A 55672-nucleotide genomic window follows, 5' to 3' on the forward strand; every position below is an offset into this window, starting at 1 on the left:
TCCTGATGATGCGTATGCCACCATTGTGGTCTGTTCCGCGGGCGCTGTGAATCTATGCGAAACCCGCGCAAAGTGGTATTGACCCCCTCGACGCCGGTATGCGCCCGCTGTACGCCGCCTTGGGCTAGAATGCCGGGCTTTTGCCCGTTGCGAGGACCTTGCGCCGTGACCGAATCCCGTTTGCTGACCCTTCGAGACCATATCCGCTGGGCGGTCAGCCGCTTCCATGCCGAGGGGCTGTTCTTCGGGCATGGTACCGACAACGCCTGGGACGATGCGCGTCAACTGCTGCTCGGTGCGCTGCACCTGCCGTGGGAAATGGCCGATGCCTACCTGGACTGCCGCCTCGAGGACGACGAGCGCGACTACCTGCGCGAGCTGCTGCGCAAGCGCATCGAGGAGCGCGTGCCCACCGCCTACCTGCTGGGCGAGGCCTGGTTCTGCGACCTGCCCTTCGTGGTCGACGAGCGCGTGCTGGTCCCGCGTTCGCCCATCGCCGAGCTGATCCGCCAGCGCTTCGCGCCCTGGCTGGCGGCGGAGCCGGCGCGCATCCTCGACCTGTGCACCGGCTCGGGCTGCATCGGCATCGCCTGCGCCCACGAATTCCCCCGGGCGGAAGTGGTGCTGGCCGACCTGTCCTTCGACGCCCTGGAAGTGGCCAACGTCAACATCGAGCGCCACGAACTGGGCGAGCGCGTCTACACCGTGCAGGGCGACGGCTTCGCCGGCCTGCCGGGGCAGCGCTTCGACCTGATCGTGTCCAACCCGCCCTACGTCGACGCCGAGGACTTCGCCGACATGCCGGCCGAGTACCAGCACGAACCGGAACTGGGCCTGGCCTGTGGCGACGACGGCCTGGACCTGGTGCGGCGCATGCTCGCCGAGGCCGCCGACCACCTGACCGGGCAGGGCACCCTGATAGTCGAAGTAGGCAACAGCCAGGTGCACGTCGAGGCGCTGTACCCGGAGGTGGACTTCACCTGGCTGGAGTTCCGCCACGGCGGACACGGGGTGTTCCTGCTCTCGGCGAAGCAGTGCCGGGAGCACCAGGCGCTGTTCCGCTCGCGGGTGAACTGAGGCGCCGCGGGCCCTGCCCGCGATTTCGCGCGCAGGGGAATGGCGTGGGTGGGGCAGGCAGCGTAGGAGCGGATCTCATCCGCGAAACGCGCCGGAACGCCCGGCCATCGCGGACAAGGTCCGCTCCTACGGTTCCAGGAAGCACGGTCGTAGGCGCGGACTCCGTCCGCGATGGACCTCCGCGCAAAACCGAATCCCAGGCCTCAGTGCGTCGCCATCCAGATCAGCAGCCCCGCCTGGAACACCGCGAACACCGTCAGGCAGGCGATGATGAAGCGCAGGCTGGTGTCGTCGCGGCGGAAGGTCTCGATGCGCTGCTGCAGCTTGCGGATCTCGTTGTCCTGGCTGGCCAGGTTCTGGTCGGCCTGCTCCAGCATGGCCGCGGCGTCCAGCAGCGGCACCAGTTGCACCTTGTCCTTGTTCCAGTCGTCGTACAGCTCGCTCACCCGGCCGGCGCCGTAGCGGGCCTTGAGCAGGCGCGAGTCCTCGTAGTCCACGTCGAAGCCCTGGGCGCGCAGGAAATGGTCGCGGCGCAGGCGGATGTCCTCGTTGGGCGCGTCCTTCACCCCCAGGGTGCCGCCCTCGACCTTGTAGTGCGCCCACTTCTGCTTGGCCCAGGCGATGCCCTGGGCCAGCAGGAAGCGGCCCAGGCCGCGGTTGATCGGCTCCAGGGCGAAGCCGCTGTCGGCGCCGAAGCGCACTTCCTTGTTGCGGTGGTCGGCCCAGACTTCGAACAGGTTCTGCTCCTTGCGCAGGGCCTGGCCGGGCAGCTGGACGCTCAGGCGCAGCAGGCTCTGCTCCGGGGCGTGGCGTTCCACCCGGCCGAGCTGGACGAAGCGCAGAGCGCGGGTGCCGGTGTTGCGGTCGGTGGGCTGGGGCGCCAGGCGCAGCAGGCGGAAATGCTCCGGCGCCAGCTCCGCCCAGGGGTGGGGCGGGGCCGGTGCTTCGGCGGGGGCGGCGTCGTGGCTGCGCGGGTCGGCGTCGGTCATCGGAATCCTCGGGCCTGGCCGGCGGCCAGGGCTGGCTCAACTTCTGCAGGAGGCATGTGTAACGCCTTTCATACAGGGGTTAAGCGATTATCGACGCCGGGGCGGATTTCTTGAGACGTTCGTTTCAGCCCATGCCCTGGGCTGGCGGGTCCTGCGGGCGGACCCTGCGGATGAAATCGACCAGCCGCTGGACCAGGTCGCGGGCCAGCGGCAGGTTGGCGTCGTTGTAGGACGCCAGTTGCTTCTTCACGTCGGCCGGGACGATGCGCAGGATGTGGTTCATGCCGGACACCAGCTGCAGCTCGGCGTCTGGCCTTGCGCGGTGCAGGGCCTGGGCGTCGGCCACGTCGACCTGGATGTCGCTGGTGCCCTGCAGGATCAGCGTCGGCTGGCGCACCCGGGCCAGCGCCCGGGCCGGGTCGTGGCGGAACAGCGAGATCAGGTAGGGCTGCACGCTGGGGCGCAACAGCGCGTTCAGCTGCGCCGGCACCTCGGGCACCTGCCGGCCGGCGCGCAACTGGTCGAGGATGGCGTCGGCCCTGGCCAGCAGGGGTGGCGGCAGGCGCACCGAGAGCTGCTCGCGCAGGACCTTGTCGATCGGCCGGCCGCTGCCGGCGATCAGCACCAGGGCCGCGGCCCGGCTGCGCGGTGCGGCGAGGCTTGCGATCAGCGCGCCCTCGCTGTGGCCGACCAGCACCTGCGGGCCGAAGCGCGGGTCGGCGGCCAGCCGGTCGCTCCAGGCCACCAGGTCGTCGACGTAGCCGTCCACGCTCAGCTGCCGCTCGTCGGGGGCGGCGTCGCGGCTGCGGGCGACGCCGCGCTTGTCGTAGCGCAGGCTGGCGATGCCGTTGGCCGCCAGGGCCTCGGCCAGGCGCCGCAGGTAGGCGTTGTTGCCGCCCCCGGGGTTGTTGCCGTCGCGGTCGGTGGGCCCGGAGCCGGCCACCAGCACGGCCAGCGGCGGCGGGGTGGTGGCCTGGGGCAGCAGCAGGGTGCCGCGCAGCACGCCGTGGCCGGTGTCCAGGTCGTAGGGGCGTTGCAGGATGGTGGGGGAGGCGGCGTAGGTCATTGCGGCGAACAGCCAGCAGGAAAGAAGGGCGATGAGGCGCGGCATGGAAGGCTTCATGGAGTGCATGATAGCGGTTTGACGGCGCGCGCCGCTGAAGGTTCGCAGGGCCGAGTGTCGCAGGTATACTGCTGGGCCTTTTCGTTCATCCAAGTCTTCCGCGGAGCCTCGCATGTCCGGCAACACCTACGGCAAGCTGTTCACCGTCACCACCGCTGGCGAGAGCCACGGCCCGGCGCTGGTCGCCATCGTCGACGGCTGCCCGCCCGGCCTTGAACTGTCCCTGGAAGACCTGCAGCGCGACCTCGACCGGCGCAAGCCCGGCACCAGCCGGCACACCACCCAGCGCCAGGAGGCCGACGAGGTGGAAATCCTCTCCGGCGTGTTCGAGGGCAAGACCACCGGCACCCCGATCGGCCTGCTGATCCGCAACACCGACCAGAAGTCCAAGGACTACTCGGCGATCAAGGACCTGTTCCGCCCGGCCCACGCCGACTACAGCTACCACCACAAGTACGGCATCCGCGACTACCGCGGCGGCGGCCGTTCCTCGGCCCGCGAGACCGCCATGCGCGTGGCCGCCGGCGCCATCGCCAAGAAGGCCCTGGCGGCCCTGGGCATCAGCGTGCGCGGCTACATGAGCCAGCTGGGCCCGATCGAGATTCCCTTCAGGACCTGGGACAGCGTCGAGCAGAACGCCTTCTTCAGCCCCGACCCGGACAAGGTGCCGGAGCTGGAGGCCTACATGGACCAGCTGCGCCGCGACCAGGACTCGGTGGGCGCGAAGATCACCGTGGTCGCCGAAGGCGTGCCGCCGGGCCTGGGCGAGCCGATCTTCGACCGCCTGGACGCCGAGCTGGCCCATGCGCTGATGAGCATCAACGCGGTCAAGGGCGTGGAGATCGGCGCCGGTTTCGCCAGCGTCGCCCAGCGCGGCACCGAGCACCGCGACGAGCTGACCCCCGAAGGCTTCTTGTCGAACAACGCCGGCGGCATCCTCGGCGGCATCTCCAGCGGCCAGCCGATAGTCGCGCACCTGGCGCTCAAGCCCACCTCCAGCATCACCACCCCGGGCCGCTCCATCGACGTCAACGGCAACCCGGTGGAAGTGGTCACCAAGGGCCGCCACGACCCCTGCGTGGGCATCCGCGCCACCCCCATCGCCGAGGCGATGATGGCCATCGTGCTGCTCGACCACCTGCTGCGCAACCGCGCGCAGAATGCCGGGGTGAGCGTGGCAACCCCGGTGCTGGGCCAACTATGAGCTGCAGGCTACAGGCGGCAGGCTTCAGGAAACAGCGGCTTCTGCCTGCAGCCTGCCGCCTGTAGCCTGTGGCCGCTCCCCTGCCTTATTGGCGCCTGTCCAGCTTTTACTTCTTCTATTTCTGCCTGCTGGGCGGGACCGCGCCTTTCCTCGCCCTGTACTTCCACCACCTGGGCTTTTCCGCCGCGCGCATCGGCGAGCTGGTGGCCATCCCCATGCTGATGCGCTGCGTGGCGCCGAACCTGTGGGGCTGGCTGGGCGACCGCTCCGGCCAGCGCCTGCGCATCGTGCGTTTCGGCACGCTGTGCACCGCGGCATGCTTCGCCCTCATCTTCCTCGACCACAGCTACGCCTGGCTGGCGCTGGTGATGGCCGGGCACGCGTTCTTCTGGCACGCGGTGCTGCCGCAGTTCGAGGTCATCACCCTGGCCCACCTGGGCGAGCGCACCGCCAGCTACAGCCGCATCCGCCTGTGGGGCTCGATCGGCTTCATCTGCACCGTGGTCGGCCTCGGCCGGCTGTTCGAGGCCACCAGCCTGGACTACTACCCCTTGGCGCTGCTGGCGATCATGCTGGGCATCGTCGGCGCCAGCTGGTGGGTGCCCAACGCCCAGCCGGCCTGGCGCCACGGCGATGCGCCAGCCAGCGGCTTCCTGGCCCAGCTGCGCCAGCCGGGGGTGATAGCCTTCTACCTGTGCGTATGCCTGATGCAGCTGTCCCACGGCCCGTACTACACCTTCCTCACCCTGCACCTGGAGGCCCTCGGCTACAGCCGTGGGCTGATCGGCTGGCTGTGGGCCCTGGGGGTGGTGGCCGAGGTCCTGCTGTTCCTGGTGATGCCGCGCCTGCTCGGGCGTTTCAGCCTGCGCCAGGTGATGGCGGCGAGCTTCCTGCTGGCGGCGCTGCGCTGGCTGCTGCTGGGCAGCTTGGCCGACCACCTGGGCCTGCTGCTGTTCGCCCAGCTGCTGCACGCGGCCACCTTCGGCGCCTTCCACGCCGCGGCCATCCATTTCGTCCAGCGCAGCTTCCAGGCGCGCCAGCAGGGCCAGGGCCAGGCGCTCTACGCCGCCCTGGCCGGCACCGGCGGCGCCCTGGGCGCGCTTTACTCCGGCTACAGCTGGGCTAGCCTGGGTCCGGCCTGGACCTTCGCCATCGCCAGCCTCGCGGCCCTGGCCGCAGCCGTTATCATCGGTACCCGTCTGAAAGAGGAGCGGGCATGAGCGTCAACCGTGAACACCTGACCCGGCAGATCATCGAGGCCGGGCGCTTCCTGTACGGCCGCGGCTGGTCGCCGGCCACCAGCAGCAACTATTCCGCGCGCCTGGCCGCCGACCGCGCGCTGCTCACCGTCTCGGGCAAGCACAAGGGCCAACTAGGCGTCGACGACGTGCTGGAGACGGACCTGGCCGGCAACAGCCTGGAGCCGGGCAAGAAACCCTCGGCCGAGACCCTGCTGCACACCCAGCTCTACGCCTGGCGCCCGGAGATAGGCGCGGTGCTGCACACCCACTCGGTGAACGCCACCGTGCTCTCGCGCCTGACCCAGGGCGAGCGCCTGGAGCTGGAGGACTACGAGCTGCAGAAGGCCTTCGCCGGCGTCACCACCCACGAGGGCCGGGTGACGGTGCCGATCTTCGACAACGACCAGGACATCGCCCGCCTGGCGGCCAGGGTGCAGCCCTGGCTGGACGCCCACCCGGAGTGCCCCGGCTACCTGATCCGCGGCCACGGCCTGTACACTTGGGGGCCGCGCATGGAAGACGCCCTGCGCCAGGTGGAAGCCTTCGAATTCCTCTTCGAATGCGAACTGAAAGTCATGAGCCTTCGCGGCGGCACGCGCTGAGCGAATCCGGCAGCACCCCGAGGAAAAGACCATGAGCAGCCTGACCGTCTACCACGAATCCGCCCCCGAGCAGCCGCTGAAGCTGCTGACCCATGCCGAGGACATCGCCTCCACCCTGGCCGAGCTCGGCGTGCGCTTCGAGCGCTGGCAGGCCAGCGCGCCCATCGCCCCCGGCGCCAGCCCCGACGAGGTGCTGGCCGCCTATGCGGCGGAGATCCAGCGCCTGAAGGACGAGCAGGGCTACGTCACCGTCGACGTGGTCAGCCTGAACGCCGACCACCCGCAGAAGGACGAGCTGCGCGCCAAGTTCCTCGACGAGCACCGCCACGGCGAGGACGAGGTGCGCTTCTTCGTCGCCGGCCGCGGGCTGTTCAGCTTGCACGTCGAGGACCACGTCTACGCCGTGCTCTGCGAGAAGAACGACCTGATCTCGGTGCCGGCCGGTACCCGCCACTGGTTCGACATGGGCGAGCGCCCGCACTTCGTGGCCATCCGCTTGTTCAACAACCCCGAGGGCTGGGTGGCGAAGTTCACCGGCGACGGGATCGCCGGGCGCTTCCCGCTGCTGGAAGACTGACACACCACAGCTCTTCGTAGGAGCGAGCTTGCTCGCGAACGAACCCCGCTGCGGAATCCGTTCGCGAGCAAGCTCGCTCCTACACGGCTACACCTTCCCGCCCGGGATATGAGGCGGGCTTCTGGAGTCCCCATGCCGATCAAAGCCATCCTCACCGACATCGAAGGCACCACCAGCGCCGTCAGCTTCGTTTTCGACGTGCTCTTCCCCTACGCCGCCGCGCACCTGCCGGACTTCGTTCGCGAGCACGCCGACAAGCCCGACGTGGCCGCGCAGCTGGACGCTGTGCGCGCCGAGAGCGGCGAGGCCGGGGCCGACGTCGAGCGCTGCATCGCCATCCTCCTGCAATGGATAGCCGAGGACCGCAAGGCCACGCCGCTGAAGGCGCTGCAGGGCATGGTCTGGGAACAGGGCTACCGCGCCGGCCAGCTCAAGGGCCACGTCTACCCGGACGCGGTGGAGGCGCTGCGCCGCTGGAAGGCCGAGGGCTACGACCTGTATGTCTACTCCTCCGGCTCGATCCAGGCGCAGAAGCTGATCTTCGGCTGCTCCGAGGCCGGCGACCTGACGCCGCTGTTCTCCGGCTACTTCGACACCACCAGCGGGCCCAAGCGCGAGGCCGCCTCCTACGCGCGCATCGTCCAGGCCATCGGCCTGCCGGCGGAGCAGGTGCTGTTCCTCTCCGACGTGGTGCAGGAACTGGACGCGGCCCGCGAAGCCGGCCTGGCGACCACCGGCCTGGCCCGCGAGGGCGGCGCCCTGGAAGGCCACGAGACCCTGGCCAGCTTCGCCCTGATCGACCCGGCCCGCTGCTGAGGCCGCCGCCGTCTATGCTGGAGGGCGTACCTCCAGCAGCGGGAGCGGCGCCATGGGTTCGACCTTCAACGGGCTGATCGGCCTGATCATCTTCGCCCTCGACGTCTGGGCGATCATCAGCGTGCTCAAGAGCAGTGCGGAGGTGCCGATCAAGATCATCTGGGTGCTGGTGATCCTCATCCTGCCGCTGCTCGGCCTGGTGATCTGGGCGATCGCCGGGCCGAAGGGCAACGTCCGCGTGTAGTAGAGCTTTTCGTAGGAGCGAGCTTGCTCGCGAATGGAGTTTCCCGGTGGCGTTGGCGTATTCGGTTGACTCCGTTCCCTCTCCCCAACCCTCTCCCTGAAGGGAGAGGGGGCTGTCCTGAGCGGCCTGGAGGTCAGGCGCAGTCCTTACACCTCGTCATTCCCGCGAACGCGGGAACCCAGCGACTGATGGTCAGATTCCCGCACCAGAGCTTGTCATTCTGGGTCTCGTCAGCCACTGCAATTACAGGATCACTCCGAACCCACGGCATGCAGAGGACAGCTCCCTCTCCCTTCAGGGAGAGGGCTGGGGAGAGGGGCGGAGTTTCTCCAGAACACGAAACCTCCCGGGAAACCCCATCAAACCAGCTCCAACTCCCGCGAGGCCCCCACCATCACCCCCTCCAGCCGCAGCAGCGCCTCCTTGCGCGGCAGGCCGCCGCCGTAGCCGGTCAGGCTGCCGTCGCGGCCGATCACCCGGTGACAGGGGATGATGATGCTGATCGGGTTGGCGCCGTTGGCCGCGCCCACCGCGCGCACCGCCTTCGGCCGGCCGATGCGTTCGGCCAGGTCGGCGTACCAGGTGGTGTGGCCGTAGGGGATCTGCGTGAGCGCGTGCCAGACCTGGCGCTGGAACTCGGTGCCGCGGGGCGCCAGGGGCACGTCGAAGACCTTGCGCTTGCCGGCGAAGTATTCGTCCAGCTGGCGCATCACCTCATCTAACTGGTGGCTGGCCTCGCGCCAGTCCGGGCCCGGCTCGTGGCCTTCGAAGGGCGTCATGTAGAGCATCCGCAGGCCCTGCTCGTCGCCGGCCAGCAGCAGGCGGCAGAGGGGGCTGTCGTAGTAGCGGTAGTGCATGGCTTCATCCTCCGATGCGGCTGCCTTGCGAGTAGGCTTGCCAGAGATAGACGGCGGCGTAGGCGCGCCAGGGGCGCCAGGCCTCGGCGCGGCGTTGCAGGTCGCGGGCGGCGATGCCGGCCTCGCCCCAGACCGGCGACTTGAGCAGGCCCAGGTCGGCGGCGGGGAAGGCGTCGGCCTCGCCGAAGGCGCGCAGGGCCACGTATTCGGCGGTCCAGGGGCCGATGCCGGGCAGCTCGCAGAGGCGCTTCACCAGCGCTTCGGCGCCATCGTCCACGTGCAGTTCCAGGGCGCCCTCGGCCACCGCGGCGGCGAAGCGCTGCAGGCTGGCCACGCGCTTGCCGGGCATGCCGATGCCGGCCAGGTCCGCCTCGGCCAGGGCCCGCGGGGTAGGGAAGAGGTGCTGCGGGCCGTCGGCCACGGCGTTGCGCAGGGGCTGGCCGAGGCGCTGCACCAGGCGGCCGGTGATGGTCACCGCGGCCTTCACCGTGACCTGCTGGCCGACGATGGCGCGCACCGCCTGCTCGAAGGGGTCGAAGGCGCAGGGCAGGCGCAGCCCCGGCCAGGCCTCGACGAGCGGGCGCAGCAGCGGGTCGGCGCCCAGGTGCGCGGCCACCGCCCGCGGGTCGCTGTCCAGGTCGAACATCTTGCGCACCCTGGCGGCCAGCGGGGCGCTGTCGGCGGCGCCGTCCAGGTGCAGTTCCAGGCGCAGGGCCGGCTCGCCGGCCAGCGGGCGGATGTCCATCCAGCCGGGCACGCCGTCCAGGCGCAGGCTGCGCCGGTAGTGGGCCTCGCCCAGGGTTTCCACCCCGGCCAGGCGGCGCAGGGCGAAATGCTCGTGAAACTGCCGCCAGTCCCAGGGCGGCTGGTAGGGCAGGTGCAGGACGAGGGGGGCGATGGCTGTGTTCATGGCGCTGACCATAACCCGCCGCCGCCGCGCTGTCGTCCCGCAGCTGACTTTCAAACTGTATGGGCACAGCGAGTGGGTTCGACCTGTCATGCCTCGCACAGTAGAATGCGCGCCTTTCACGGCCGGCCCTCGGCCCGCTTCATTCACCGTCGAACCGGGAGACCGCCCATGCGCGACTACCAGGAAACCCTCTACGAAGGCTACGGCCAGCGTTTCAGCGTCGACCAGCTGCTGCACGAGGTGCGCACCGAGCACCAGCACCTGGTGATCTTCGAGAACGCCCGCATGGGCCGGGTGATGGCCCTGGACGGGGTGATCCAGACCACCGAGGCCGACGAGTTCATCTACCACGAGATGCTCACCCACGTGCCCATCCTCGCCCACGGCGCGGCCAGGCGCGTGCTGATCATCGGCGGCGGCGACGGCGGCATGCTGCGCGAGGTGTGCAAGCACGCCGGCGTCGAGCACATCACCATGGTCGAGATCGACGGCACCGTGGTCGACATGTGCAGGCAGTTCCTGCCGCGCCACTCCAACGGCGCCTTCGACGACCCGCGCCTGGACCTGGTGATCGACGACGGCATGCGCTTCGTCGCCACCACCGAGCGCAAGTTCGACGTGATCATCTCCGACTCCACCGACCCCATCGGCCCGGGCGAGGTGCTGTTCTCCGAGAACTTCTACCAGGCCTGCCACCGCTGCCTGAACCCGGGCGGCGTGCTGGTCACCCAGAACGGCACGCCCTTCATGCAGCTGGACACCGTGCGCAACACCGCCGGGCGGATGAACGGCCTGTTCGCCGACTGGCACTTCTACCAGGCGGCGGTGCCCACTTACATCGGCGGCGCCATGACCTTCGCCTGGGGCGCTACCGATCCGGCGCTGCGCCAGGTGCCGCTGGAAACCCTGCGCCAGCGCTTCGCCGCCAGCGGCATCGCCACCGGCTACTACAACCCGGAAATCCACCAGGGCGCCTTCGCCCTGCCGCAGTACGTGCTGCAGGCCATCGGCAAGCCGCACAACGACTGACCGGCGCGCGCCGCCGGGACCGCCCGGCGGCGACGACTCTTTTTTCACCCGCATTGGGCATAATCCCCCGCCTCGGCGGCGATTCTTAAGGTCCGGCTAATCTTGCCCGACTAGAATGCGCCGCCGGCTTCCACGCCCCCGCCCCGCGGCGGCGTGGCGGCCATGCGTCCCTCGCCCGTGCCGGGGAGGGCGCCCGAAACCGAAAGTCGCAGAATACGGAACCTGACCATGGGCCAATCGGAAGTCCTGAATACCCGCCAGCGCGCGGCCAACCTCGCGCGCGCGACGGTGTCCAGCCACCTGGGGTTCATCCTGCTCAGCAGCCTGGCGCTGATGCTGATGTTCTCGCTGCTGCGCCTGGCGCTGCTGATCTACAACCGCGAGCTGATCGGCGACACCCCGGCCAGCACCTTCGTCGAGGCCTTCCTCACCGGGGTGCGCTTCGACATCCGCGCGGTGGTGCTGATAGTCGCGCCGATGATCTTCGCCCTGGTCAGCGTCACCGCCATGCGCTGGCGCATGCTCTGGCGCGTCTGGCTGACCGCCCTGGCCAGCCTGACGCTGTTCCTCGGCGTGCTCGAGCTGGACTTCTACCGCGAGTTCCACCAGCGCCTGAACAGCCTGGTGTTCCAGTACATGTCTGAAGACCCGAAGACGGTCATGAGCATGATCTGGTACGGCTACCCGGTGGTCCGCTACCTGCTGGCCTGGGCCGTGGCCACCTGGCTGCTGTTCATGCTGTTCCGCGGCGTCGACCGCGCCACCCGGCCCAGCACCGTGGGCGCCTCGGCCGCCGCCTGGTACCTGCGCGTCGCCGCCCTGCTGGTGGTGGTGCTGGTGGCGGGTGTCGCCTACCGCGGCACCCTGCGCCAGGGCCCGCCGCTGCGCTGGGGCGATGCCTTCACCACCGACTCCATGTTCGCCAACCACCTGGGCCTGAACGGCTCCATGACCCTGCTCAAGGCCGCCGAGGACCGCTTCGGCGAGGACCGCGCGAACATCTGGAAGGCCACCCTGCCCGACGACCAGGCCCGCGACACCGTGCGGCAGATGCTGCTGACGCCCAACGACAAGCTGGTCGACGCCGACGACGCGGCCATCCGCCGCGACTTCACCCCGCCGGCCGAAGGCACGCTGCCGGGCGTGAAGAACGTGGTGGTGATCCTCATGGAAAGCTTCGCCGGCCACTTCGTCGGCGCCCTGGGCGCGCCGGGCAACATCACCCCGTACTTCGACAAGTTGTCGAAGGAGGGCCTGCTGTTCACCCAGTTCTTCTCCAACGGCACCCATACCCACCAGGGCATGTTCGCCACCATGGCCTGCTTCCCCAACCTGCCGGGCTTCGAGTACCTGATGCAGACGCCGGAGGGCGGCCACAAGTTCTCCGGCCTGCCGCAGCTGCTCAGTGCGCGCCAGTTCGACGACGTCTACGTCTACAACGGCGACTTCGCCTGGGACAACCAGTCCGGCTTCTTCGCCAACCAGGGCATGACCACCTTCGTCGGCCGCAACGACTTCGTGAACCCGGTGTTCTCCGACCCGACCTGGGGCGTGTCCGACCAGGACATGTTCTCCCGCGGCAACGAGGAACTGGACCGCCTGGCCGCCACCGGCAAGCCGTTCTACGCCCTGCTGCAGTCGCTCTCCAACCACGTGCCCTACGCCCTGCCCAAGGACCTGCCGGTGGAGCGCGTGACCGGCAACGGCAGCCTCGACGAGCACCTGACCGCCATGCGCTATTCCGACTGGGCGCTGGGCCAGTTCTTCGAGAAGGCGAAGAAGTCCCCCTACTACAAGGACACCCTGTTCGTGGTGGTGGGCGACCACGGCTTCGGCGCGCCGGAGCAGCTGACCGAGATGGACCTGTTCCGCTTCAACGTGCCGCTGCTGATCATCGCCCCGGGCATCCAGGAGAAGTACGGCAGCAGCCGCGACACCGTCGGCACCCAGATCGACATAGTGCCGACCATCATGGGCCGCCTGGGCGGCGAGGTGCGCCACCAGTGCTGGGGCCGCGACCTGCTGAACCTGCCGGCCGGCGACAAGGGCTTCGGCGTGATCAAGCCCTCGGGCAGCGAACAGGTGGTGGCCATCCTTTCCGGCAACCGCATCCTGATCAAGCCCAAGGAAGGCGACATCCGCGTGTACGACTACCAGGTCGGCGCCCACCCCAAGGCCGACCGTGTGCAGAACGTGCCGGACGAGGCCGAGCTGAAGAAGCGCCTGGAGTCCTTCATCCAGACCGCCACCCGCAGCCTGCTGAACAACACCACCGGCGTGGTGGACAGCAAGCCGGACAGCGACTGACCGGCGCATGATGGAAAAGGGGCCCGCGGGCCCCTTTTTCGTGGGCGGTGCTTTAAAATTTGGTTATAAATTAAGTCGATATTGATATAAGCGCTTATAAGGAAAGCCGCTATCCTGCCCGCCGGTTTTCGCGGGCCGCTCATGGCTTTCAGGAAGGGTTGATGGAATTCGGCGTCCTTGGTTTCGTTGTCGCAGGCTTGGTGGTCGGGTTCATCGTGGGCATGACCGGTGTCGGCGGCGGTTCGCTGATGACGCCCATCCTGCTCTGGTTCGGCATCAACCCGGCCGCCGCCGTGGGCACCGACCTGCTGTACGCGGCCATCACCAAGTCCGGCGGCGTGCTGGTGCACACCCGGCACAGGAACGTCGACTGGCGCATCACCGGCTGGCTGACCCTCGGCAGCGTGCCGGCGGCGGGCCTGACCCTACTGTTCCTGCACAGCCTGGGCGCCGACACCCAGGCGCTGAACACCGTGATCAAGCACGCCCTGGGCGTGGTCCTGCTGCTCACCGCCCTGGCCATCCTGTTCAAGCAGAAGCTGCTGGCCTTCGCCCACAGGCACGCCGGCGACCACTACCACCTGGGCGGCACCAGCCTGAACAGCCTCACGGTGCTGACCGGCGTGGTGCTCGGCGCCATGGTCGCGCTGACCTCCATCGGCGCCGGCGCCCTGGGCACGGTGGCGCTGTTCGTGCTCTACCCCTTCCTCGCCACCCGCCGCCTGGTGGGCACCGAGATCGCCCACGCGGTGCCCCTGACCCTGGTGGCCGGCCTGGGCCACGCCAGCATGGGCAACATGGACTGGCAACTGCTGGGCTACCTGCTGTGCGGCTCGCTGCCGGGCATCTACCTGGGCAGCCACCTGTCCGGGCGCATTTCCGACAGCGTCCTGCGGCCGTGCCTGGCGGTGATGTTGTTCAGCATTGGCTACAAGCTGGTGTTCTGAGCCGGTTCGGCGGTTCTCTGGGTTCGTAGGAGCGAGCTTGCTCGCGAGCCTTGGACTCGCACTCCGCCCTCAACCTCGTCATTCCCGCGAACGCGGGACGCGGCTCCATCGCGAACAGCGCTTGCGCTGGCCCGAAGGGGAATAACCCAGAGACTTTTGCGTTGGGCTCGGTGTAGCGCGCCGCTCCGAGTGCGTTGATATCTCTCGTTTCGCCCCCTCGGGCGAGTCCCTTTTGTCAAACGCCACAAAAGGAACCAAAAAGGCTTGCCCCGCATACGGGCCCGATAAAGCCGGGCTACCCTCGCGAACTCCCCCGCCACGGAGGCCCGCCCCGACAGCACGTCCCTGTGCTGATCGGGGCTCTAGCGACATCCATGTCGCATGACCTCCTGAGCGCCGGTTTCGCTCGGCCTTCTGAAGGGGCGTTCCGGTGCGCTCGGTTGTTTCTCTGGAAACCCGTAGGGCGCCGGCCACGCCGGACACCTCGGTGGCACGGCCAACGGCGGATAACCGCGAACGGTTATTCGCCCTACGAGTTTGCCGGCTGACGCTGCGTTATCCGCTTGCTCGGGACAGCCCCCTCTCCCTTCAGGGAGAGGGTTGGGGAGAGGGGGCGGACTTCGCCCACGCACCTCTGCCACCCCTGACGCCGCTCCCCCTCCCTAACCCTCCCCCGCAAGCGGGAGAGGGGACCGTTCGGCGTGAGGCGGAATCACGAAGCTCCCGGGTTTCCCGTAGGGCGCATAACGCCTACGGCGTTATCCGCCGAATCGCGGACAAGGTTCGCTCCTACGGTTCCAGGTAGCACGGGCGTAGGAGCGGACTCCGGCCGCGCCAATCGTCAGGCATCGCTGCCCGGGCCAACGGTTTTCCCGACGGGGCACCAGAAACCCCATTCGGCCCGCGCCCGCTAGAACCGCTTCGTCGCCCGCGCCACCACGGTCGCCGTGCAGATGTCCTTGAAGCCCTGCCAGTTGTAGCACTCGCTCTGCGACAGGTCGGTGTCGATGTAGCTCAGCGACCAGTCGATGCCGACGAACTCCCTGTCCAGGCGCGCCTCCCATTCGTGGTAGGTGCTGCGGGTGCCGCCGTCGCCGGCGAGGTAGAGTGGGTCCTTGGCGTCGTTGCGGCCGTAGCGCAGCTTGGCCTGGAACCCGGCCGGCAGCTCGAAGCCGTAGCCGACGTAGCTGTAGAGCTGGCTCTGGTCCTTGCCGAAGTAGGTGGTGATGTCCTTCGAGTAGTAGCTGGCCAGCTCGAAGCCGTAGGCGTTGAGGATGGCGTAGACCTCGCTCTGGTTGAACTGGCCTTCCTTCGGGTAGCGGTACTGGATGTAGCCCAGGTCCAGGCTCACCGCGTCCGTGGCCTGCCAGTACCAGCCGGCGTAGTAGTCCAGTTCCTGGCGGGTCTTGAGGCCGTAGCCGAAGTCGACGTTGGAGCTCCACACGCCGAGGTACAGGCCGCTGCTGTGCTGCAGGGTGGCGCCGGCCTGGATGGCCGGGTCGTTCTGCGTCTGCGAGATGCCGCGGGAGCGGTAGTCGCTGGCCAGGGTGGCCTCCAGCTGGACCGAGAGGTCGTCGGTCAGCTCCAGCGCGTGGCTGCTGGTGAAAGGCGCGCAGGCGAGCGCCGCGCCGAGGACGAGAGCGTTGTACTTCATGGACTTACCCTTTGTTGTGATTGTGTGGGCAGGAAAAAGCCCGCGCAGCCCCCTCCCGCCGGCGAGCCGGGAAGCGCAAAGGGAAGGGGCGGCGGGAAGGGCCGGGCTTCAAGTGGCCCGGCATTGGAGCGAACGGTTTCAGAGGCCCTGCTGGCCGTCGGCGCGGTAGACCTCGCGGCCGCCGAACAGGGTGTGCAGCACCCTGGCCTCGCCCAGTTCGGCGTCGGGGACGTTGAACAGGTCGCGGTCGAGCACCACCAGGTCGGCCTGCTTGCCGGGGGCCAGGCTGCCGATCTTCCCGTCGAGGCCGATGGCCTTGGCGGCGTTGAGGGTGTACGCGTAGAACATCGTCTGGCGGTCGATGCGCTGCTCGGGGTTGAGCACGCCCTTCGGGCCCTGGCGCGTCACCGCCTGGTACATGGCCTTCAGCGGGTCGGGGGTGGACACCGGCCAGTCGCTGGCCCCGGCGATGGTGGCGCCGGCGTCCAGCAGCGATTTCGCCGGGTACATGTAGCGGAAGGCGTCGTCGGCGATGTAGGGCTTGACCAGGTCGAGGGTGTAGTCCTCGGCGGTGGCCCAGTCCAGCTGCATCGAGGCGATCACCCCGAGTTGCCTGAAGCGCGGGAAGTCCGCCGGGTTGACCAGTTGCAGGTGGGTGATGGAGTGGGTCACGCCGCTTTGCCGGTCCTTGCGCGCCTGGGCGATGCCGTTGAGCGACTCGCGCACCGCGCGGTCGCCGATGGCGTGGATGTGCACCAGCCAGCCGCGGGCGTCGGCGGCGCTGACCAGCTCGCCGAAGTGCTGCGGGTCCAGCAGCAGCTCGCCGGGCTTGTGCAGGTTCTTGTAGTCCTCCAGCAGCGAGGCGGACTGCGCCGGGTACTCCAGCACGCCGTCGGCGAACACCTTGATCCCCGGCAGGCTCAGGTTGGGGATGCCCTGGAACTGCTGGCGCACCTTGTCGATCACCGCCAGGTCCGCCGGGCGGCTCTTCGGGTTGACCACCAGCAGCGCGGCGACGTGGGCGCTGAGCTGGCCGTTGCGTGCCAGGTCGCGGTACACCGGCAGCACGCCGAGGGTGTGCTCGGTGGGCTTGATGTCGAACAGCGCCTGGCCCGGGCTGCCGTTGGCCGCCGGGTCCATCCAGGCGGTGATGCCCAGGCTGTTGTTGTACTGCACGGCGGCCAGGCCGGCGCGGTCGAGGGTCTGCTGGTCGGCGGCGGGCATGGCTTCGGCCACGCGGTCGAAGCCGGAGTCGACGACGAAGCCGGTGGGGGTGAAGTCCTTGGCGTGGGCGATGTTCTGCTGCTCGCTGGCCGGCAGCGAGCGCACCCGCCTGGCGTCGAGCCCGGCGCGCTGGAGCATGGCGGCGTTGGCCCAGGCGGTGTGGTGGTCGCTGCCGATGAAGACGATGGGCACCTTCGCCCATTCGCCGGCGTTGAAGATTTTCGCCAGCCCCTCGGACTGGGACCAGTAGCTGGAGTGCATGCCGTTGAGCACCAGGATGTCGCCGACCCTGGCCTTGCCGTTGTCGCGGGCCTCGCGCAGGCGCTGTGCCAGCTCGTCGAGGCCGACCTGTTCGTCCTGCATGCTCGCGGCGATCAGCTCCAGGCCGCCGAAGATGGAATGCGAGTGGCTGTCGATGAAGCCGGGCATCAGCAGCTTGCCGCCGAGGTCGACCTGGCGGCTGTGGGCGTCGCCGAGGGCGCGCACTTCCTGGTCGCTGCCGACCTTCAGCACCTTGTCGCCGGCGATGGCCACCGCCTGCTGCAGCGGCTGCCCGGGCTCGGCGGTGAAGACCTTGGCGTTGTACAGGATCAGGTCCGCGGTTTGTGCGTGGGCTTCCAAAGTACCCAGTGCGATTGCGACAGCGAGTGCGCCCTTGATGAGCCTTCGCATGACTTCCCCTTGCTTGGTGGTTGATTTTTATTGGTCTGCACAAGAGGCTACTGGCCGGGGGCTATTCCCCGAAAGCCAGTCGCTGGCACAAGACTTGTGAAAAATTGGAAAGAATATGGACAGGTTCAGCAGCCTAGCCCTCTTCGTCGCCTGCGCCGAGACCGGCAGTTTCAGCCGCGCCGCCGAGCAGCAGGGCAAGACCCCCTCGGCGGTGACCAAGGCCATCGGCCAGCTGGAGGCCAGCCTCGGCGCACGCCTGTTCGAGCGCACCACGCGCAGCATGGCGCTGACCGAGGCCGGGCAGCTGTACCTGGACAGCGCCCGCGAAGTGCTGGCGCGCATGCACGAGACCGCCGAGGAAATCGGCCAGCTGCAGCACAGCCTGCGCGGCAGCCTGCGGATCACCGCGCCGCTGGCCTTCGGCGCGGCCTTCCTCAACGACGTCTGCGCCGACTTCCTCATCCAGCACCCGGACCTGCGCCTGCAGGTGGACCTCAGCGACAGCTACGTCGACCTGCTCGACGGCCGCTACGACCTGGCCCTGCGCCTGGGCCACAGCAACCTGCCGGGGCTGATCGTGCGGCCGCTGGTGGAGAACCGCGTGGCGCTCTGCGCCAGCCCCGAATACCTGGCGCGCCGCGGCGAGCCCCGGCACCCGCTGGAGCTGGCCGAGCACGACCGCCTGACCTACTGGCACCCGGCGCTGGACACCCGCTGGTGGCTGGAGCGCGATGGCGAGCGCTTCTCCATCCTGCGCGAGGGGCGCCTGAGCAGCGACAACCACGAGCTGCTGCTGGCCGCCTGCCTGAAGGGCAGGGGGCTGATGCCCTGCCCGCTGTGGAGCGCCTTGCCGTACCTGCGCGACGGGCGCCTGTGCAGCGTGCTGGACGACTACTACTTCGACCCCGATGCCTTCGGCCAGCGCATCCTCGCCGTCTACCCCAGCCACAGGCGCGCCACGCGCAAGATCCTCGCCTTCATCGAGCACCTGGAAGGCGCCCTGCGCCAGCTCGGCATCGAGGCCTGACTAGCGGCCGCGGAAACGCCCCGGCGGCACGCCCTTCCAGCGCTTGAAGGCGTGGATGAAGTTGGACACCTCGCCATAGCCCAGGCGCTCGGCGATCTCCTCCAGGCGGATGGCGCCGGTGCCCAGCAGTTCCTCGGCCAGGGCCTGGCGCACCTCGTCGAGCAGGGCGCGGTAGCTGCTGCCCTCGTCCTGCAGGCGGCGGCGCAGGGTGCGCGAGGTCATGTGCAGCTCCTGCGCCACCTGCTCCATGTCCGGCAGGCGCCCCGGGGTGCGCAGCAGGCGGTCGCGGATGCGCCCGGCCAGGCCGCCCAGCTCCTGGCGCCGGGCCAGCAGGGCGCGGCATTGTTCCTCGCAATGCCGGGCCACCTGCGGATTGGCGCCGGGCAACGGCAGGTCGAGGGCGGCGCTGGCGAAGACGACGCGGTTGGCGGCCTGGCCGAACGCCGGCTCCACGCCCAGTTCGGCCAGGTACAGGCGGGTGTCGGCGGGGCGCGGGCGGCGGAATTCGGCGCGCAGGACCGGCAGCGGGCGCCCGGTCAGGTCGCGCTGGATGCGCAGCACGCCGCCCAGGTCGCGTTCGCAGGCGAAGGCGCGGATGTCCTCCGGCACGGCGGCGTCGTCCAGCAGCAGGCAGGCCTCGGCGCCGTCCTCCTGCAAGTCCAGGCGGGTGAACACGTAGGTCAGCCCCAGGTAGCGCAGGCCCAGGTGCGCGGCGCCGCGGAAGTTCGGGCTGCTGAGCAGGGCGAAGCCCCAGATGCCGTAGGCGTTCAGGTGGTAGCGCAGGCCGGCCTGCAGGCCGCTGCCGGCGGGCAGGCGCTGCGCCAGGTTGCGCAGCACCTGCAGCTCGCAGCGGGCGTCGATCTCGCGGGCCGGGTCGGCCAGCACCGCCAGGTCCAGGCCGCTGCCGTGCAGGCAGTCCTCCAGGGCCAGGCCGTGGTCGAGGCCGAACTGGGTGAGCAACTGCACGCTCAGGGCGCTGCGGCGGGTGGGCCAGGGCTGGTCGGGCATCGGCGGCTTTGTCCGGAAATCACAATTTAATGTCCGACTATGCCATAACCCGGCGCGGGAGGTGGCACTAGCCTATGCTCATCCGCCAGCGCGGCGGACGACGGCAGGCCTTGCGGGGCCGCCGTCCAGCCAAAATCGGGAGCACAACAATGCACAATACTTCCCGTGATCCGGCACCCTTGCGCGTGCTGATCATCGGCGCCGGCTTCGGCGGCCTGGGCCTGGCCATCCGCCTGCAGCGGGCCGGCATCCACGACTACCTGATCCTCGAGAAAGCCGCCGACGTCGGCGGGGTATGGCGCGAGAACAGCTACCCCGGCGCCGCCTGCGACGTGCCTTCGCACCTGTATTCCTTCTCCTTCGAACCCAAGGCCGACTGGACGCGCAAGTTCGCGCCCCAGGCGGAGATCCTCGACTACCTGCGCCACTGCGCCGACAAGTACGGCCTGCGCCCGCGCATCCGCTTCGGCTGCGAGGCGGTGGACGCCTGCTTCGACGAGGCCGCCGGGCAGTGGGCGGTGCGCTGCGCCGACGGGCAGACGCTGCGCGCCCGCGCCCTGGTCTGCGCCACCGGCCAGCTGAGCCGGCCGCTGTACCCGCGCATCCCCGGCCTGGAGGGTTTCCGCGGCGCGGCCTTCCACTCGGCGCACTGGGACCACCGCGCCGACCTGCGCGGCAAGCGGGTGGCGGTGATCGGCACCGGCGCCAGCGCCATCCAGTTCGTCCCGCGCATCGCCCCGCAGGTGGCCGAGCTGCTGCTGTTCCAGCGCAGCGCGCCCTACGTGATCGCCAAGCCGGACCGCCCCTACGCCGCCTGGGAACGCCGGCTCAAAGCGCGCCTGCCCTGGCTGCAGCGCCTGGACCGCGGCCTCAAGTACCTGCAGCACGAGTCACGGGTGCTGGCCTTTTCCACCTTCCCGCCGCTGATGAAGTTCATGCAGCTGAGCTTCCGCCTGAACCTGCGCCGCGGCATCGCCGATGCGCAACTGCGCCGGCGGTTGATCCCGGACTACCCGCTGGGCTGCAAGCGCATCCTCATCAGCAACGACTACTACCCGGCGCTGGCGCGGGACAACGTACGGGTGATCGACACCGGCATCGAGCGGGTGACCGAGGACGCCATCGTCACCCGCGACGGCCAGCGCCACCCGGTGGACGCCATCGTCTTCGGCACCGGCTTCGCCGCCACCGAGTTCCTCGCCCCCATGCGCATCCAGGGCCTGGGCGGGCGCTGGCTGGAACAGGCCTGGGCCGAGGGCGCCGAGGCCTACAAGGGCATCAGCGTCAGCGGCTTCCCCAACCTGTTCATCCTCTACGGGCCGAACACCAACCTGGGGCACAACTCCATCGTCTACATGCTGGAGAGCCAGTTCCCCTACGTGCTGGCCTGCCTGCGCCACCTCGACGAGCAGGGCCTGCGCTACCTGGACGTGCGGCCCGCCGTGCAGAGCGCCTACAACCAGGCCCTGCAGCAGGGCCTGCAGCACACCGTGTGGGAGAGCGGCTGCGACAGCTGGTACAAGACCGCCGCCGGCCGCAACACCAACAACTGGCCGGGCTTCACCTTCCGCTACCGCCAGCAGACCCGTCAGCCGGAGTTCGCCGACTATGAATGCGCCCGTTGAGTTCGCCCCGCCGGTCTCCCTCTCGCAGCGCCTGCTCGCCGGCCTGCTGCGCGGCACCCTGCGCCTGCTGTTCCGCGGGCTGATGCGCCCGTCGATCCCGGTGCCGATGCAGCGCCGGGTGCTGAATGCGCTTACCGCCGCCACCCTGACCCCGCGCGGCGTGCAGCGCGGCGCGGAAGTCATCGCCGGGGTGCCCTGCGAATGGCAGCGCGCGGGCCAGGGCGAAGGCCGCACGCTGCTCTACCTGCACGGCGGCGCCTACCTGGTGGGCTCGCCGGCCACGCACCGGGCGATCACCGCCAACCTGGCGCGCCTGGGCCGGCTCGACGTGTGCGCGGCGGACTACCGCCTGGCCCCGGAGCACCGCTTCCCGGCGCCGCTGGAGGATGCCCTGGCGGTGTACCAGGCGCTGCTGGCGCGCGGCCAGGACCCGGCGCGGCTGGCCGTGGCCGGGGATTCGGCCGGCGGCCACCTGACCCTGCAACTGGCCGTGGCGCTGAAGGAGCGCGGCCTGCCGCTGCCCGGCGCGCTGGTGGTGTTCTCGCCGGTCACCGACGTCAGCTGCGCCCAGTGGCACCAGCCAAAGGCCGGCGACCCGCTGATCGGCCGCGCCTGGGTGGAAAGCGCCATCGCGATGTTCTGCCCGCCCGGCGTGGCGCGCGACTCGGCGCAGTTGTCGCCGCTGTTCGCCGACCTTTCCGGGCTGCCGCCGCTGCTGATCCAGGTCGGCGAGGACGAAGTGCTGCGCAACGACAGCCTGCGCCTGGCCGGCGCGGCGCGTAAGCGGGGCGTGGACGTCACCCTGCAGCGCTACCGCGACTGCTGGCACGTGTTCCAGGCCCATGCCGGGGTGCTGCGCATCGCCGACCAGGCCCTGGGCGAGGTGGCGGGCTTCCTCGGCCGGCACCTCGGGGGAGGGCGCTGATGGACAGCATCCTGATCACCGGCGCGGCCTCGGGCATAGGCGCGGCCAGCGCGCGGCTGTTCCATGCCCGCGGCTGGCGCGTCGGCCTGCTGGACCTGAACGCCCAGGCCCTGGCCGGGCTCGCCGCCGAACTGGGCGGCGCCTGGCAGCGGGCGCTGGACGTCACCGACACGGCGGCGGTGCGCGAGGCGCTGGCGGATTTCGTCGGCGCCGGCGACGGCCGCCTGCGCCTGCTGTTCAACTGCGCCGGCATCCTGCGTTTCGGCCGCTTCGAGGAGATCCCGGCGCAGGAGCATGGCCGCCTGCTGGCGATCAACGTCCAGGGCCTGCTCAACTGCTGCCACGCCGCCTTCGCCCACCTCAAGGCCACCCCCGGCGCCCAGGTGCTGAACATGGGCTCGGCCTCCGGCCTGTACGGCGTGCCGGAGATGGCCACCTATTCGGCCTCGAAGTTCGCCGTGCGCGGCTTCACCGAGGCGCTGGAGCTGGAATGGCGGCGCCACGGCATCCGCGTCGCCGACCTGATGCCGCCCTTCGTGCGCACGCCCATGGTCACCAGCCAGGGCTACGAGCCGCCGGTGCTGCGCCGCCTGGGCGTGCGCCTGCGGGCCGAGGACATCGCCGCGGCGGCCTGGCGCCAGGCCCACAGCACCCGGGTGCACCGGCCGATCGGCGCGCTGTTCCGGGCCATGTACTGGTCCGGCCAGCTGTCGCCGCCGGCGCTCAACCGCTGGGTGATGGGCTGGCTCAGCCGCGAGTGAGCGCAGGGGGCTTGCACTGCCGTGGTGCAGCCCGGATGCTGTAGGGCCCGTCCGCAGCCGCAGGAGGTTGGCTGCCGGGCCCTTCCGCCCACCGCAAGGAAGCCGCCATGCCCTTCGCCTATTTCTGCCTGGCCCTGTCGATGCTGCTGGTCGGCGGCAACATCGCCATCGGCAAGCTGGTGCTGGAAGAACTGCCCGTCTACCTGTTCGCCCTGCTGCGCTTCCTCATCGCCAGCCTGGTGCTGCTGCCCGGCCTGGCCCTGTCGCGGGTGCGCGCGGGGCTGGATGGCGGCGCCTGCCGCGGGCTGTTCCTGCAGGCCTTCTTCGGCTGCTTCCTGTTCAGCCTGTGCATGCTGCACGGTGTGCAACTGACCTCGGCGACCAGCGCCGGCATCATCACCAGCGCCACGCCCAGCGTCATCGCCCTGCTGGCCTGGCTGTGGCTGCGCGAGCGCCTGGAGCCGCGCAGCCTGCTGGCCATCGCCCTGGCGGTGCTGGGCATCGCCGCGCTGAACCTGCTGGAGCGCCCGGCGGGCGGCCGCAGCGGCGTGGCGGGCAACGCCCTGGTGCTGGGCGCCGTGCTCGCCGAGGCGCTGTTCGCCATCTATTCGCGGCGCCTGTCGCTGCACCTGCACCCCTGGGCGATGGCCCTGGGCGTCAACCTCGCCGGGCTGCTGCTGTTCCTGCCCCTGGCGCTGCCCGAGGCGCGGGCGCTGGACTGGCGCGCAGTGCCGGCGGCGACCTGGGGCTGGACGCTGTTCTACGCCCTGAGCGCCAGCGTACTGTCGTTCCTGCTGTGGTACCGCGGCATTTCCCGGGTGCAGGCCAACGTCGCCGGGCTGTTCACCGGGCTGATGCCGGTGGGCTCGGCGCTGGTGGGCGTGAGCCTCCTGGGCGAACGCTTCGGCGCTGGCCACGCCCTGGGCATGGCCCTGGTGCTGGCGGCCCTGCTGCTGGCGACGCGCCCCGCGGCGCTGCCGCCCGTCGCCGCCGAACGTACCGACTGACCGGTAGGGCGGCATTCGGCCTGCATAGACGCTACTCTGAAACTGTTGGTCGCCGGCAGACGGACCCTCCTGCCTGCCAGTTCAAGACCTTTGGCGACCAATTGGGGGACGTTGAAGCATTTTTGGCGTTTCCTGTGGCACAGCGAAGTGCCCGCCGCAGGCCCGGCCGCAAGCCGGGCCGGCATTGGCTGGGAAACTAGGTGAAACCCTGAACGTCTCGAAAGGAGGTGCGTACCATGGAAAAGCCCCTCTCGGAGGATATCAGTGTCAATGTGCTGCGCCGGATGAAGGAAGGGGGCTTCGATTTCGCCCGCATTCATCCCATCGACTTCTTCGCCATCTTTCCCGATGAACAGAACGCCCGCCAGGCCGCCCGGCAATTTCGCGGCGAATCCCTGAGGGCCCAGGTCGAAGCCCGTTCCGATGGTGGCTGGAACCTGCAGATCAGCAAGGTGATGTTCGCCACCCACGCGGCGATCGGTGCATTCGAACACGACCTGGAGGAAGTCGTGGCGCCGCTCGGAGGTGTGCTCGACGGCTGGGGCGTGACCCAGGAAGTGAGCAGCCTGCGTCCCTGATCCAACCCGTTCGTCTCGCCGCCAGGCCGCGCCGGCCGGTGGCTTCCCACTCCCATGAACCCGATGCGCCCGCGCCGCCGGAAGGCGGTGCGGGCCTGCCCGCGGGCGCGCTGGGGGTTATGGTCGGGTGCCTTTTGCGGCAGACTGCCGCACGGAGGTAAGCATGACCGATATCCTGATCCTGACCCACGCCGACTTCTGCCCGCCGGGCCACCTGGCCTGCGTGCTCGACCGCGCCGGCCTGGCCTTCGAGGTGCGCCGCGCCGACCACGGCGAGCTGGACGGCTACGACCTGGAGCGCCCCAGGGCGGTGGCCATCATGGGCGGCCCCATGAGCGTGAACGACGAACTGCCCTGGCTGCGCACCGAGGTGGCGGCGCTGCGCCGCTTCATCGAGCGCAAGGTGCCGATGATCGGCCACTGCCTGGGCGGCCAGCTGCTGGCCAAGGCCCTGGGCGCATCCATCCGCCACCAGGGCTACACCGAGATGGGCTGGCAGCCGATGCGCCGCCTGGAGTCCGCGAGCCCGTGGCTTGCGCACCTGCCCGGGGAATTCCCGATCTACCAGTGGCACGGCGATACCTTCGACCTGCCCGAGGGCGCCGAGCACCTGCTGTCCAGCCCCTGGTGCGCCAACCAGGGCTTCTCCTGGGGCGGCTTCGTCCTCGGCCTGCAGGGCCACCCGGAGATGACCGAGGAACTGGTCAGCGGCTGGATCAACGGCTGGCCGCAGTACCTGGACCCCAGCCAGCCCAGCCAGGAAAGCGCCGAGGTGATGCTCGACGACCTGCCGCGCAAGGTGGCTGACCTGAACCGCGTGGCCGAGGGCTTCTACGCCCACTGGCTGAGGCTGGCCGGCCTGGCGTGAGCGGGCGGGGCGGACGGCCGTGCGCCCCGGGGTTTGCTGTAATCCATCGGTTTACAACTGTGTATACTGCGGCTCCAGGCTTCCCCAGGACAGGACCGCGCATGACGGAAAACAGCTTCGCCTTCCGCCTCAAGGAATTGCTCGAACTCAACAAGCTGACCCTGCAGGCGGTGGCCAGCGCGCTGGGCATTTCGCGCACCGCGGTGCACAAGTGGACGCGCGGCGGCGAGATCGACTACGACAACCTGCGCAAGCTGGCCGCCTTCCTCAAGGTCAACTGGATCTGGCTGCGCTACGGCGAGGAGGCCGTGCGCGACCTGCAGGCGCTGGAGCCCATCGAGCTGCCGATGACCGACGTGCGCCGCCGCTACACCGCCGAGATCATGGAGAGCGAGGCGCGGATGAAGCTGGCCCAGGAGAGCGCGCGCATCGTCACCTGGGAATGGAACCTGATCAGCGACGAGGTCACCTACTCGCCCAACGTCGAGGAGGTCTACGGCTGGCCGGTGAGCCACAACCAGGACTTCTGGCCGCACCTGCCGGCCGAGGACGTGGCCGCCATGCGCGCCATGTACGACCAGGCCATCGCCGAGGGCAGCGGCTGCGAGTGCGACTTCCGCATCTACCGCCCGGACGGCGAGCTGCGCTGGATCGCCTCCCGCGCCCGGGTGGTCAAGGACAGCGCCGGGCGCTCGGTGAAGATGGTCGGCATCAGCATGGACAACACCGCGCGCATGGCCGCCGAGGAAAAACTGCGCAACAGCGAGGAGCGCTTCCGCGCCATCTTCGAGCTGACCTGGGGCGCGCTGGCCTACATCGGCCTGGACGGCACCTGGCAGCGCGTCAACGGCAGCCTCTGCGAACTGCTCGGCTACAGCGCCGAGGAACTCTACGGCATGACCTTCCAGCAGCTCACCCACCCCGACGACCTGGAGCGCAACCTGCAACTGCTGCGCAGCATGCTGGCCGGGGAAATCGACCGCTACGTGGTGGAGAAGCGCTGCCGGCGCAAGGACGGCCGCTACGTCTGGGTGCGCGCCCGCACCTCGCTGCAGCGTCGCCGCCAGGACGGCCTGCCGGAGCACCTGATCAGCGTGTTCGAGGACATGGGCCCGGCCCGCGCCGAACGCGAGCGCCTGCAGGCGCGCATCGCCGAGCTGGAGGCGCAGCTGGCGGAGCGTGCCTGAGGCGGGGCGCAGGCGCGGGGCAATGGCGGATAACGCCGTAGGCGTTATGCGCCCTACGAGCGTGCCACCGGATGGTTCCGCGTCGACCGTAGGGCGAATAACCGTTCGCGGTTATCCGCCGTTGGCCGTGCCGCCGGGGCGTCCGGTAATCGCGGAAAAGTTCCGCTCCTACGGTTCCAGGAAAGCACGGTCGTAGGAGCGGGCCCTGCCCGCGATTTCGCGCGCAGGGCGCGCTCCTACAGGGAATGGCGCGGGTGGGGCGGCGTAGGAGCGGATCTCATCCGCGATCCGCGCCGGAACGTCCGGCTATCGCGGAAAAGTTCCGCTCCTGCGAAAGGCCCGTGCCCATGCCCGCTCAGGGCTCGGCGAAGGGCAGGGGCGCGTCCGTTTCGCGGCGTACGGCGAAGGTGTTGAGGGTCATGGCCACCAGCGCGTAGTAGCCGAAGATGCCCACCAGTTCCACCATCCCGGCTTCGCCGAAGGCGCCCACACCCTCGTCGTAGAGCGCCTGCCCGATGCGCTTGCTGGCGTAGAGGCTACTGCCCAGGCGGTAGACCAGGCGCTCGTCGTCGCGGGCGAACGGCGGTTCCTCGCCGCGCCGCAGGGCTTCGATCACCTCGTCGGCCAGGCCGGCCCGGCGTGCGATGGGTTCGTGGATCTGCCATTCCGCCTGGGATTGCCACCAGGCCGCGGTGAGCAGGATCGCCAGCTCGCTCAGGCGCAGTTCCAGGCGCGTGCCGTAGCGGCAGAAGGCCCCCAGCTTCTGCGCGCTGTCGGCCAGCTGCGGGCTGTGCACCCAGGCCAGGAAGGGGCCGTCGAGGTTGCCGCGGGGGCCGCTGAGGATGTCGTTCAGCACGCGGCGCTGTTCGTCGTCCATGCGCTCGTCGGTGAGCGGGGTAAGGCGCGATTCGATCTTCATGGGGCTGTCCTCAGAGGCTGCCGATGGCCTGGTCGATGGCGCGCTGCAGCTTGTCCACCAGCTCGTCCAGCTGCGCCTCCTCGAGGATGAAGGGCGGCGCCAGGAGGATGTGGTCGCCGCTGCGGCCGTCCAGGGTGCCGCCCATGGGATAGCACAGCAGTCCTTCCTGCATGGCGGCTTTCTTGATCCGCGCGTGCAGCTTCGCCTCGGCGGGGAAGGGCGCCTTGGCGTCGCGCTCGGCCACCAGTTCCAGGCCCTGGAACAGCCCGCGCCCGCGGATGTCGCCGATATGCGGATGGGCGCCGAAGGCCTGCTGCAGCCGTTGCTGCAGGCCAAGGCCCAGGCTGCGCACGCGCGGCAGCAGGTCGCGCGCCTCGATGGTCTTCTGCACCGCCAGGGCCGCGGCGCAGGCGGTGGCGTGGCCGATGTAGGTGTGGCCGTGCTGGAAGAAGCCCGAGCCCTGGGCGATGGCGTCGTGGATGCGCTGGCTCACCAGGGTGGCGCCGATGGGCTGGTAGCCGGCGCCCAGGCCCTTGGCGATGGTGACCAGGTCGGCGCTTATGCCTTCCTGTTCGGCGGCGAACAGGCTGCCGGTGCGGCCCATGCCGCACATCACCTCGTCGAGGATCAGCAGCACCCCGTGGCGGTCGCAGATTTCCCGCACGCGCTTGAAGTAGCCCGGCACCGCGGTCACCGCGCCGAGGGTGGCGCCCACCACCGGCTCGGCGACGAAGGCCATGACCTTGTCCGCCCCCAGGCGGAGGATTTCCGCTTCCAGTTCCTGCGCCAGGCGTTCGCCGTAGGCTTCGGGCGTCTCCCCGGCGGCCTGGTCGCGGTAGGCATAGCAGGGGCTGACGTGGCTGACGTCGATCAGCAGCGGCTGGAACTGCTGGCGCCGCCAGGCGTTGCCGCCGGTGGCCAGGGCGCCGAGGGTGTTGCCGTGGTAGCTCTGGCGGCGAGCGATCAGGTGCGTGCGCTGCGGCTGGCCGATCTCCACGAAGTACTGGCGGGCCAGCTTGAGCGCCGCTTCCACCGCCTCGGAACCACCGCTGACGAAGTACACCGAGCGCATGCCGGCGGGCGCGCGGGCGACCAGGAAGTCGGCCAGTTCCTCCATGGGCTCGGTGGTGAAGAAGGAAGTGTGGGCATAGGCCAGGGTGCCCACCTGCCGGCGCACCGCCTCGATCACCGCCGGGTCGCTGTGGCCCAGGCAGGACACCGCCGCGCCACCGCTGGCGTCCAGGTAGCGGCGGCCTTCGCTGTCGACCAGGTAGGCGCCGTCGCCGCGGACGGCCGTGGGGTAGGACTGGGTGAGGCTGCGGTGCAGGACGTGGCTCATGGTGACCTCCGGGTTGGTTGCGCAAATATTAATTGCATTTTTTGTGTTGGCAATCTTTTGTTGCGCAGTGGTTGCGCGATCGAGGAGGCTAGCGAACGACCGGAAGCGGCGAAGTAGAGAAGCTCTTGGTCAATTTCCCACTGGATGAAGGCCGCAAGCATCCGGCAAGGTTTGATAAAAATACTTGCAATCGTATTTATTGCATGTTTATTTTGCGAAAAAGCACCCTGTGCATGCAGCCCCTTCCGTGGGTTAGCCGCTCAAAACAATAAAGTCCGGGCCCCGGCCCGTTGCGATCGAACTGCCGCTAATGCGCGCCCCGCCGGCCGGCGGGGCGCAACCACCGACCCGCAAGAGGAAGTCCTGCATGAAAAAGCTGCTTCAAGCCTCGTTCGCCGCGCTGTCCCTGTTCGCCGCCGCCAGCTCCATGGCCGCCGGCAAGGAACTGCTGATCGCCACCGACACCGCCTTCGTGCCCTTCGAGTTCAAGCAGGGCGACAAGTACGTGGGCTTCGACATCGACCTGTGGGCGGCCATCGCCAAGGAGATGGGCGTGAGCTACCAGCTCAAGCCGATGGACTTCAACGGCATCATCCCCGCGCTGCAGACGCGCAACGTCGACGCCGCCCTGGCCGGCATCACCATCAAGGAAGACCGCAAGCAGGTCATCGACTTCTCCGACGGCTACTACGACAGCGGCTTCCTGCTGATGGTCAAGGCCGACAACGACAGCATCAAGGGCGAGGCCGACATCGCCGGCAAGAGCCTGGCGGTGAAGAGCGGCACCTCGGCCGCGGACTACGCCAAGGCCAACCTCAAGGCTGCCGACCTGCGCCAGTTCCCCAACATCGACAACGCCTACCTGGAGCTGCGCACCGGCCGCGTCGACGCCGCCATGCACGACACCCCCAACGTCCTCTACTACATCAAGACCGCCGGCGACGGCCAGGTGAAGGCGGTGGGCGAGCAGATGATGGCGCAGCAGTACGGCATCGGCTTCCCCAAGGGCAGCGAGCTGCGCGAGCCGGTCAATGCCGCGCTGAAGAAGCTGCGCGCGGACGGCACCTACGCGCAGATCTACCGCAAGTGGTTCGGCACCGAGCCCAAGTGAGCCGGAGGTAGAACCCCATGCATTTCCAATGGTCCGCCATCTGGGACGCGTTGCCGGTGCTGCTCGAAGGCGCCCGGCTGACCCTGTGGATTTCCATCCTCGGCCTTGCCGGCGGCGCCGTCATCGGCCTGCTGGCCGGCGTCGCCCGCGCCTACGGCGGCTTCTTCTCCAGCCGCCTGGCACTGGTGTTCGTCGAGCTGATCCGCGGCACGCCGATCATGGTCCAGGTGATGTTCATCTACTTCGCCCTGCCGCTGATGATCCCGGTGCGCATCGACCCGTTCGGCGCGGCGGTGGTCACCATCATGATCAACTCCGGCGCCTACATCGCCGAGATCACCCGCGGCGCGCTGCTCTCGGTGAACCGCGGGTTCCGCGAGGCCGGGCTGGCCCTGGGGCTGTCCGGGCGCGACACCCTGCGCTACGTGATCGCCCCGCTGGCGTTCCGGCGGATGATCCCGGCGCTGGGCAACCAGTGGATCGTCAGCATCAAGGACACCTCGCTGTTCATCGTCATCGGCGTCGCCGAGCTGACCCGCCAGGGCCAGGAGGTGATCGCCGGCAACTTCCGGGCGATGGAGATCTGGTCGGCGGTGGCGGTGATCTACCTGGTCATCACCCTGGTATTGAGTTACGTGCTGCGGCGCATGGAGTCGAGGCTGAAGATCCTATGATCGAGTTCAAGCGGGTATCCAAGCACTTCGGCCAGACCGAGGTGCTCCACGACATCAACCTGAAGATCGGCAACGGCGAGGTGGTGGTGATCATCGGCCCCTCCGGTTCCGGCAAGTCGACGCTGCTGCGCTGCATCAACAAGCTGGAGGTGATCACCGGCGGCGGGCTGTTCGTCGACGGCATGGAGGTCAACGACCCGAAGGTCGACGAGCGCCTGATCCGCCAGGAGGCGGGCATGGTGTTCCAGCAGTTCCACCTGTTCCCGCAGATGACCGCGCTGGAGAACGTGGCCTTCGGCCCGATCCGCGTGCGCGGGGCGAAGAAGGCCGAGGCGCAGGCCCTGGCCCGCGAGCTGCTGGCCAAGGTCGGCCTGTCTGATCGCGCCGGGCATTACCCGTCGGAGCTGTCCGGCGGCCAGCAGCAGCGCGTGGCCATCGCCCGCGCCCTGGCGGTGAAGCCCAAGCTGATGCTGTTCGACGAGCCGACCTCGGCGCTGGACCCGGAACTGCGCCACGAGGTGCTGCAGGTGATGAAGGACCTGGCGGAGGAGGGCATGACCATGGTCATCGTCACCCACGAGATCGACTTCGCGCGCAAGGTCGCCTCGCGGCTGATCTTCATCGACAAGGGCCGCATCGCCGAGGACGGCGACCCCGCCAGCCTGATCGGCAACCCCGCCAGCCCGCGCCTGCGGGAGTTCCTGCAACATGTCGCCTGAAGGTCGCCCCATGAGCCTGACCCCCCTGAACCTTTCCGGCAGCGCCTACGAAATCGGCCTGGGCCTCGGCCGCTTCGGCCGCGACGCGGTGCACCAGCGCCTGCGCACGCTGCCGCTGTGGCGTAGCCTGGCGGCGCGGGCCGGTTCGGCCGCGGCGCAGCGCATGCAGGCGCAGGTCCAGGCGCAGTTCCCGCGCGTCTGGGACGAACTGCGCGGTCTGGCCGACGGCCTGGAGTTGCCGCTGGAGGAAGTCTTCCTGTGGAACTGCCGCGGCGATTTCGTCCAGGACGCCAGCGTCGACGGCTGCACCACGGTGTTCGGCCCCGCCGAGGGCGGCTGGCTGATCGCCCACAACGAGGACGGCCTGCCTGCGCTCGACGGCTGCTGCGGCCTGCTCCACGCGCAGCCCGAGCAGGGCCTGGGCTTCACCAGCTTCGTCTACCCCGGCTCCATCCCCGGCCACACCTTCGCGGTGAACGCGCGCGGGCTGGTCAGCACGGTCAACAACATTCGCCCCAGTGCCATCCCGGCGGGGCTGCCGCGCCAGGTGCTGGCCCGCGCGGTGCTGGACGCCGAGAGCCTGGCCCAGGCCGTGGCTGTGCTGTCCACGGCGGGGCGCGCCGGGGCCTTCCACCATGCGCTGGGGCAGGCGGGGGCGAGCCAGCTGTTCAGCGTCGAGGCCTGTTCCGGCGGCGTGGCGGTGCGCGAGGTCCTGCGCCCGGCGGGGCATTCCAACCACTTGCTGGATGCCGCGCTGGACGCCCGGGGCCAGCGCATCACCGGCAGTTCCGGCAGCCGCCAGCGGCGCGTCGATGCCTTGCTGGCCGGCTCGCCCGCGCGACTGGACGAGGCCCGCGCCCTGGCCATCCTGCGCGACACGGCGGATGCCGAGCTGCCGGTCTACCGCCGCGCCGCGGACGACCCGGACGACGAGAACACCCTGGCCACGGCCGTGTTCCGCATCGCTGCGAACTCGGTAGAATGGCGCGTCCACTGCCAGCCCGACACCCGAGAGGTCGAGGCCCGGGGCAGTGTCCGCCCCGATCCCGCACCTGGACCCGCACGATGAGCCAAGCGCCCGCCGCACTGCCCGACAACCTGGGAGCCCTCAAGCAACTGCTGGAGGACATCGAGCGCGGCGGGGCGGGCATTTCCCTGGGCGGCAGCTCGCGCCGGGTGCTGGCGGCGCTGATCGAGGCGCCGCAGCGCACCGCGGTGTCGTCCATCAGCGAGCTGGCCGAGCAACTGGGGGTCAACGCCTCGACCCTCTCGCGCCTGGCCCAGCGCCTGGGCTACGGCGGCTTCAGCAAGTTCCAGGACGTGTTCCGCCGCGAGCTGACCGAGGGCAAGAGCTTCTACAGCGACCAGGCCTCGCGCCTGCTGCTGACCCCCGCCGACAGCACCCTGTCGCGCCTGACGCGCCTGGGCCGGCAGGAGAGCGCCAACATCGCCAGCCTGATCGAGCAGGTCGAGCCGGACGTGTTCGCCCGCGTGGTGGAGCTGCTGGCCGGCGCGCGCCGCGTGCGCATCCACGGCATGCGCCAGTTCACCTCGCTGGCGCTGTTCATGTCCTACGGCCTGGGCATGCTGCGCCCCGACGTGGCGGCGCTGGATTCCAACCGCCAGGGCGTGGCCGATGCCCTGGCGCAGCTGGATGCCGGCGACGTGCTGGTGGTGGCCAGCTGCTTCCCCTACACGCCGAGCGTGCTGGCCACCGCCGAAGTGGCGGCGCGCCATGGCATCGAGGTGGTGGCCCTGACCGATTCGTCGAGTTCGCCGCTGGCGCGGGTGGCGCGGCACAGCTTCTACGTGCCCAACCACAGCCTGTTCTACAGCAACAGCATGTGCGCCTTCATGCTGCTGGCCCAGGGGCTGCTCAGCGAAGTGGCCGGGCGCCTGGGCGAGAGCGCGCTGGCCTCGCTCAAGCATCGCGAAGCGCTGATCGGCGAGTTGAATTCGTCGCTCTGAGCCCGCTTCAGGCCACCTGCGTGTTCGCCTTGCGCGGGTGCTCGCGCGCCAGGTAGTCGGCCAGGCGCAGCTTTTCCGCGGCATTGAGGAACAGCCCCAGCTTACTGCGGCGCCAGAGGATGTCGTCGGCGTTCTCCGCCCATTCCTCGCGGCACAGGTAGTCCACTTCGCGGGCATGGAGCCCGGCGCCCAGGTGTTCGCCCAGGTCGGTTTCGCCCTTCGCCCCGTCCAGCAGGCGCCAGGCGCGCGTGCCGTAGCTGGTGGCCCAGCGCCGCGCCAGCTCGGCCGGCAGCCAGGGGTGCCTGGCCAGCAACTCGACGGCCAGGTCCTCGGGGCTGGTCATGTGCTCGCCGCCCGGCAGCGGGGCGCCGGCGGTCCAGGCCGGGCCCATGCGCGGGAAGGTCGGCGCCAGCTGGGCCAGGGCCGCCTCGGCGAGCTTGCGGTAGGTGGTCAGCTTGCCGCCGAACACCGACAGCAGCGGCGCTTCGCCCGGGGCGCCCTGCAGCGCCAGGGTGTAGTCGCGGGTGACGGCGGACGGCTCGTCGGACTCGTCGTCGCACAGCGGGCGCACCCCGGAGAAGCTCCAGAGGATGTCTTCGCGGCGCACCTGCTGCCTGAAGTGGGCGTTGACCACCGCCAGCAGGTAGTCGGTTTCCTCGTCGCTGATCCGTACCTTCGCCGGGTCGCCCAGCCATTCGCGGTCGGTGGTGCCGATCAGGGTGAAGCGCCCCAGGTAGGGGATGACGAAGACGATGCGGCGGTCCTCGTTCTGCAGGATGTAGGCCTGCTCGCCTTCGTACAGCCGCGGTACTACCAGGTGGCTGCCCTGGATCAGGCGGATGCCGTAGGGCGGTTGCTGGCGCAGGTCGTCGCGGATGAACTGCGCCACCCAGGGCCCGGCGGCGTTGACCAGGGCGCGGGCGCGGATGGAGTAGAGGCTGCCGTCGTCGCGCTCCAGGTGCAGGTGCCACAGGCCCTTGCTGCGCCGCGCGCTGACGCAGCGGGTGCGCGGGTGCACGTGGGCGCCGCGCTCGCGGGCGGCCATGGCGTTGAGCACCACCAGGCGGGCGTCGTCGACGGAGCAGTCGGAGTACTCGAAGCCACGGCGGATGCCGGGTTGCAACGGGCTGTCGGTGCCGAACGACAGGCTGCGCGAGGCCGGCAGCTTCTCGCGCCGGCCCAGGTGGTCGTAGAGGAACAGCCCGGCGCGGATCAGCCAGGCCGGGCGCAGGTGCGGCTGGTGCGGCAGCACGAAGCGCAGCGGGTGGACGATGTGCGGAGCCTTGGCCAGCAGCACTTCGCGCTCGGCCAGGGCCTCGCGCACCAGGCGGAATTCGTTGTGTTCCAGGTAGCGCAGGCCGCCGTGGACCAGCTTGCTGCTGGCCGAGGAAGTGTGGCTGGCCAGGTCGTGTTGTTCGCAAAGGAAGGTGAGCAGGCCGCGCCCGGCGGCATCCGCGGCGATCCCCACGCCATTGATGCCACCGCCGACGACCGCCAGATCGTAGACCTCAGCCAGGGGAGCGGAGCGCTTGTGGGAATGGCTCATGGGGCGTCCTCTTGACTGGAAATGAACATCAATATGTTCGAATTCGAAAATATGATAGGCGGGCGAACGAAAAATGACCAGCCTGAAGGCTGCCATTCGGCTGATTCATAGGCATTTTTCGAATTCGAACGGGACGGCCGTCAGACCAGCTCCAGCTGCACCTTGTGCTGGGCCAGCAGGCGCGCCACGGCGGGCGGCGGCGCGGCGTCGGTGAACAGGCTGTCGACCAGGCCGATCGGCCCCAGGCGCACCAGGGCGTTGCGCCCGAACTTGCTGGAGTCGGCGGCGAGGAACACCTGCCGGGCGTTCTCGATGATGGCGCGGGAAACGCGCACTTCCTGGTAGTCGAAGTCCAGCAGGCTGCCGTCTTCGTCGATGCCGCTGATGCCCACCAGGGCGAAGTCGACGCGGAACTGCTCGATGAAGTCCACCGCGGCCTGGCCGACCACGCCGCCGTCGCTGCGCACCGTGCCGCCGGCCACCAGCACCTCGAAGTCGGCCTTGGCGCTGAGGGTGGCGGCGACGTGCAGGTTGTTGGTGATGATCTTCAGGTTGCGGTGGCCGAGCAGGGCGCGGGCGATGGCCTCGGTGGTGGTGCCGATGTTGATGAACAGCGAGGCGTTGTCGGGTATCTGCGCCGCCACCGCCTCGGCGATGCGCTGCTTCTCGTCGCGCATCTGGTCGGCGCGGGTGTTGTAGGCGGTGTTCTCGATGCTCGAGTCCCAGGCCGCGCCGCCGTGGTAGCGGCGCAGCAGGCTGCGCTCGGCGAGCTGGTTGATGTCGCGGCGGATGGTCTGCGGGGTGACGGCGAACTGCTGGGCCAGTTCCTCGATGCTCAGGTAGCCGCGCTCGCGGACCAGGTCGAGGATGCTTTGCTGGCGGGGGGGCAGGTTCATCTGCGCTCTCGTGGGGGCGGGGCGAAGGTACAAGCATGCCGCAGCGGGGCGCTTCGTGCCACCGGGGCGTCCGCTCAGGGATGCATGGCTATGAAAGGCTGGACAGCGGCGCTGAGCGCAGAATCGCGGACAGAGTCCGCTCCTACACCCGTGCTTCCCTGGAACCGTAGGAGCAGGCCCTGCCCGCGAATCGCGCGCAGGGCGCGCTCCTACAGGTGAGGCAGCCGTCGGGCACCGGTGTTCCGGCCGGCGGCGGATAACCGCGAACGGTTATTCGCCCTACGGTCGAGCACGGGTGTAGGAGCGGACTCCGTCCGCGATTGGACCCACCGGCCGCTCAGGACTGCGCCCACGCACCAACGACCCCCAGGCTTTCCGCCTTTCTCCCGTGCGACCTTTTCTTACAGCCTGAAGCCGGCCATATTCCCCTGCGGAATGTAAGCCCATACGCTGCAGGGGAACGACGGAAGCCTCCGTCAGCATTCGGGGCCCACAATGTACAAAGACCTGAAATTCCCCATCCTCATCGTCCACCGCGACATCAAGGCCGACACCGTCGCCGGCGACCGCGTCCGCGGTATCGCCCGCGAGCTGGAGCTGGACGGCTTCAGCATCCTTTCCACCGCCAGTTCCACCGAGGGGCGCATCGTCGCCTCCACCCACCATGGCCTGGCCTGCATCCTGGTCGCCGCCGAGGGGGCGGGGGAGAACCAGCGCCTGCTGCAGGACGTGGTCGAGCTGATCCGCGTGGCGCGGGTGCGCGCGCCGCAGCTGCCGATCTTCGCCCTCGGCGAGCAGATGACCATCGAGAACGCGCCGGCCGAGTCCATGGCCGACCTGCACCAGCTGCGCGGCATCCTCTACCTGTTCGAGGACACCGTGCCCTTCCTCGCCCGCCAGGTCTCGCGGGCCGCGCGCAAGTACCTGGAGGGCCTGCTGCCGCCGTTCTTCCGCGCCCTGGTGGAGCACACCGCGCAGTCCAACTATTCCTGGCACACGCCCGGCCACGGCGGCGGCGTGGCCTACCGCAAGAGCCCGGTGGGGCAGGCCTTCCACCAGTTCTTCGGGGAGAACACGCTGCGTTCGGACCTGTCCGTCTCGGTGCCCGAGCTGGGCTCGCTGCTCGACCACACCGGCCCGCTGGCCGAGGCCGAGGCCCGCGCGGCGCGCAACTTCGGCGCCGACCACACCTTCTTCGTGATCAACGGCACCTCCACGGCGAACAAGATCGTCTGGCACTCCATGGTCAGCCGCGACGACCTGGTGCTGGTGGACCGCAACTGCCACAAGTCGGTGCTGCACTCGATCATCATGACCGGTGCCATCCCGCTGTACCTGTGCCCGGCGCGCAACGAGCTGGGCATCATCGGGCCCATCCCGCTGTCCGAGTTCAGCCGCGAGTCGATCGCCGCGAAGATCGCCGCCAACCCCCTGGCCCGCGGCCGCGAGCCGAAGGTGCGGCTGGCGGTGGTGACCAACTCCACCTACGACGGCCTGTGCTACAACGCCGAGCTGATCAAGCAGGCCCTGGACGGCAGCGTCGAGGTGCTGCACTTCGACGAGGCCTGGTACGCCTACGCCGCCTTCCACGAGTTCTACGACCGCCGCTACGGCATGGCCACCAGCCGCGGCGAGGACGGCCCGCTGGTGTTCACCACCCATTCCACCCACAAGATGCTGGCGGCCTTCAGCCAGGCCTCGATGATCCACGTGCAGGACGGCGGCAGGCGGCGCCTGGACCGCGCGCGCTTCAACGAAGCCTTCATGATGCACATCTCCACCTCGCCGCAGTACGGCATCATCGCCTCGCTGGACGTGGCCTCGGCGATGATGGAAGGTCCGGCCGGGCACTCGCTGATCCAGGAGACCTTCGACGAGGCGCTGAGCTTCCGCCGCGCCCTGGCCAACGTGCGGCAGAACCTGGCGGCCGGCGACTGGTGGTTCTGCGTCTGGCAGCCGCCGGGGGTGGAGGGCACCGACGAGGTGCGCACCCGCGACTGGCTGCTGGAGCCCGACGCCGAGTGGCACGGCTTCGGCGAGGTGGAAGACGACTACGTGCTGCTCGACCCGATCAAGGTCACCCTGGCCACCCCGGGCCTGAACGCCGCCGGGCGCCTGGAGGAGCATGGCATCCCCGCGGCGGTGGTCGGCCGCTTCCTCTGGGAGCGCGGCCTGGTGGTGGAGAAGACCGGTCTGTACTCCTTCCTGGTGCTGTTCTCCATGGGCGTGACCAAGGGCAAGTGGAGCACCCTGGTCACCGAGCTGCTGGAGTTCAAGCGCAGCTACGACGGCAACGCGCCCCTGGCCGAGGCCCTGCCCAGCGTGCTCCAGGCCGCCCCGGCGCGCTACGCCGGCATGGGCCTGCGCGACCTCTGCGAGCAGTTGCACGCCTGCTACCGCGAGCACGCCACGGCCAAGGCCATGCGCCGCATGTACACCACCCTGCCGGAGCTGGCGCTGCGCCCGGCCGACGCCTACACCCAGCTGGTGCGCGGCGAGGTCGAGGCGGTGCCCATCGAGCGGCTCGAAGGGCGCATCGCCGCGGTCATGCTGGTGCCGTACCCGCCGGGCATCCCGCTGATCATGCCGGGCGAGCGCTTCACCGAGGCGACCCGCTCGATCCTCGACTACCTGGCCTTCGCCCGCACCTTCGAGCACGACTTCCCCGGCTTCGATTCCGATGTGCACGGCCTGCAGGTGCAGGACGTGGACGGCCGGCGCTGCTATACCGTTGAGTGCATCGTGGAAAATGCCGACAGCTGATTCCGTCGTCCAGGGCGGCGGGACCTAAGGAGCGAGGATGAGTGGGGGAGAGGCTGCCAAGAAGGGCAGCATGGGGTTCTGGAGCTGTACCGCGCTGGTGATCGGCAACATGGTCGGCTCGGGCGTCTTCCTGCTGCCCTCCAGCCTCGCCGCCTACGGCGGCCTGAGCCTGTTCGGCTGGCTGGTCTCCAGCACCGGCGCGGTGCTGCTGGCCTTCACCTTCGCCCGCCTGGCGCGCCTCAACCCCGGCGCCGGCGGGCCCTACGCCTACACCCGCGAGGGCTTCGGCAGCTTCGCCGGCTACCTGTGCGCCTGGACCTACTGGAAGGCCGCGTGGATCGGCAACGCCGCCATCGCCGTGACCCTGGTGGGCTACCTGCGGGTGTTCATCCCGGCGCTGGCCGACCCGCTGCTGATGGTGGCCACCGCCATCGGCGCCATCTGGCTGTGCACCTTCATCAACCTGCGCGGCATCGCCACCTTCGCCGTGGTGCAGAACCTGCTCACCGCGCTCAAGCTGATCCCGCTGCTGCTGGTCGGGGTGCTCGGCTGGCTGCACTTCAACCCCGACTACCTGGCCATCCCGCCCCGCGAGCAGCTGCCGAACATGGGCTACGCCCAGGCCATCGCCACCACCGCGGCGCTGACCCTCTGGTCGTTCATCGGCCTGGAGTCGGCGACGGTGCCGGCCGACGACGTGCGCGACCCCAAGCGCACCATCCCGCGCGCCACCCTGTTCGGCACCCTGGCCGCGGCCGGCGTGTACGTGTTGTCGATCACCTCGGTGCAGGGCCTGATGCCGCCGGAGGTGCTGGCCAAGTCGACCTCGCCCTTCGCCGACGCCGCGCGCGTGCTGATGGGCGACTGGGGCTACTACCTGGTGGCCGGCGGCGCGGTGATCGCCTGCCTGGGCGCGCTCAACGGCTGGGTGCTGCTGCAGGGGCAGATCCCGGTGGCGCCGGCGCGCGACGGGCTGTTCCCCGAGTCCCTCGGCAAACTCAACAAGCACGGCGCCCCGGCCAACGGCCTGTGGGCCTCGGGGCTGCTGGTGACGGTGCTGGTGCTGATCGACGGCCAGGGCAACCTGGTGGACGTGTTCAACGTCATCATCCTGCTCGGCACCATGACCGGCGTGGTGCCCTACGCCTTCTGCACCGCGGCCCTGCTGCAACTGCTGGCGGTGCGCACCGAGGAATTCTCGCCGCGCTCGCGGCCGCAGCTGATCGCCGTCGGCTCGCTGGGCTTCCTCTATTCGCTGTGGGCGCTCTACGGCACCGGCGAGCAGGCCATCTTCTGGGGCTTCCTGGTGTTCATGGCGGGCATCCCGATGTACACCTGGCGGCAGTGGCGCAACCGCCAGCAGGGCCTGCCGGTGGCGGAAATCGACTAGCGCCCGCGGGCAGCGGGAGCGTGCCCTGCATCACATAGGCCGGCATCGACTTTTGCCCTTGCCTTGTTATAGTGGCACCTCATCACTACAAGACCTGCCGCGTACAGCAGAGCAGGGCATTCCCGAGGGTTTCCCCCGTGACCGAGTACAAAGCATTCCGCGTCGAACTGGCCGACAGGATCGCCCATGTGATCATCAATCGCCCGGAAAAGGTCAACGCGATGAACGCCGATTTCTGGCGCGAGATCGTCGAAATCTTCCGCTGGGCCGACGAAACGGATGAAGTCCGCGTAGTGGTCGTGTCCGGCGCCGGCAAGCACTTCTCCGCCGGCATCGACCTGATGCTGCTGGCCCAGGCCGGCAGCCAGCTGGGCAAGGACGTCGGCCGCAACGCCCGCGCCCTGCGCCGCAAGATCCTCGAGCTGCAGGCCTCGTTCACCGCCATCGACGCCTGCAGCAAGCCGGTGATCGCCGCCGTGCAGGGCTACTGCCTGGGCGGCGCCATCGACCTGATCTCGGCCTGCGACATGCGCTACTGCAGCGCGGACGCGCAGTTCTCCATCAAGGAAATCGACATGGGCATGGCCGCCGACGTCGGCACCCTGCAGCGCCTGCCGCGGCTGATCGGCGACGGCATCATGCGCGAGCTGGCCTACACCGGGCGCATGGTCGACGCCGCCGAGGCCGAGCGCATCGGCCTGGTCAACCGCAGCTACGCCGACAGCGCGGCGCTGCTGGACGGCGTGTTCGAACTGGCGCGGCAGATCGCCGGCAAGTCGCCGATCGCCATCCGCGGCACCAAGGAGATGATCCGCTACGCCCGCGACCACCGCGTCGAGGACGGCCTGGAGTACATCGCCACCTGGAACGCCGCCATGCTGCAATCGGCCGACCTGCAGAAGGCCATGGCCGCGCACATGAGCAAGCAGCAGCCGGAGTTCGCCGACTGATGCCCCGTACCCACCTCGCGCAGGAGGCGCGCTAGCCCGATGGTCACTGGAGCCACCTCCCTCAGTCTGGTGCGCGACGAGCTCTTCGCCACCATGGAGCAGGCCGAGCAGAACCTCGAGCAGTTCATCGCCGAGCGCCAGAACGGCAGCCTGCTGCAACATGCGGTCGAATGCCTGGCGCAGATCCGCGGCACCCTCAACCTGATCGAACTGGCCGGCGCCGAGCTGCTGGCCCAGGAAGCCCTGCAGCTGGCCACCGACATCCCCACCGGCGTCGGCGAGGAGCGCGACGGCCAGTTGGCCGCGCTGGGCAATGCCCTGTACGTGCTGCGCCGCTACCTGGAGAACCTGGAGGCCAACCGCCAGGAGATTCCCGAGCTGCTGCTGCCGGCGATCAACGACGTGCGCCTGGCCGCCGGCCAGCCGGTGCTGCCGGAGAGCTTCTTCTTCAGCGCGCGCCTGGACCTGCCGCGCCCGGCGGCGCCCCGCGCGGTGCCGGCGGTGGCCGACCGCGCCCAGGAGGTCCGCCGCCTGCGGCACATGTACCAGGTGGGCCTGCTCGCGCTGGTGCGCGAACAGGACCACTACGCCGGCCTCAAGCTGATGGGCCGCGCCCTGGCGCGTCTGGACGCGCTGCTCGGCTACGGCCCGCGCAGCCGCCTGTGCTGGATTGGCGCCGGCGCCCTGGAAGCCCTGGCGGATGCGCAGATGCTGCCGCGCAAGGCGCGCAAGCAACTGTTCTCGCGCCTGGACCGCGAGCTCAAGCAACTGCTGGCCAACCCCAACTACGAGGCGCCGCGCCAACTGCTCAAGGAACTGCTCTACCTCACCGCCCTGGCCGACACCCGCGGCCCGCGCGCCAGCGAGCTGCGCGAGGTGTTCGGCCTGGCGCCGCTGCCGTTCACCGACCACCTGCTGGAAGACGAGTCGCAACGCCTGTCCGGCCCCGGCCAGGCAGTGATGCGCTCGCTGTCGGCGGCCATCCGCGAGGAACTCACCACGGTCAAGGACCAGCTCGACCTGATCGAGCGCGGCGTGTCCCCGGCCGATGCCCTGGGCACCCTGCACACCCAGCTGGGCAAGCTGGCCAAGACCCTCGGCATGGTCGGCCTGAACTCCGCGGCCAACGTGCTGCAGGGGCAGGTCTCGGTGGTCTCCGCCTGGGTGGCCAGGGGAGCGGTGGAGTCGCCGGCGGCGCTGAACGCGCTGGCCGATGCGCTGCTCTACGTGGAAAGCCTGGTCGGCAGCCTGGAACGTGGCGAGCGCATGGCCGCTCCCGCCATCACCGACCTGGAGCCGACCGCCGAATCCTTCGCCGTGCACCAACTGGCCGAGGCGCGCATCGTGGTCATCGACGAAGCCCAGGGCGGCCTGGCCCTGGCCAAGCGGGCGATCACCGCCTACCTGGAATCCAACGGCGACAAGCTGCACCTGGCCAACGTCCCCGGCAGCCTGCAGGCGGTGCGCGGCGGGCTCTGGTTCCTCGGCCAGGAACGCGCCGCCCGGCTGGTCGGGGCTTGCGCCGACTACATCCAGCGGCAGATGATCGAAACCACGCAGATGCCGTCCGAGCAGATGCTGGAAACCCTGGCCGATGCCCTGACCGGCCTCGAATACTACCTGGAGGGAGGCGCCGTGCTGCGTCCCGAAGGCCAGCCCGACGTGCTGGACGTGGCCAGCGAGAGCGTGCGCGCCCTCGGCCTGGAGGTGGCTGCCTGATGCGTACCGGACGTTGGGAGTCCGCCTGGCTCGACCCGGCGGAGAAGGGGGGCTGGGCCCTGGCCCACTGTCGCCAGCAGTTCCTCGGCGATGCCAATGGCGTGCTCTTCCCCCGTGACTGGCTCAAGCGCCAGGACCTGCCGGTGCTCTCCGAGCAGGGCGTCGGCCACTTCGACGGCGACGCCGTGTACCTGCTGGAGCTGGACGCGCCGGCCAGCGTCGAGGGCTGCAGCTGGATCGGCCTGCGCCACGTCATGCTCGAGGCCGAGGAAGACCAGTTCGCCATGCTCGGCTTCGCCAGCCAGGTCGGCACCTGGACCCGCGAGAACCGTTTCTGCGGCGGCTGCGGCCAGCCGATGCGCGCCGTGCCGCGCGAACGCGCCATGCGCTGCGACGCCTGCGACATCCAGCGCTACCCGCTGCTGTCGCCGAGCATGATCGTGCTGGTTACCCGCGGCGACGAATTGCTGCTGGCGCGCTCGCCGCGCTTCGTGCCGGGCATGTACAGCACCCTGGCCGGCTTCGTCGAGCCGGGCGAGTCGGTGGAGCACTGCGTGGCTCGCGAGGTGAAGGAAGAAGTGGGGCTGCAGGTCGGCAACATCCGCTACCTGGGCAGCCAGAACTGGCCCTTCCCGCATTCGCTGATGCTCGGTTTCCACGCCGAATACGTCAGCGGCGAGATCGTCTGCCAGCCGGACGAGATCGAGGACGCCCAGTGGTTCCCCTACGACTCGCTGCCGCGCCTGCCGGCCGGGCGCTCCATCGCCCGCTACCTGATCGAGAGCTGGCTGGCGCGCCGCGCCGGGCGGCCCGATCCCATCCTGCCGGGCGGCGGCTACTGACGCCCGGCGCCTTCCCCGCGCTTCAGACTGCGCTGAACCAGTGCTGCCAGACCAGGCGCGCGGTCAGCGCCAGCACCACCAGGATGAACACCGGGCGGATGAATTTCGCACCGCCGCCGATGGCGGTGCGCGCGCCCAGGTAGGCGCCGACCATCAACGCGCTGCCCATGCACAGCCCGAGCAGCCAGACCACCTGGCCGGAAGCGACGAACACCGCCAGCGCCACTATGTTGCTGACGAAGTTCATGGTGCGCGCCACGCCGCTGGCGCGCACCAGGTCCAGGGGGTACATCAGCAGGCTGCTGACGGTCCAGAAGGCGCCGGTGCCGGGGCCGGCCACGCCGTCGTAGAAGCCCAGGCCCAGGCCTTGCGGCCACTGGCGCTTGCGGCCCACCGGGGCGTCGGCGTCCAGCGGCGCCCTGGGCGTGCCGCCGAAGAGCATGTACAGCCCGCAGGAGAACACCACCACCGGCAGCATGCGGTTCAGCCATTCCGCCGGCAGCAGGTGCGCGGCCCAGGCGCCGATGGCCGCGCCTATGGCGGTGGCCAGCAGGCCGTTGCGCCAGCGCTCGGGGTGGAACAGCTTGCGCTTGTAGAAGGTGTAGCTGGCGGTGGCGGAGCCGAAGGTGGAGCTCAGCTTGTTGGTGCCCAGGGCCAGGTGCGGCGGCACGCCCGCGGTGAGCAGGGCGGGGATGGTCAGCAGGCCGCCGCCGCCGGCGATGGCGTCGATGAAGCCGGCGAGGAAGGCCACGACGGCGAGGATCAGCAGGGTGAGCGGGTCTACGGTCAGTTCGAAGGGGATGGCGAAAGGCATGAAAAGTACGACCTGGGTTCAAGGCTGCGACGCCACGGCTGGCCGTCGCGTCGAGGGGTGCGCATAATGCCGGCAATTCTACGCGCAAGGAACTGATTCAATGCAGTACGACGGCCTGGCCTGGACGTTCGCGCTGATCGCCCTGCTGGCGCTGCTGGTCGCCGCACGCATCCTTTTCGACCGCCACTGGTTCCTCGGCTGGCTGCGCGGCTGCGCCGGCCTGGCCTTCGTCGCCGCGGCGCTGGCGCTGGGCCTGGCGGCCTGGGACCTGCGCAGCTACGACGCGCTGCCCGCCGAGCGGCCGCTGGCGACCCTGAGCTTCCAGCGCCTGGCGCCGCAGCGCTACGAGGTGAAGGTCCTCGAGGGCGACCGCGAACGCCGCGTCGAGCTGGGCGGCGACCTCTGGCAACTGGACGTGCGCATCATGCAGTGGCGCGGCCTGGCCGCGCTGATCGGGCTCGACCCCGGCTACCGCCTGCAGGGCCTGGGCGGCCGCTACCTGGCCATCGAGCAGCAGGGCCAGGCGCGCCAGCAATCCCTGGCCGAGAGCCCCTACGGCTTCGACCTGTGGCGCTGGCTGCGCGACGGCCAGCACGACCTGCTGACCTTCCGCCCGCTGGCGGCGCGGGTGAACTTCCTGCCCATGGCGGACCAGGCGGTCTACAGCATCAGCTTCGGCCCCGCGGGCCTGGCGGCGGAGCCGGTCAACGCAGCGGCGCAGCAGGCGCTGCGGGAGTGGCGGTAGGCACGCCGTCCACCTACGCCATTCCCCCTGTAGGAGCGCGCCCTGCGCGCGATTGAACCCACCGGCCGCACTGGACTCTTCCTTGGCACGAACACCTGTAGGGCGCATAACGCCTACGGCGTTATCCGCCATCATTACCGTGCACCGGTGCCCCGGCCAACGGCGGATAACCGCGAACGGTTATCCGCCCTACGGTTCCAGGGATGCATGATTGTAAGAGCGGACTTTGTCCGCGATGGCCGGAGGTTCCGGTGTGATTCGCGGATGAGATCCGCTCCTACGCCGCCCCACCCGCGCCATTCCCCCTGTAGGGGCGCGCCCTGCGCGTGAAATCGCGGGCAGGGCCCGCTCCTACAGGTCGTCGGATGGCACGGCATTCCCCCGTAGGAGCGGACTTTGTCCGCGATGGCCGGAGGTTCCGGTGTGATTCGCGGATGAGATCCGCTCCTACGCCGCCCCACCCGCGCCATTCCCCCTGTAGGGGCGCGCCCTGCGCGTGAAATCGCGGGCAGGGCCCGCTCCTACAGGTCGTCGGATGGCACGGCATTCCCTCGTAGGACTCTGTCCGCGATGGCCGGAGGTTCCGGCGCGATTCGCGGATGAGATCCGCTCCTACGCTGCCCCACCCGCGCCGTTCCATGTAGGAGCGCGCCCTGCGCGCGAATCGCGGGCAGGGCGCGCTCCTACAGGTTGCGGGGAGGCGTGCATCGATGGATCACCCAACGAAAAAGGGAGCCCGAAGGCTCCCTTGTTCATTGCGCTTTCGCGATCAGGCGAGGAACCCGCCGTCCACGTTCAGCGCCACGCCGGTGGTGTAGCTGGAGGCGCTGCTGGCCAGGTACAGCACCGCGCCGGCCATTTCGCTGGGCTCGGCCACGCGCTTGAGCGGGATGCGCTGCAGGGCGACGTTGCGGATGGCGTCGTTCTTCACCAGGGCCGAGGCGAACTTGGTGTCGGTCAGGCCCGGCAGCAGGGCGTTGCAGCGGATGCCGAACTGCGCGCATTCCTTGGCGAAGACCTTGGTCATGCTGATCACCGCGGCCTTGGTCACCGAGTAGATGCCCTGGAACTCGCCGGGGGACACGCCGTTGATCGAGGCGACGTTGATGATGCTGCCGCCGCCGTTCTCCTTCATCAGCTTGCCGCCTTCGATGGACATGAAGTAGTAGCCGCGGATGTTCACGTCCACGGTCTTCTGGAAGGCGGAGAGGTCGGTGTCCAGCACGTTGCAGAACTGCGGGTTGGTGGCGGCGTTGTTGACCAGGATGTCCAGGCGGCCGAACTGCTCGCGGATCTGCGCGAAGACGCTCTGGATCTGCTCCATCTCGCCGATGTGGCAGGCGATGGCGGTGGCCTTGCCGCCTTCGGCGATGATGGCGTCGGCCACTGCCTGGCAGCCCTCGATCTTGCGGCTGGAGACGATCACGTGGGCGCCCTGCTGGGCCAGCAGCTTGGCGATGGCCTCGCCGATGCCGCGGCTGGCGCCGGAGACGAAGGCGATCTTGCCGTCGAGGTCGAACAGGTGGGTCTTGGACATGGGGTTCCCCTTGTTGTGATCGGCGTTACAGCCGGGACTTGTCGATGACCTGCAGGCTCATCTGCTCCAGCAGCTTGTTCATGTGGATGAACTGGGCGAAGCGTTTGTCCTGGGTCTGGCCGTGGAAGTAGCGGTAGTAGATCTGCTGCACGATGCCGGCCAGGCGGAACAGGCCGTAGGTGTAGTAGAAGTCGAGGTTGTCGATGGGCGGCAGGCCGGCGCGCTCGGCGTAGTAGTCGGCGAACTGCTGGCGGGTGAGCATGCCGGGCAGGTGGCTCGGCTGGCGGCGCATGAGTTGCACCGGGGCCGGGTCGTCGGCCTCGATCCAGTAGGCGAGGGTGTTGCCCAGGTCCATCAGCGGGTCGCCGATGGTGGTCAGCTCCCAGTCCAGCACGCCGATGATGCGCATCGGGTCTTTCGGGTCGAGGATGACGTTGTCGAAGCGGTAGTCGTTGTGCACGATGCCCGGCTTGGGGTGGTCGGCCGGCATCTTCTCGCGCAGCCAGGCCTTGACCGGTTCCCAGCTCGGCGCGTCGGGGGTCAGGGCCTTCTCGTAGCGGTCGCTCCAGCCTTCGATCTGGCGCTGCACGTAGCCTTCGGGCCTGCCCAGGTCGCCCAGGCCGCAGGCCTGGTAGTCGACGTTGTGCAGCTCCACGAAGCGGTCGATGAAGTTCTTGCACAGGGTGTTGGCCTGCTGCTCGTCGAGGGTCAGCTCCGGCGGCAGGTCGGCGCGCAGGATGATGCCGTTGACGCGCTCCATCACGTAGAACTCGGCGCCGATCACCGATTCGTCGATGCAGTGCACGTAGGCCTTCGGGCAGTACGGGAAGCCGGCGTTGAGCTGGTTGAGGATACGGTACTCGCGGCCCATGTCGTGGGCCGACTTGGCCTTGCGGCCGAACGGCGGGCGGCGCAGCACCAGCTCGTGGCTGGGGTACTCCAGCAGGTAGGTCAGGTTGGAGGCGCCGCCGGGGAACTGGCTGATCTTCGGCTCGCCCTGCAGGCCGGGGATGTGGGCCTTCAGGTAGGGATCGATGGCCGCGGCGTCGAGCTCTTCGCCTTGGCGGATGCGGGTGGACTGGTCAGTCAGCGACATGCTTATCCCTTTCTTGTAGTCGGTAGCTGCCGGGGCAGCGGCGCCCGGGGCCCATCATGCAGGGCAATAATGGTGTCCCGAGATAATTGGCTAATCTAATGCTCGCTTCCTACCCTCACAAGCGCCGCGGGGCGTTATTGGCGAGCGTGTTGGAGCCCGATCAGGCTGCCTGATCCGCCTGGATAGAGCGGCGCGGGCGAAAAAAAACCGGAGCCGCGGGACTCCGGTTTTCTCGTGCTGGCGGATGGTGCTCCGGGATCAGACCGGGAACAGCTCGCCCAGCTTCATGGCCAGCATCATGTCGCCTTCGGCGCGCAGCTTGCCGGCCATGAAGGCCTGCATGCCGTCGGTTTCGCCGCTGGTGATGCCCTTGAGGGTCTCGCTGTCCATGATCAGGGTGACGTTGGGGTTCGGCGCATCGCCCTGCACGACTTCGCAGGTACCGTCCTTGACCACCAGGTAGTGGTTGTCGCCGTCCTCGATGTTGAACTGGAAGACCAGGTCCAGGCCGGCGGCGGCGCCAGCGTTGAATTTGCTCTTCATGGTGGAGACGATGTCAGCAACGCTCATGGTTCTATCCCTTTTCTAGGTTTTCTCGCGCGCCCGTCGGGCGCAATGGGCCGGGCTCATCGATAGGTGATGAGTTCCGGCGCCCTCAACAGTTCCAGGTGCACGTGACTGTTGAAGGAAGCCAGGGACACTTCGTCGCCGCGGAACTTCAGGCGGCTGAGTGAAGTGTTGACGATCTGCCAGTTCAGCTCGAAGGCCTTGATCGGCGGTATGCCGACGATCTGCTGGAGCACGGCGGTGATGGTCCCGCCGGAGGTGAACACGGCGACGTTGTCCTTGCCGCTGGCCTGGCGCAGCAGGCGCTGCAGGCCGTCGTGCACGGTGTCGAGGAATTCCTGCCAGCTGACCAGGCCTTCCTTGGGGTGCTCGCCGCCGACCCAGCGGGCGATCACGTAGGAGAACAGGCGCTGGAACTCGGCGCGGTGCTGCGCCGCGTTGCGCATGATGTGCAGGGCCTGGGGCTCGTGCTGGAGCAGGTCGTCGAGGTGGGCGCGGATCACCGCGTCGGCCTCGAACTCGTTGAAGGCGGCGTCGATCTCCAGCGCCGGCACGTCCAGCCCGGCTTCGCGCATGCGCCCCAGGGCCTCGTCGGCGGTGTGGCGCTGGCGCTGCAGGTCGCCGGCCAGGCAGCGGTCCAGGCGCAGGCCCAGGCCCGCCAGGTGCTCGCCCAGGACCTGGGCCTGGCGCACGCCGGTCGCCGAGAGCACGTCGTAGTCGTCGGCACCGAACGAAGCCTGGCCATGTCGAATCAGATAGATGCTGCCCACGCACGGACCTCGGCAGGGGGAAAGTTCCGGCGAGGTTATGGGGAAGGCCCTGGGCTGTCAACGAAAAAACATACGCTTGTTTGAATGGCATTCCCGGCGCTGATGAAGGCGTTCGCCAGCGCTGGCTGCGGCCCGGCGGGCTGGGTATGCTTGCGGGATTCCCCGGCCCGGTCGGCGGGCGGGGCACAGGTGAATAGGGGGAAGTGTGGAGTTTCTTCTGGATTACGCGGGTTTCCTGGCCAGGACCTTGACCGTGCTGGTGGCGGTGCTGGTCGTGCTGGTGGTGGTCGCCGCCCTGCGCGGCCGCGGGCGGCGCAGCTCGGGCCATCTGGAAGTGCGCAAACTCAACGACTTCTACAAGGACCTGCGCGAGCGCCTGCAGGGCAGCGTGCTCGACAAGGACAAGCTCAAGGCCCTGCGCAAGTCCGAGCACAAGGCCGCCAAGCAGGCGAAGAAGGCCGGCGGCCAGAAGAGCCGCGTCTACGTGCTGGACTTCGACGGCGACATCAAGGCCTCGGCCACCGAGCACCTGCGCAACGAGGTCACCGCGCTGCTCAGCCTGGCCACGCCCAAGGACGAGGTGGTGCTGCGCCTGGAGAGCGGCGGCGGCATGGTCCACAGCTACGGCCTGGCGGCCTCGCAGCTGGCGCGCATCCGCCAGGCCGGCGTGCCGCTGACCGTATGCGTCGACAAGATCGCCGCCAGCGGCGGCTACATGATGGCCTGCATCGGAGAACGCATCCTCTCCGCGCCCTTCGCCATCCTCGGTTCCATCGGCGTGGTGGCGCAGCTGCCCAACGTGCACCGCCTGCTGAAGCGGCACGACATCGACTTCGAGGTGCTCACCGCCGGCGAGTACAAGCGCACCCTGACGGTGTTCGGCGAGAACACCGAGAAGGGCCGCGAGAAATTCCAGGAGGACCTGGAGTCCACCCACGAGCTGTTCAAGGGGTTCGTCGCCCACTACCGGCCCAAGCTGGCCATCGAGGAGATCGCCACCGGCGAGGTCTGGCTGGGCCAGGCGGCGCTGGGGCGCAAGCTGGTGGACGAGCTGAAGACCAGCGACGAGTACCTGGCCGAACGCGCCCGCGAGGCGGACGTCTACCACTTGCAGTACGTGCAGAAGAAGAGCGTCCAGGAGCGCCTGGGCGTGGGCGCCAGCACGGTGATCGACCGCGTGCTGCTGAGCTGGTGGGAGCGCCTGGGGCGCAGCCGTTACTGGCAATGATTCCGGCGCGGGCGCAGGGGCGCCCGCGCGGCAGGCTTTGCAGAAGGAGAGCGTGATGAGTGCATTCAAGGCCCTCTGGGTCACCGAGTCCCCGCATGGCATCTACGAGCAGCAGGTGGTCGAGCGCGACACCAGCCAGCTGCCGGCCGGCGAGGTGCTGATCCGGGTGCGGTATTCGTCGCTGAACTACAAGGATGCGTTGTCGGCCAGCGGCAACCGTGGCGTGACCCGCAAGTACCCGCACACCCCCGGCATCGATGCCGCCGGGGTGGTGGAGGAGTCCTCGGTGGGCGAGTTCGTCGCCGGCGACGAGGTGATAGTCACCGGCTACGACCTGGGGATGAACACCCCGGGCGGCTTCGGCCAGTACATCCGCGTGCCGGCCGCCTGGGTGATCAAGCGCCCGCAGGGCCTGAGCCTGCGCGAGGCGATGATCCTCGGCACCGCTGGCCTGACCGCGGCGCTGTGCGTCGACAAGCTGGAGCAGGCCGGGGTGACCCCGGCGGCCGGCCCGGTGCTGGTCACCGGCGCCAGCGGCGGCGTCGGCAGCATCGCGGTGATGCTGCTGGCCCAGCTGGGCTACAGCGTGGCGGCCTCCACCGGCAAGCTGGAGCAGGCCGAGTTCCTCAACGGCCTGGGCGCGCGGCAGATCATCGACCGCGCCACCGTCGCCGACGGCGTCGACAAGCCGCTGCTCAAGGAGCAGTGGGCCGGCGCCGTGGACACCGTCGGCGGCGACATCCTGTTCAACGTGGTCAAGTCGCTGCAGTACGGCGGCAGCGTGGCCTGCTGCGGGCTGACCGCCGGCGCCGGGTTCAAGGCCACGGTGCTGCCGTTCATCCTGCGCGGGGTGAACCTGCTGGGCGTGGACTCGGTGGAGCTGCCGCTGGTGGTCAAGGCCTCGATGTGGGACAAGCTCTCGCTGCAGTGGAAGCTGCCGCGCCTGGAGGAGCTGGTCCGCGAGATCCGCCTCGACGACCTGCCCACCGCCATCCACCAGATCCTCGCCGGCAAGCTGGTCGGCCGCCTGCTGGTCAACCTCGACTGAAGCGCCGTGCCGGGGCTGGGCGCTCAGCCCAGCTCCGGCAGCAGGTAACCCTCCCACAGCGTGTCGGCGAACTGCTCGCGGAAGAAGCCGAAGTGGCCGATGCGCTTCACCCCCAGTTGTTCCGGGGCGATGCGCCGGCTCACCTTGGGCGCGCTGCGGTAGAAGCCCAGCAGCGCCTCGGTGCTGCGCTGGGACATCATCTCGTCGTCGGTGAAGGACAGCGAAACGATGGGCGTGTGCACCGCCGAATAGCGGATGCGCATCTGCTCCCCCTCGCCCAGGGCGTACTGCGGGTGCAGGCACCAGCGCCGCCACTGCTCGATCACTCCGCGCGGCAGATCGCCGACGATGCCCAGGCGGCGCCCGGGGAAGTAGCCCAGCAGCGGCGTGACGGTGGGCGCGATGAAGTGCCAGAGCAGCCAGGCGCGGCCGCGCAGGCCGGCCGTGTTGTCGCGCCAGTAGCCGCTGCCGCTGGCGATGCTGAAGGCCCGGGTGATGCGCGCGCGGCCATCGACGAAGGGCAGGATCTGCCCGCCCAGGCTGTGGCCGATCCAGTACAGCGGCTTGTCCCCCGCGGCCTCGGCCACCGCCGCGAGCACGGCGCTGCAATCGTGGCGGCCCCAGTCGACGACGTTCGCCTTCACCTGCCGCAGCGGGCCGTTGCGCGACTGGCCCATGCCCTGGTAGTCGAAGGTGACGACCAGGTAGCCGCGCTCGGCCAGCCAGTTGGCGAAGGCGCCGTAGAAGCGCTGCTCGACGCCCATGGCCGGGACGATCAGGGCGGCGCCGAGCATCTCGCCCGGCGGCCGGTACCAGTGGCTGGCCAGGCGCTGGCCCTGGCCGTTGTCGAGTTCGCGGGGTTGCGGGGTGATCATGGCTGCTGGCTCCGGAGTCCGTTCGGGGAAGGTCAGGCCTGGCTGACGTACATGGTGATTTCGGCGCGGAACACCGGCTTGTCGCCGACGTAGGCCAGCACCGGTACCTTGAGGTCGCCCTCGGCGTTCCAGTCCACGCCGCTGCCGTCGGCCACCGCGCGCACGTCGCCGTCGGTCTTGGCCAGGTATTCCACGCTCATGCCGCGGGGAATCCAGCGGCGCCCGGCGGGAATGGACACGTCGGTCATGGTGCCCGCGGCCAGCTCGGCGGCGTTGCACAGCGCAATGGCGTGCACGCTGCCTATATGATTGAGCACCTCGCGGCGCTTGGCGAAGGTCACTTCGGCATAGCCGGGGCGCAGCTCGACGAAGGTCGGCGCGATGCTGGCGAAGTAGGGGGCGACCTGGCCGATCATGGCGCTGAACTGCGCGGGGCCGGCCTGGCGGTACATCTGCATCATCTGACTCATGGTGGCTCCAAGGGTACGGATTGAAAGATGGATGCGCGCCAGGGCAGTATACGAAGACTAGAAATTAATTCTAGAAAAATATTCTAGAAACGATCCGCACAAGGAAACCCATGGGCCGAGCTTCCCGCAAAGACGACATCCTCCAGGCCGCGCTGGCCTGCTTCAGCGAATCCGGCGTGGACGCCACCACCATCGAGATGATCCGCGACCGCTCCGGCGCCAGCATCGGCAGCCTGTACCACCATTTCGGCAACCGCGAGCGGATCATCGGCGCGCTCTACCTGGAAGGCATCGGCCAATACGCGGCCCTGCTCGACGCCGGGCTGCGGGAGGGCATGGGCGCCGAGGCCACGGTCAAGCTGTTCGTCACCTGCTACATCGACTGGGTGGTGGCGCACCCGGACTGGGCCCGCTTCATCCTGCACAACCGCGGCCGGGTGGAGGCGGGGGAGATGGGCGAGCAACTGCGCGAGGCCAACCGCCAGCAGGGCCGGCGCATCGCCGAGCTGCTGGCCGTGCACCGCCAGGCTGGCGCCTTCCGCGAAATGCCCTTCGAGCTGTTCAACTCGGTAGTAATAGGCCCCACCCACGACTACGTGCGCAACTGGCTGGCCGGCCGCACCCGGGTGGAGCTGGCGGATTGCCGCGACCTGTTGGCGCAGATCGCGTGGGAGAGTGTGAGGGCGTAGGGGAGGGGGCTAGGAGTCCGGTGCGGTTGGCGAGGCCGCTCCTACGATCCTGCCGACCGTAGGGCGAATAACCGTTCGCGGTTATCTGCCGCCATCCGTGCCACCGGGGTGTCCGGCGTGGCTGGTGAATCCAATCGCGGACGGAGTCCGCTCCTACGACGGTGCTTCCTGGAACTGTAGGAGCGGACTTTGTCCGCGATCATGGCGGATAACGCCGTAGGCGTTATGCGCCCTACGGGTCAGGATGACGCCTGATTCTCCAGCCGCTCAGGACGGCTCCCTTTCCCGCTTGCGGGAGAGGGTTGGGGAGAGGGCGCGGAGCCAACCCCAGGCACCGTGGCCGCCGGGAAGCGCCATTCGCGAGCAAGCTCGCTCCTACGAAGAGCAACACGGCGCGGTCTGCAAGGCCGTTGTTTCTACGACCCTGCCCAGCTGTAGGGCGAATAACCGTTCGCGGTTATCCGCCGCCATCCGTGTCACCGGGGTGTCCGGCGTGGCGGGTGAATCCAATCGCGGACGGAGTCCGCTCCTACGACTGTGCTTCCTGGAACTGTAGGAGCAACTGTCTTTCACTGCTGCACGGTATCTGTTCTCCAGCAGGTACCGTCCCTGACCATGGCGTTCAGCCGCACGATGAGCACACGCATGTAGGCCACCAGGGCAACCTTGGCGCATCGACCGTTCTCACGCAGGCTCTGGTAGCGGCGGGCGAAGTCTTCCTGATAGCGAATGATCGACAAGACCGCCATGTTCAGGATGCGCCGAATCATGCCTCGTCCCCCTCGGATCCGGCGCTGCCCCGACTTCTGCCCGCTATCGCTGTTGTAAGGCGCCAGGCCCACCAGGGCGGCGATCTGGCGGCGGTTCAATTGCCCCAGCTCCGGCAGATAGGCCAGCAGCCCGGCCACGGTCACTGGTCCCACGCCTTTGACCTGGCTGAGTAGCTGGGCCTGTTCTGCGTCCACGGCGTTCATCGCCTTGGCAATTTCCTTGTCGTAGCGGCGGATCGCTTCTTTGAGCGCCTTGATGGCGTTCTCCAGGCATTTGCGGACAAACGGATCCCGGGCTTGATGCAAACGACGACGCTCATCATCGCGCTGGCTGACCAGTTGCTCGCGGCGCTGCACCAGCTCCCGCAGCCGCTCGCGTTCCGGCGAAGGCACGGTACTGGGGGCTTCTTCCAGCGTCTGAGCCAGATGCGCCAGTACCGCCGCGTCGATGGGATCGGTCTTGGCCAGTTTGCCCATGGCCGTGGCAAAGGCTCGCACCCGCGTGGGGTTCAGGCGCGAGACCGCGTGACCGGCGCGAGACAGGCCGAACATCACATCGCACTCATAACCACCAGTCGCCTCCAGCACGATACGGCCGGGCTTTTCCTCGGCGAACAGCGCCAGCAACTGCTGGTGACCTTGCTCGTCATTGGAAACGCTGAAGCTCTTGCCTTGCGGACGCAGCCATACGGCTAACGAATCCTTGGCGACATCGATACCCACCCAACACGTCATGATCAAACCCTCGTAAACTGCACGGCGAGAGCACTCTGACTGCCCACGCTTGTGGTTCGAGGTTTAGCTCGTTCAACTGTTCGGGCTTAGTCAGAGGGACGACGGGAAGCAGCTTGGGCTCCTACTCGTGCTGCGAACACCGCGGACCTGCAGCTTGCCTCCCGTCGCTCTCACCTTCGATCCTATCGAAAGTCGCAGACACAAGCGGACTTTGTCCGCGATCATGGCGGATAACGCCATAGGCGTTATGCGCCCTACGGGTCAGGATGACGCCTGATTCTCCAGCCGCTCAGGACGGCCCCCTCGCCCATCAGGGAGAGGGCTGGGGAGAGGGCGCGGAGATAACCACAAGCACCGTGGCCGCCGGAAAACGCCATTCTACGAGGAGCGGGAAACGAAAAAGCCCCGCCAGGCAGGCTGTGTGAAAACCTCAGGATCGGTCCCGCTGGTTAAAAAACAACCTGGATTTCGCGTTTCTACGTGGATTCTGGATTGGCTGAATAGTGAATAGCCAAGCCTCTTCAGATTTCACGTAGGAACGCGCTCTTCGAAGAGCCGCTCGGTTTTTCACACAGCCTGCAGGGCGGGGCTTTTTCATGTCGCTACCGATCAGGCCAGCTGCCGCCGGCGGAACAGTGGCTGCGGCTGGGTCACCGAAGTCTGGTAGACCTCGCTGAAGTCCTCCAGGCTGGCCAGCGCATCGTGCGGGTCGCGGTCGGCGCGGATGGCGTAGGCGTCGAAACCGCAGCTCTGCATGTAGAACAGCTGGTCGCGCAGCACGTCGCCGATGGCGCGCACTTCGCCCTTGTAGCCGAAGCGCTCGCGCAGCAGGCGCGCGGTGCTGAAGCCGCGGCCGTCGGTGAAGGCCGGGAAGTTCACCGCGATCACCTGGAACCTGTCCAGGTCGCCGGCGATGGCCTCGGGCTCCTCGTCGGCGTCCAGCCACACGCCCAGGCCGCCGTCGCGGCCGCGCAGGGCAGGGCCGTGTTCCAGCCACAGGTTCAGCGGGATGATCACGTCGTCGCTGTTGGGC

The 55672-nt window shown here is 69.0% G+C and carries 52 protein-coding genes (1 of these 52 only partly in view); 32 read left to right on the top strand and 20 right to left on the bottom strand.

What is annotated here, in order from left to right; translation table 11 throughout:
* Positions 1 to 165: 165 nt before the first annotated feature.
* Positions 166 to 1077 (top strand): 50S ribosomal protein L3 N(5)-glutamine methyltransferase, encoded by a 912-nt coding sequence (gene prmB / locus VV867_RS14135; protein WP_328566721.1) that lies wholly within the window; start codon positions 166 to 168, stop codon positions 1075 to 1077.
* Positions 1078 to 1280: 203 nt separating this feature from the next.
* Here the strand turns inward: prmB and VV867_RS14140 are convergent, their stop codons facing one another.
* On the bottom strand, positions 1281 to 2066 hold the full coding sequence (locus VV867_RS14140) for a hypothetical protein (protein ID WP_328566722.1): 786 nt from the start codon (positions 2064 to 2066) through the stop codon (positions 1281 to 1283).
* Between the two features lie 124 nt (positions 2067 to 2190).
* On the bottom strand, positions 2191 to 3189 hold the full coding sequence (locus VV867_RS14145; RefSeq protein WP_328566723.1) for an alpha/beta hydrolase: 999 nt from the start codon (positions 3187 to 3189) through the stop codon (positions 2191 to 2193).
* Between the two features lie 112 nt (positions 3190 to 3301).
* Here VV867_RS14145 and aroC point away from each other — a divergent pair, with 112 nt between their 5' ends.
* The 6 genes from aroC (at position 3302) to VV867_RS14175 (ending at position 7873) form a co-directional block, all read left to right on the top strand.
* A complete protein-coding gene (gene aroC / locus VV867_RS14150) occupies positions 3302 to 4393 on the top strand; it encodes a chorismate synthase (protein WP_109933600.1) in 1092 nt (363 codons plus the stop codon).
* A 68-nt stretch (positions 4394 to 4461) separates the two neighbouring features.
* Positions 4462 to 5613: an MFS transporter gene (locus VV867_RS14155; RefSeq protein WP_328566724.1), complete on the top strand. Its 1152-nt coding sequence runs from the start codon at positions 4462 to 4464 to the stop codon at positions 5611 to 5613.
* Entirely contained in the window at positions 5610 to 6236 is a 627-nt protein-coding gene (locus VV867_RS14160; RefSeq protein WP_328566725.1) for a methylthioribulose 1-phosphate dehydratase, read from the top strand. Before VV867_RS14155 ends, VV867_RS14160 begins: the two co-directional genes overlap by 4 nt.
* Positions 6237 to 6267: 31 nt before the next feature.
* Positions 6268 to 6813, top strand: a complete 546-nt coding sequence (locus VV867_RS14165; protein ID WP_328566726.1) for a 1,2-dihydroxy-3-keto-5-methylthiopentene dioxygenase — start codon at positions 6268 to 6270, stop codon at positions 6811 to 6813.
* Positions 6814 to 6945: 132 nt separating this feature from the next.
* Positions 6946 to 7629, top strand: a complete 684-nt coding sequence (gene mtnC / locus VV867_RS14170; RefSeq protein ID WP_275629693.1) for an acireductone synthase — start codon at positions 6946 to 6948, stop codon at positions 7627 to 7629.
* A gap of 52 nt (positions 7630 to 7681) precedes the next feature.
* The gene (locus VV867_RS14175; RefSeq protein ID WP_109933596.1) at positions 7682 to 7873 is read left to right on the top strand and encodes a PLDc N-terminal domain-containing protein; all 192 of its coding nucleotides are present in this window, start codon (positions 7682 to 7684) and stop codon (positions 7871 to 7873) included.
* Positions 7874 to 8232: 359 nt separating this feature from the next.
* On the opposite strand, the gene VV867_RS14180 is transcribed toward VV867_RS14175, so the two are convergent.
* Together VV867_RS14180 and VV867_RS14185 are read right to left on the bottom strand one after the other, a co-directional pair.
* Positions 8233 to 8730 carry a methylated-DNA--[protein]-cysteine S-methyltransferase gene (locus VV867_RS14180; protein WP_328566727.1) on the bottom strand — a complete coding sequence of 166 codons (498 nt, stop codon included), beginning with the start codon at positions 8728 to 8730 and terminating at the stop codon, positions 8233 to 8235.
* Positions 8731 to 8734: 4 nt separating this feature from the next.
* The gene (locus VV867_RS14185; RefSeq protein ID WP_328566728.1) at positions 8735 to 9640 is read right to left on the bottom strand and encodes a DNA-3-methyladenine glycosylase family protein; all 906 of its coding nucleotides are present in this window, start codon (positions 9638 to 9640) and stop codon (positions 8735 to 8737) included.
* A gap of 168 nt (positions 9641 to 9808) precedes the next feature.
* On the opposite strand from VV867_RS14185, the gene speE reads away from it, so the two are divergent.
* The 3 genes from speE (at position 9809) to VV867_RS14200 (ending at position 13923) form a co-directional block, all read left to right on the top strand.
* The gene (gene speE, locus VV867_RS14190; RefSeq protein ID WP_109933593.1) at positions 9809 to 10669 is read left to right on the top strand and encodes a polyamine aminopropyltransferase; all 861 of its coding nucleotides are present in this window, start codon (positions 9809 to 9811) and stop codon (positions 10667 to 10669) included.
* Between the two features lie 228 nt (positions 10670 to 10897).
* Positions 10898 to 12976: an LTA synthase family protein gene (locus VV867_RS14195; protein WP_275629695.1), complete on the top strand. Its 2079-nt coding sequence runs from the start codon at positions 10898 to 10900 to the stop codon at positions 12974 to 12976.
* A 161-nt stretch (positions 12977 to 13137) separates the two neighbouring features.
* Positions 13138 to 13923 carry a sulfite exporter TauE/SafE family protein gene (locus VV867_RS14200; RefSeq protein WP_109933591.1) on the top strand — a complete coding sequence of 262 codons (786 nt, stop codon included), beginning with the start codon at positions 13138 to 13140 and terminating at the stop codon, positions 13921 to 13923.
* A gap of 910 nt (positions 13924 to 14833) precedes the next feature.
* Here VV867_RS14200 and VV867_RS14205 read toward each other — a convergent pair.
* Both VV867_RS14205 and VV867_RS14210 read right to left on the bottom strand, forming a co-directional pair.
* Positions 14834 to 15577: a TorF family putative porin gene (locus tag VV867_RS14205; protein WP_275629696.1), complete on the bottom strand. Its 744-nt coding sequence runs from the start codon at positions 15575 to 15577 to the stop codon at positions 14834 to 14836.
* Between the two features lie 138 nt (positions 15578 to 15715).
* Positions 15716 to 17473, bottom strand: a complete 1758-nt coding sequence (locus tag VV867_RS14210; protein ID WP_328566729.1) for an amidohydrolase — start codon at positions 17471 to 17473, stop codon at positions 15716 to 15718.
* 115 nt (positions 17474 to 17588) lie between these two features.
* Here VV867_RS14210 and VV867_RS14215 point away from each other — a divergent pair, with 115 nt between their 5' ends.
* Positions 17589 to 18500, top strand: coding sequence for a LysR family transcriptional regulator (locus VV867_RS14215; protein WP_109933049.1), 912 nt, complete (start codon positions 17589 to 17591; stop codon positions 18498 to 18500).
* Here the strand turns inward: VV867_RS14215 and VV867_RS14220 are convergent, their stop codons facing one another.
* A complete protein-coding gene (locus VV867_RS14220; RefSeq protein WP_328566730.1) occupies positions 18501 to 19508 on the bottom strand; it encodes an AraC family transcriptional regulator in 1008 nt (335 codons plus the stop codon).
* 149 nt (positions 19509 to 19657) lie between these two features.
* Between VV867_RS14220 and VV867_RS14225 the strand changes: the two genes are divergently transcribed.
* The 7 genes from VV867_RS14225 to VV867_RS14255 all read left to right on the top strand — a co-directional run bounded on the left by VV867_RS14225 (position 19658) and on the right by VV867_RS14255 (position 26459).
* A complete protein-coding gene (locus VV867_RS14225; RefSeq protein WP_328566731.1) occupies positions 19658 to 21133 on the top strand; it encodes a flavin-containing monooxygenase in 1476 nt (491 codons plus the stop codon).
* Positions 21117 to 22058 carry an alpha/beta hydrolase gene (locus VV867_RS14230; RefSeq protein ID WP_328566732.1) on the top strand — a complete coding sequence of 314 codons (942 nt, stop codon included), beginning with the start codon at positions 21117 to 21119 and terminating at the stop codon, positions 22056 to 22058. The genes VV867_RS14225 and VV867_RS14230 overlap by 17 nt, the downstream gene beginning before the upstream one ends.
* On the top strand, positions 22058 to 22819 hold the full coding sequence (locus VV867_RS14235) for an SDR family oxidoreductase (protein WP_328566733.1): 762 nt from the start codon (positions 22058 to 22060) through the stop codon (positions 22817 to 22819). Before VV867_RS14230 ends, VV867_RS14235 begins: the two co-directional genes overlap by 1 nt.
* Positions 22820 to 22926: 107 nt before the next feature.
* A complete protein-coding gene (locus VV867_RS14240) occupies positions 22927 to 23826 on the top strand; it encodes a DMT family transporter (protein ID WP_328566734.1) in 900 nt (299 codons plus the stop codon).
* A 236-nt stretch (positions 23827 to 24062) separates the two neighbouring features.
* The gene (locus VV867_RS14245; protein ID WP_009619201.1) at positions 24063 to 24404 is read left to right on the top strand and encodes a ribonuclease E inhibitor RraB; all 342 of its coding nucleotides are present in this window, start codon (positions 24063 to 24065) and stop codon (positions 24402 to 24404) included.
* 163 nt (positions 24405 to 24567) lie between these two features.
* Positions 24568 to 25272: a type 1 glutamine amidotransferase gene (locus tag VV867_RS14250; protein WP_328566735.1), complete on the top strand. Its 705-nt coding sequence runs from the start codon at positions 24568 to 24570 to the stop codon at positions 25270 to 25272.
* 101 nt (positions 25273 to 25373) lie between these two features.
* A complete protein-coding gene (locus tag VV867_RS14255) occupies positions 25374 to 26459 on the top strand; it encodes a PAS domain-containing protein (RefSeq protein ID WP_109933042.1) in 1086 nt (361 codons plus the stop codon).
* A 355-nt stretch (positions 26460 to 26814) separates the two neighbouring features.
* On the opposite strand, the gene VV867_RS14260 is transcribed toward VV867_RS14255, so the two are convergent.
* Entirely contained in the window at positions 26815 to 27378 is a 564-nt protein-coding gene (locus VV867_RS14260; RefSeq protein ID WP_328566736.1) for a carboxymuconolactone decarboxylase family protein, read from the bottom strand.
* A gap of 10 nt (positions 27379 to 27388) precedes the next feature.
* The gene (locus VV867_RS14265) at positions 27389 to 28717 is read right to left on the bottom strand and encodes an aspartate aminotransferase family protein (protein WP_328566737.1); all 1329 of its coding nucleotides are present in this window, start codon (positions 28715 to 28717) and stop codon (positions 27389 to 27391) included.
* Positions 28718 to 29084: 367 nt separating this feature from the next.
* Between VV867_RS14265 and glnH the strand changes: the two genes are divergently transcribed.
* Genes glnH through VV867_RS14290 form a run of 5 tightly spaced genes read left to right on the top strand, consistent with a single transcriptional unit; the run spans position 29085 to position 33189 of the window.
* Entirely contained in the window at positions 29085 to 29828 is a 744-nt protein-coding gene (gene glnH / locus VV867_RS14270) for a glutamine ABC transporter substrate-binding protein GlnH (protein ID WP_089390301.1), read from the top strand.
* 17 nt (positions 29829 to 29845) lie between these two features.
* Positions 29846 to 30502 (top strand): glutamine ABC transporter permease GlnP, encoded by a 657-nt coding sequence (gene glnP, locus VV867_RS14275; RefSeq protein WP_109933039.1) that lies wholly within the window; start codon positions 29846 to 29848, stop codon positions 30500 to 30502.
* Positions 30499 to 31221, top strand: a complete 723-nt coding sequence (gene glnQ / locus VV867_RS14280) for a glutamine ABC transporter ATP-binding protein GlnQ (protein WP_328566738.1) — start codon at positions 30499 to 30501, stop codon at positions 31219 to 31221. The genes glnP and glnQ overlap by 4 nt, the downstream gene beginning before the upstream one ends.
* Before the next feature lie 10 nt (positions 31222 to 31231).
* Positions 31232 to 32290, top strand: a complete 1059-nt coding sequence (locus VV867_RS14285) for a C45 family peptidase (protein ID WP_328566739.1) — start codon at positions 31232 to 31234, stop codon at positions 32288 to 32290.
* Entirely contained in the window at positions 32287 to 33189 is a 903-nt protein-coding gene (locus tag VV867_RS14290) for a MurR/RpiR family transcriptional regulator (protein ID WP_275629706.1), read from the top strand. Before VV867_RS14285 ends, VV867_RS14290 begins: the two co-directional genes overlap by 4 nt.
* A 7-nt stretch (positions 33190 to 33196) precedes the next feature.
* On the opposite strand, the gene glpD is transcribed toward VV867_RS14290, so the two are convergent.
* Both glpD and VV867_RS14300 read right to left on the bottom strand, forming a co-directional pair.
* Positions 33197 to 34735, bottom strand: a complete 1539-nt coding sequence (gene glpD / locus VV867_RS14295; RefSeq protein ID WP_328566740.1) for a glycerol-3-phosphate dehydrogenase — start codon at positions 34733 to 34735, stop codon at positions 33197 to 33199.
* Positions 34736 to 34875: 140 nt separating this feature from the next.
* Entirely contained in the window at positions 34876 to 35631 is a 756-nt protein-coding gene (locus VV867_RS14300; RefSeq protein ID WP_328566741.1) for a DeoR/GlpR family transcriptional regulator, read from the bottom strand.
* A 495-nt stretch (positions 35632 to 36126) separates the two neighbouring features.
* On the opposite strand from VV867_RS14300, the gene VV867_RS14305 reads away from it, so the two are divergent.
* The 5 genes from VV867_RS14305 to nudC all read left to right on the top strand — a co-directional run bounded on the left by VV867_RS14305 (position 36127) and on the right by nudC (position 43295).
* Positions 36127 to 38394 (top strand): Orn/Lys/Arg decarboxylase N-terminal domain-containing protein, encoded by a 2268-nt coding sequence (locus VV867_RS14305; RefSeq protein ID WP_328566742.1) that lies wholly within the window; start codon positions 36127 to 36129, stop codon positions 38392 to 38394.
* A 37-nt stretch (positions 38395 to 38431) separates the two neighbouring features.
* On the top strand, positions 38432 to 39784 hold the full coding sequence (locus VV867_RS14310; protein ID WP_109933032.1) for an amino acid permease: 1353 nt from the start codon (positions 38432 to 38434) through the stop codon (positions 39782 to 39784).
* Positions 39785 to 39921: 137 nt separating this feature from the next.
* Positions 39922 to 40734 (top strand): crotonase/enoyl-CoA hydratase family protein, encoded by an 813-nt coding sequence (locus tag VV867_RS14315; RefSeq protein WP_328566743.1) that lies wholly within the window; start codon positions 39922 to 39924, stop codon positions 40732 to 40734.
* A gap of 39 nt (positions 40735 to 40773) precedes the next feature.
* Positions 40774 to 42453, top strand: a complete 1680-nt coding sequence (locus tag VV867_RS14320) for a ferrous iron transporter B (protein WP_328566744.1) — start codon at positions 40774 to 40776, stop codon at positions 42451 to 42453.
* Positions 42453 to 43295, top strand: coding sequence for an NAD(+) diphosphatase (gene nudC / locus VV867_RS14325; RefSeq protein WP_328566745.1), 843 nt, complete (start codon positions 42453 to 42455; stop codon positions 43293 to 43295). Before VV867_RS14320 ends, nudC begins: the two co-directional genes overlap by 1 nt.
* A gap of 22 nt (positions 43296 to 43317) precedes the next feature.
* Here nudC and VV867_RS14330 read toward each other — a convergent pair whose 3' ends face one another.
* On the bottom strand, positions 43318 to 44097 hold the full coding sequence (locus VV867_RS14330) for a TSUP family transporter (protein ID WP_328566759.1): 780 nt from the start codon (positions 44095 to 44097) through the stop codon (positions 43318 to 43320).
* Between the two features lie 112 nt (positions 44098 to 44209).
* On the opposite strand from VV867_RS14330, the gene VV867_RS14335 reads away from it, so the two are divergent.
* On the top strand, positions 44210 to 44854 hold the full coding sequence (locus VV867_RS14335; RefSeq protein WP_328566746.1) for a hypothetical protein: 645 nt from the start codon (positions 44210 to 44212) through the stop codon (positions 44852 to 44854).
* A gap of 769 nt (positions 44855 to 45623) precedes the next feature.
* Here the strand turns inward: VV867_RS14335 and VV867_RS14340 are convergent.
* The 4 genes from VV867_RS14340 to VV867_RS14355 all read right to left on the bottom strand — a co-directional run bounded on the left by VV867_RS14340 (position 45624) and on the right by VV867_RS14355 (position 48824).
* Positions 45624 to 46391, bottom strand: a complete 768-nt coding sequence (locus VV867_RS14340) for an SDR family oxidoreductase (protein ID WP_328566747.1) — start codon at positions 46389 to 46391, stop codon at positions 45624 to 45626.
* Positions 46392 to 46416: 25 nt separating this feature from the next.
* Positions 46417 to 47487: a phosphotransferase family protein gene (locus VV867_RS14345; protein ID WP_328566748.1), complete on the bottom strand. Its 1071-nt coding sequence runs from the start codon at positions 47485 to 47487 to the stop codon at positions 46417 to 46419.
* Between the two features lie 258 nt (positions 47488 to 47745).
* Positions 47746 to 48057: an SCP2 sterol-binding domain-containing protein gene (locus VV867_RS14350; RefSeq protein ID WP_009619228.1), complete on the bottom strand. Its 312-nt coding sequence runs from the start codon at positions 48055 to 48057 to the stop codon at positions 47746 to 47748.
* Positions 48058 to 48113: 56 nt separating this feature from the next.
* Positions 48114 to 48824 (bottom strand): histidine phosphatase family protein, encoded by a 711-nt coding sequence (locus VV867_RS14355; RefSeq protein ID WP_109933025.1) that lies wholly within the window; start codon positions 48822 to 48824, stop codon positions 48114 to 48116.
* A 205-nt stretch (positions 48825 to 49029) separates the two neighbouring features.
* Here VV867_RS14355 and sohB point away from each other — a divergent pair, with 205 nt between their 5' ends.
* Entirely contained in the window at positions 49030 to 50052 is a 1023-nt protein-coding gene (sohB, locus tag VV867_RS14360; RefSeq protein ID WP_109933024.1) for a protease SohB, read from the top strand.
* Between the two features lie 55 nt (positions 50053 to 50107).
* Entirely contained in the window at positions 50108 to 51100 is a 993-nt protein-coding gene (locus tag VV867_RS14365; RefSeq protein ID WP_109933023.1) for a YhdH/YhfP family quinone oxidoreductase, read from the top strand.
* Positions 51101 to 51123: 23 nt separating this feature from the next.
* Here VV867_RS14365 and VV867_RS14370 read toward each other — a convergent pair whose 3' ends face one another.
* Positions 51124 to 51975 carry an alpha/beta hydrolase family protein gene (locus tag VV867_RS14370; RefSeq protein WP_109933022.1) on the bottom strand — a complete coding sequence of 284 codons (852 nt, stop codon included), beginning with the start codon at positions 51973 to 51975 and terminating at the stop codon, positions 51124 to 51126.
* Positions 51976 to 52007: 32 nt separating this feature from the next.
* The gene (locus VV867_RS14375; protein ID WP_328566749.1) at positions 52008 to 52445 is read right to left on the bottom strand and encodes a hotdog fold domain-containing protein; all 438 of its coding nucleotides are present in this window, start codon (positions 52443 to 52445) and stop codon (positions 52008 to 52010) included.
* Positions 52446 to 52555: 110 nt separating this feature from the next.
* On the opposite strand from VV867_RS14375, the gene VV867_RS14380 reads away from it, so the two are divergent.
* Positions 52556 to 53134, top strand: a complete 579-nt coding sequence (locus VV867_RS14380) for a TetR/AcrR family transcriptional regulator (RefSeq protein ID WP_043266837.1) — start codon at positions 52556 to 52558, stop codon at positions 53132 to 53134.
* Between the two features lie 569 nt (positions 53135 to 53703).
* Here VV867_RS14380 and VV867_RS14385 read toward each other — a convergent pair.
* Together VV867_RS14385 and VV867_RS14390 are read right to left on the bottom strand one after the other, a co-directional pair.
* Positions 53704 to 54639: an IS110 family transposase gene (locus VV867_RS14385; protein WP_442965027.1), complete on the bottom strand. Its 936-nt coding sequence runs from the start codon at positions 54637 to 54639 to the stop codon at positions 53704 to 53706.
* A gap of 609 nt (positions 54640 to 55248) precedes the next feature.
* Positions 55249 to 55672 carry the 3' portion of a DUF934 domain-containing protein gene (locus VV867_RS14390; protein ID WP_109934976.1) on the bottom strand. 80 nt of this gene lie beyond the right edge of the window, so 424 of the gene's 504 nt are visible here — the last part of the coding sequence; its start codon lies beyond the right edge, outside the window; it ends in the stop codon at positions 55249 to 55251.

The organism is Pseudomonas sp. JH-2, from assembly GCF_036231725.1.
Classification (GTDB): Bacteria; Pseudomonadota; Gammaproteobacteria; order Pseudomonadales; family Pseudomonadaceae; genus Pseudomonas; species Pseudomonas delhiensis.

Excerpts from the sequence above, each read along its gene's own strand:
- VV867_RS14140 (WP_328566722.1), bottom strand. The coding sequence starts at position 2,066 with ATGACCGACGCCGACCCGCGCAGCCACGACGCCGCCCCCGCCGAAGCA.
- VV867_RS14145 (WP_328566723.1), bottom strand. The coding sequence starts at position 3,189 with ATGAAGCCTTCCATGCCGCGCCTCATCGCCCTTCTTTCCTGCTGGCTG.
- aroC (WP_109933600.1), top strand. The coding sequence starts at position 3,302 with ATGTCCGGCAACACCTACGGCAAGCTGTTCACCGTCACCACCGCTGGC.
- VV867_RS14160 (WP_328566725.1), top strand. The coding sequence starts at position 5,610 with ATGAGCGTCAACCGTGAACACCTGACCCGGCAGATCATCGAGGCCGGG.
- VV867_RS14165 (WP_328566726.1), top strand. The coding sequence starts at position 6,268 with ATGAGCAGCCTGACCGTCTACCACGAATCCGCCCCCGAGCAGCCGCTG.
- mtnC (WP_275629693.1), top strand. The coding sequence starts at position 6,946 with ATGCCGATCAAAGCCATCCTCACCGACATCGAAGGCACCACCAGCGCC.
- VV867_RS14175 (WP_109933596.1), top strand. The coding sequence starts at position 7,682 with ATGGGTTCGACCTTCAACGGGCTGATCGGCCTGATCATCTTCGCCCTC.
- VV867_RS14180 (WP_328566727.1), bottom strand. The coding sequence starts at position 8,730 with ATGCACTACCGCTACTACGACAGCCCCCTCTGCCGCCTGCTGCTGGCC.
- VV867_RS14185 (WP_328566728.1), bottom strand. The coding sequence starts at position 9,640 with ATGAACACAGCCATCGCCCCCCTCGTCCTGCACCTGCCCTACCAGCCG.
- speE (WP_109933593.1), top strand. The coding sequence starts at position 9,809 with ATGCGCGACTACCAGGAAACCCTCTACGAAGGCTACGGCCAGCGTTTC.
- VV867_RS14195 (WP_275629695.1), top strand. The coding sequence starts at position 10,898 with ATGGGCCAATCGGAAGTCCTGAATACCCGCCAGCGCGCGGCCAACCTC.
- VV867_RS14200 (WP_109933591.1), top strand. The coding sequence starts at position 13,138 with ATGGAATTCGGCGTCCTTGGTTTCGTTGTCGCAGGCTTGGTGGTCGGG.
- VV867_RS14205 (WP_275629696.1), bottom strand. The coding sequence starts at position 15,577 with ATGAAGTACAACGCTCTCGTCCTCGGCGCGGCGCTCGCCTGCGCGCCT.
- VV867_RS14210 (WP_328566729.1), bottom strand. The coding sequence starts at position 17,473 with ATGCGAAGGCTCATCAAGGGCGCACTCGCTGTCGCAATCGCACTGGGT.
- VV867_RS14215 (WP_109933049.1), top strand. The coding sequence starts at position 17,589 with ATGGACAGGTTCAGCAGCCTAGCCCTCTTCGTCGCCTGCGCCGAGACC.
- VV867_RS14220 (WP_328566730.1), bottom strand. The coding sequence starts at position 19,508 with ATGCCCGACCAGCCCTGGCCCACCCGCCGCAGCGCCCTGAGCGTGCAG.
- VV867_RS14225 (WP_328566731.1), top strand. The coding sequence starts at position 19,658 with ATGCACAATACTTCCCGTGATCCGGCACCCTTGCGCGTGCTGATCATC.
- VV867_RS14230 (WP_328566732.1), top strand. The coding sequence starts at position 21,117 with ATGAATGCGCCCGTTGAGTTCGCCCCGCCGGTCTCCCTCTCGCAGCGC.
- VV867_RS14235 (WP_328566733.1), top strand. The coding sequence starts at position 22,058 with ATGGACAGCATCCTGATCACCGGCGCGGCCTCGGGCATAGGCGCGGCC.
- VV867_RS14240 (WP_328566734.1), top strand. The coding sequence starts at position 22,927 with ATGCCCTTCGCCTATTTCTGCCTGGCCCTGTCGATGCTGCTGGTCGGC.
- VV867_RS14245 (WP_009619201.1), top strand. The coding sequence starts at position 24,063 with ATGGAAAAGCCCCTCTCGGAGGATATCAGTGTCAATGTGCTGCGCCGG.
- VV867_RS14250 (WP_328566735.1), top strand. The coding sequence starts at position 24,568 with ATGACCGATATCCTGATCCTGACCCACGCCGACTTCTGCCCGCCGGGC.
- VV867_RS14255 (WP_109933042.1), top strand. The coding sequence starts at position 25,374 with ATGACGGAAAACAGCTTCGCCTTCCGCCTCAAGGAATTGCTCGAACTC.
- VV867_RS14260 (WP_328566736.1), bottom strand. The coding sequence starts at position 27,378 with ATGAAGATCGAATCGCGCCTTACCCCGCTCACCGACGAGCGCATGGAC.
- VV867_RS14265 (WP_328566737.1), bottom strand. The coding sequence starts at position 28,717 with ATGAGCCACGTCCTGCACCGCAGCCTCACCCAGTCCTACCCCACGGCC.
- glnH (WP_089390301.1), top strand. The coding sequence starts at position 29,085 with ATGAAAAAGCTGCTTCAAGCCTCGTTCGCCGCGCTGTCCCTGTTCGCC.
- glnP (WP_109933039.1), top strand. The coding sequence starts at position 29,846 with ATGCATTTCCAATGGTCCGCCATCTGGGACGCGTTGCCGGTGCTGCTC.
- glnQ (WP_328566738.1), top strand. The coding sequence starts at position 30,499 with ATGATCGAGTTCAAGCGGGTATCCAAGCACTTCGGCCAGACCGAGGTG.
- VV867_RS14285 (WP_328566739.1), top strand. The coding sequence starts at position 31,232 with ATGAGCCTGACCCCCCTGAACCTTTCCGGCAGCGCCTACGAAATCGGC.
- VV867_RS14290 (WP_275629706.1), top strand. The coding sequence starts at position 32,287 with ATGAGCCAAGCGCCCGCCGCACTGCCCGACAACCTGGGAGCCCTCAAG.
- glpD (WP_328566740.1), bottom strand. The coding sequence starts at position 34,735 with ATGAGCCATTCCCACAAGCGCTCCGCTCCCCTGGCTGAGGTCTACGAT.
- VV867_RS14300 (WP_328566741.1), bottom strand. The coding sequence starts at position 35,631 with ATGAACCTGCCCCCCCGCCAGCAAAGCATCCTCGACCTGGTCCGCGAG.
- VV867_RS14305 (WP_328566742.1), top strand. The coding sequence starts at position 36,127 with ATGTACAAAGACCTGAAATTCCCCATCCTCATCGTCCACCGCGACATC.
- VV867_RS14310 (WP_109933032.1), top strand. The coding sequence starts at position 38,432 with ATGAGTGGGGGAGAGGCTGCCAAGAAGGGCAGCATGGGGTTCTGGAGC.
- VV867_RS14320 (WP_328566744.1), top strand. The coding sequence starts at position 40,774 with ATGGTCACTGGAGCCACCTCCCTCAGTCTGGTGCGCGACGAGCTCTTC.
- nudC (WP_328566745.1), top strand. The coding sequence starts at position 42,453 with ATGCGTACCGGACGTTGGGAGTCCGCCTGGCTCGACCCGGCGGAGAAG.
- VV867_RS14335 (WP_328566746.1), top strand. The coding sequence starts at position 44,210 with ATGCAGTACGACGGCCTGGCCTGGACGTTCGCGCTGATCGCCCTGCTG.
- VV867_RS14340 (WP_328566747.1), bottom strand. The coding sequence starts at position 46,391 with ATGTCCAAGACCCACCTGTTCGACCTCGACGGCAAGATCGCCTTCGTC.
- VV867_RS14345 (WP_328566748.1), bottom strand. The coding sequence starts at position 47,487 with ATGTCGCTGACTGACCAGTCCACCCGCATCCGCCAAGGCGAAGAGCTC.
- VV867_RS14350 (WP_009619228.1), bottom strand. The coding sequence starts at position 48,057 with ATGAGCGTTGCTGACATCGTCTCCACCATGAAGAGCAAATTCAACGCT.
- VV867_RS14365 (WP_109933023.1), top strand. The coding sequence starts at position 50,108 with ATGAGTGCATTCAAGGCCCTCTGGGTCACCGAGTCCCCGCATGGCATC.
- VV867_RS14370 (WP_109933022.1), bottom strand. The coding sequence starts at position 51,975 with ATGATCACCCCGCAACCCCGCGAACTCGACAACGGCCAGGGCCAGCGC.
- VV867_RS14375 (WP_328566749.1), bottom strand. The coding sequence starts at position 52,445 with ATGAGTCAGATGATGCAGATGTACCGCCAGGCCGGCCCCGCGCAGTTC.
- VV867_RS14380 (WP_043266837.1), top strand. The coding sequence starts at position 52,556 with ATGGGCCGAGCTTCCCGCAAAGACGACATCCTCCAGGCCGCGCTGGCC.
- VV867_RS14385 (WP_442965027.1), bottom strand. The coding sequence starts at position 54,639 with ATGACGTGTTGGGTGGGTATCGATGTCGCCAAGGATTCGTTAGCCGTA.